Source organism: Xanthomonas sp. LF06-19 (genome assembly GCF_034105425.1).
Lineage (GTDB): Bacteria > Pseudomonadota > Gammaproteobacteria > Xanthomonadales > Xanthomonadaceae > Xanthomonas_A > Xanthomonas_A sontii.
Genome location: NZ_JAXGGH010000007.1, coordinates 1 through 57,671 on the forward strand (window position 1 = coordinate 1; position 57,671 = coordinate 57,671).

Here is a 57,671-nt window from a genome sequence, read left to right on the forward strand (position 1 = left end):
CCCTCACAAGTTACCTGCGCACACTGTCAAAGAACTTCGGGGCCGGCCTCAGCGCCTTTCCCTTTTTCGCCCCGACGTTTCCGTCCGAGTGAGCCGCCCATTATAGCGGGCTTTTTGTTTCCGTCAACACCTCATTTCGAGGCGGTTGACGCTGGTCCGTCTTCAAACCCGAGGGCTTTTCGTCGAACCGAGCCGCCCATCATAGCGGCTTTTTTCTTGCCGTCAACACCTTTTTGATCAGGTGGTTGACGCCGCCTCTTCGTCCAAACCCGCAGGCTTTTCCTCGAAGCGAGCCGGCCATATTAGCCGACTTTTTCACTTCGTCAACACCTTTTTGAAGAGGTTTTTGACGCCCTTGCCGCGTTGCCGTGAAGGCGTTGCGTCAGGGGAGGGAAAGTATGGCCCCAAATCGGGCGCTTGGGAAGAGGGTGTGAAAACTTTTTTCACTCTCCCGTCGCGGGGGCCCTGTCAGCCCCACCTGCCTTACCGCACACGCTATTCGGTGGGCGCTGCTTCGCGCGCGCGGCCACTCCCTATATATATAGAGCGCAGGCAGCGCCGCACCACCGTCGCCCGATTGCCTGCGCGGCAACCGGGCGGACGATCTCATGCCGCGATGAGCTGCACCCGGGCGAACGTCCGCTTGCCGACCTGCAGGACGCCCTCGAAGCCAGGCGCGAAACTCTGTTGCGGATCCTCCACCACCTCGCCGGCCACGCGCACTGCCCGCTCCTTCAGCTTGCGGGTGGCCTCGGAATTGCTGGCGGTCAGGCCCGCGGCGGTCAGCAATGCGGCGATCCGCAGGCCTTCCGCCGGCACGGCGACCTGCTGCAGCGGCAAGGCGCTGGTGTCGCCCTGCCCGGTCACCACGGCGTGCCAGCCGACGATGGCCTGCTCGGCGGCGGCGGCATCGTGGAAGCGGGTGGTCAATTCGCGCGCCAGGCGCAACTTCACTTCACGCGGATGCAGACTGCCGGCCTGCACCTGCTGGCGCAGCGCCTGCGCTTCGTTCACGCCGATATCGAAGGACAGCAGTTCGATCCAGCGCCACATCAGCTCGTCGCCGATCTTCATGGTCTTGGTGACGATGTCGATCGCCGGTTCGCTGATGCCGATGTAGTTGCCCAGCGACTTGGACATCTTGTTGACCCCGTCCAGGCCCTCCAGCAGCGGCATGGTCAGCACGATCTGCGCCGGCTGCCCGTAGTGCTCCTGCAGGCCGCGGCCCATCAGCAGGTTGAACTTCTGGTCGGTGCCGCCCAGCTCGACGTCGGCCTTCAGCGCCACCGAGTCGTAGCCCTGCACCAGCGGGTACAGGAACTCGTGGATGGCAATGGACTGCTGCGCCGCGTAGCGCTTCGCGAAGTCGTCGCGCTCGAGCATGCGCGCCACGGTGTGCTGGCCGGCCAGCCGGATCATGTCGGCCGCGCTCATCTGCCCGAACCATTCGGAGTTGAAGCGGACCTCGGTGCGCTCCCGGTCCAGCACCTTGAACACCTGCTCCTCGTAGGTGCGGGCGTTGGCCAGCACGTCCTCGCGGGTCAGCGGCTTGCGGGTGACGTTCTTGCCGGTGGGGTCGCCGATCATCCCGGTGAAGTCGCCGATCAGGAAGATCACCTGGTGTCCCAGGTCCTGGAACTGGCGCATCTTGTTCAACAGCACGGTGTGACCGATGTGCAGGTCCGGCGCGGTGGGATCGAAGCCGGCCTTGATCCGCAGCGGGCGGCCGCTGCGCAGGCGGGCCTCCAGTTCTTCACGCTTGAGGATTTCGTCGGCACCGCGGCCGATCAGGACAAGGGACTCTTCGATCGTGGACAAAACAGTAACTCCGGCGAATGGCGTCAACAAACGTGAATGGCGTTAAGAGCGAGTTAACCGTGCAGCCAGGTGAAAATTCGAGCCGGCTCAATGGTTTGACGCGCTGTGGAACGATGTTTATGGTAGCCGAGTTTTGAGCTCGCGCTTCGGGCTCGTGAGGAAGCCTTGATGCCCAACAGTGATCAGGAACGCGCGCGCCGGCAGCGGTTCCAGCAACGCCTTCACGTTCTCCACGACACTGCGCTGCATCGCAAGTTGAAGGAACATCTTCCCGCCGGCCGCTGGACGCGCCGCCACTGGATCCACGCCAGCCTGTTCGCCACCATCGGCGCGATGGTCGCCACGATCGTCCCGGGCTTTTCCAACGCCATCGACGTGCCGCTGCAGACCACGCAGGCGACGCTGGCGCTGCCGTTGCCGCCGATCTCGCTTGCCCAGCAACAGCAGGCTGCGATCACCGACAACTGGCAGGTGGTGCGGATCGAGTCCGGGCAGACCCTGGGCTCGGTGTTCGAGAAGCTCGGCATCCCCGCCACGGTGATGCAGCGGGTGCTGGACCATCCGGGCACCCATGACGCACTGACCAAGCTGCGCCCGGGCGCGGAAATCGGCTTCGACCTGGCGACGACCGGCGACCTGCGCGCCCTGCGCTTCGACCGCGATGCCACCCATCGGGTGGAACTGTCGCTGCTCGATGACGACATCAAGGAAAAGGTGATCGAGCGCGAGACCAGCACGCGCACCGTGGTCACCAGCGGCGAGATCACCAGCTCGCTGTACGTGGCCGCGCGCAAGGCCGGGCTGTCGCCGTCGGCGATCGCGACGATGACCGACGAGATCTTCAAGTACGACATCGACTTCGACAAGGACCTGCAGCCGGGCGACCGCTTCAGCGTGGTCATGGACGAGACCTGGCGCGAAGGCGAACGCATCGACACCAGCAAGATCCTGGCGGCGACCTTCACCACCCGCGGCAAGACCTACAGCGGCTTCCGCTTCGAGCGCGGCGGCAAGCCGGCCGAGTACTTCGACGTGACCGGGCGGCCGCTGAAGAAGAGCTTCATCCGCATGCCGGTGTCCTACAGCCGCATCAGCTCCACCTTCGGCGCGCGCAAGCACCCGGTGCTGGGCACCATGCGCATGCACAAGGGCATCGACTACGCGGCGCCGACCGGCACCCCGATCATGGCCGCCGGCGATGCACGGGTGCAGTTCGTCGGCACCCAGCGCGGCTACGGCAACGTGGTGATCCTGGATCACGGCAAGGGCTACAGCACGCTGTACGGGCACATGTCGCGCTTCGGCGGGATCAAGGCCGGCCAGCGCATCAACCAGGGCACGGTGATCGGCTATGTCGGCATGACCGGCATGGCCACCGGTCCGCACCTGCACTACGAATTCCGCGTGGACGGGGTGCAGCGCAATCCGGCCTCGGTGACGATGCCGCCGCCGACCCCGCTGGCCGGGGCCGAACTGGCCGCGTTCCGTGCGCAGACCTCGCCGGCGCTGGCGCGCATCCAGCGCGTGGAGAAGCTGATCTACGCCGATGCCGGCGAGCCGGACGCGAAGAAGAAGAAGGTCGTCGCGTCGTCCAAGGCCGCCACGTCGCACGACGCCGGCTGAGCGCCGGTAGCCGGTTCCGCCGCGCCGCGCATTGACGGGCGGCGGCGCCTGGCCCACGCTGCGGCGCCGACCGCCGCCTGGTGTCTTGCATGCCCTCGCCTTCCGCCGTTCCCGACGACGCCCTGTTCCTGGGCCTGATGTCCGGCACCAGCGCCGACGGCATCGATGCCGCGCTGGTGCGCTTCGACCACGACGGCAACCCGCAGCTGCAGCTGGGGCGCACCTATGCGTGGGCACCGCAGCAGCGCGCGGTGCTGATCGCGCTGGGCGAAGGCGGCGACATCGCCTCGCTGGACGCGCTGGGCCAGCTCGATGCAGAGGTCGCGATCGCCTTCGCCGAGGCGGCGCTGCGCCTGCTCGACGACGCCGGGGTGGCGCCGGCCGCGGTGCGCGCGATCGGGTCGCACGGGCAGACCGTGCGCCATCGCCCTCTGGCCGACCCCGCCTTCACCTGGCAGCTCGGCGACGGCAACCGCATCGCCGAACTGACCGGCATCGCCACGGTCTGCGACTTCCGCCGCCGCGACGTCGCCGCCGGCGGCCATGGCGCACCGCTGATGCCGGCCTTCCATGCGGCGATGCTGGGGGCGGCGCACGAGGACCGGGCCGTGCTCAACCTCGGCGGCATCGGCAACCTGACCTTGCTGCCGGCGCACGGCGCGGTGCGCGGCTTCGACACCGGCCCGGCCAACGCGCTGCTCGATGCCTGGTGCCAGCGCCATCGCGGCCAGCCCTACGATGCGGGCGGCGCGTTCGCCGCCAGCGGCGCGGTCGACGCCGACCTGTTGCAGCGCCTGCTGGCCGATCCGTGGTTCGTGCTGCAGCCGCCCAAGAGCACCGGGCGCGAGCAGTTCCACCTGCGCTGGCTGGAGGCCTGCCTGGACACCCCGTCGCCTGCGCCGGCCGCGGTGCAGGCGACGCTGCTGGAACTGACCGCGGCCACCATCGCCGATGCGCTGCTGGCGCAGCAGCCGGCGACCCGGCAGTTGCTGGTGTGCGGCGGCGGCGTGCACAACCCGCTGTTGCTGGCGCGGCTGCAGGCGCGCTTGCCGGGGGTGCAGGTGCACTCGACCCAGGCGCAGGGCCTGGACCCGGACTACATCGAAGCGATGGGCTTCGCCTGGCTGGCCCGGCAGACCCTGGCCGGGCTGCCGGGCAACCTGCCGTCGGTCAGCGGCGCGCGCGGGCCGCGCATCCTCGGCGCGATCCACCCCGCGTAAGCGAGGCGTCGGGATTCAGAAGCCGCTGCCGGCCGGCAGCGCGCGCAAGGCCGCGATCGCCTCCGACAGCGCATCCACCTCGCGGTGCTCGAACCCGCTGCGCACGTCGTGCTCGCTGGAGAACAGGCCCTGCTCGATCAGCGCCAGCACCGCCTGGCGCTGGGTCCAGCCGCGCGCGACGGCGATGCGGCGGATGCGTTCGAGCAGGAACGGGTCGATATCGCGCAACACAAGGTCGCTCATGCGGACTCCCGGGCGGCGGCGCACGCGTGCGCCGTTGCCCATCATCCCCGTCCGGGGACGGCCTTTCAATCGCTGGACGGCAATGGCTGTGAGGGAGTTGCGGATGCGCGCCTCGTACACACGCGGCTGCTATGGCCGAGAAACCCAGCGATCAGGGTGTTTTCTGCACGCCCTCCTCTTCCCTCATTCGTGGCTCACGCCAGATGAGCCAGATGATCATCGGTAACGCAAGGATGCCAATCGCAGCGGTATAGACAAAGAACGGAGGATAGCCCCAGGCGTCCACGATCTTGCCCCATTGACTGGCGATCGACTTGGCGGGAAGGCTCCACAGGGTTCCGAACAGAGCGTATTGCGTCGCCGTGTAGTTCGGACTGGTCAGCGATGACATGTAGGCGATGAAGGCCGTCCCGGCGATACCGTTGGCCACGTTGTCGGCGCTGATCGCAGTCGCCAGCCAGGCGATCCCGGGGTGGATGCTGGCGATATGCGCGTAGATCAGGTTGGCGCCACTAAGCAGGACCAATCCGATCAGCAACGTCCGCGCTATGCCGTAACGACGGACCAGGATGCCTGCCAGAAAAGCGCCGACGATCGTCATGAGGATCCCATAGACTTTGGAGACCAATGCGATCTGTTCCAGCGTAAACCCCATGTCCAGATAGAACGTATTGGCCGCAACGCCCATCGTGGTGTAGTTGAGTCGGTAGGTGATCACCAGGGAAAGGGACAAGATGCCCACCTTCCAGCCCATCCGCGCAAAGAAATCGACGAACGGGCAGATCACGGCACCGATGCACCAAGCAACCGTCGCTCTGATCCACGCCGGCCAACGCTGCGCGCGCGTGCGGAACGCCTCCACCATGGGTTCGACCGGACGTATTGGACCGCTGGTGCCCGTCATGGGTTCGGCAATGCAGAGCGTCGTGACAAGACCGACCAATCCGCAGACCGCCATGATCAGGTAGGACGCCTTCCAGCCCAGTTCTGCCGCCAAGGTCAGGGCACCGGCGCCGGTACAGATCAGCGCCAACTGGTAGCCAGCCTGATAGGCGGCGACCATCGCGCCTTGCGTATCGGCCTGAGCCGCCTCGATTCGATAGGCGTCCACGACAATGTCCTGGGTTGCCGCGGCGAAAGCAGTGCAGACGGCAAGCAATGCCACCGCGCGCGCGTCCAGCGCGGGATTGGCCAGCGCGAGTGCGACCAGGCCGGCAACGACGCCGATCTGTGCAACCAGCATCCAGCTACGCCGCCGACCAAGTCGCGAGAGAACCGGGATCGGCAGACGGTCCACGATCGGCGACCAGAAGTACTTCAACGAGTACGCCAGCCCGACCAGACTGAAGTAGCCGATGGTGGTCCGGTCGATGCCGGCCTGGCGCAGACGCGCCGACAGCGTGGTCAGCACCAATGCGAACGGCAGCCCCGAGGAAAATCCCAGAAACAGCATCGCCCGCACCCGCGGGTTGGCGTATACGTCCAGCGACCGCCACCAAGCGCCCAGTGCTCCGATCACGTGCGGTAGTCCACCGTGAACGGCGCGTGGTCGGAGAAGCGCTGCGCGGTATAGATCGAACAGCCCTGCAGGCGCTCGCGCAGGGTCGGGGTGACGAACTGGTAGTCGATGCGCCAACCGACGTCGTTGGCGCGCGCCGCGCCGCGGTTGCTCCACCAGGTGTAGTCCTGGCCGTCCGGATGCAGCGCGCGGTAGGCGTCGACCCAGCCGCGGCCGCTGGCCGCATCGGCCTCCTCGGCGCGGTCGGCGCACAGGCCGTTGAGCCAGTCGCGCTCGGCCGGCAGGCAGCCGGAGTTCTTCTGGTTCGACTTCCAGTTCTTGATGTCCAGCGCCGAGCGCACGATGTTCCAGTCGCCGCACAGCACGTAGTCGCGGCCGCTGTGCAGCCACTCCACCAGGATCGGCCGCAGCCAGTCCATGACCTGGAACTTGTAGCCCTGGCGCAGCTCGCCGGAGGACCCGGAGGGAATGTAGAAGGACACCACGCTCAGGTTGCCGAAGCGCGCCTCGATGTAGCGGCCCTCCTCGTCGAACTCGGGCCAGCCCAGCGCGGTCCGCACCTCGTCCGGCTCGCGCTTGCTGTAGATGGCCACGCCGCTGTAGCCCTTCTTGGTGCTGGCGTCGCGGAACCAGACCCGGTAGCCATCCGGCAGGAACGCCGGCCCGGCCAGCTGATGCTCCTGCGCCTTGGTCTCCTGCACGCACAGCACATCCGCCTGCTGGGTGGCGAACCACTCGAAAAAGCCCTTGGTGGCGGCCGACCGCAGGCCGTTGGCGTTGAAGCTGATGATGCGCATGGAAGAGCCGGGAATGGGGAAAGGGGAAGAGGGAATGGTGAAAAGCATAGCGGTTGTTCCGTCTTCGCGGTCCTGCTGGGGTACGCTTTATCGATTCCCTATTCCCGTTTCCCCATTCCCGGCCCCCCAATGACCGACTACCGGCACCGTTTCCTGCAACTGGCCCTGGACGTGGAGGCGCTGCGCTTCGGCGAGTTCACGCTGAAGTCCGGGCGCCTCAGCCCCTATTTCTTCAACGCCGGGCGCTTCGACTCCGGTGCCAGCATGGCGCGGCTGGCGGCGTGCTACGCCGATGCGGCCGACGCCGCCGGGCTCGACTTCGACCTGCTGTTCGGCCCTGCCTACAAGGGCATTCCGCTGGCGACGGCGGTGGCCTGCGAGTACGCGCGGCGCGGGCGCGATTTGCCGCTGGCGTTCAACCGCAAGGAAGCCAAGGCGCACGGCGAAGGCGGCAGCCTGATCGGCGCGCCGCTGGCCGGCCGCCGGGTGCTGATCGTGGACGACGTGATCACCGCCGGCACCGCGATCCGCGAGGCGCTGGGCATCATCCGCGCCGCCGGCGGCGAACCGGCCGCGATCCTGGTCGCGCTGGACCGCCAGGAGATCGCCGCCGAGGACGACCGCCGCTCGGCGGCGCAGGCGGTGGCCGCCGAGGCCGGCGTTCCTGTGGTCTCGGTCGCGCATCTGGGCGACCTGCTTGCATTCATCGACGGAAACGCAGACCTTGTCGGCTTCCGCGAACCGCTGCTGGCCTACCGGGCCCGCTACGGCTGCGCTTCGTCTGGCTGACAGCAGGGGGCTGCCACGATGCCGATCCGACCACGCACTCGCGTCCTGCCGGCGCTGTTGGCGCTGCTCGCCTTGCCGGCCGCCGCGCAACAGGCGTCGGCGCCGTCCAAGAAGCTGTATTGCTGGAACCAGGGCGGCCAACGCACCTGCAGCGACGCGCTGCCGCCGGAAGCGGTGAACCAGGCGCGCGACGAGTTCAACGCCACCAGCGGCATGCGCAGCGCCGAGGTCGGGCGTGCGCTGAACGCCGAGGAACGCGCCGCTGCCGCCGCCGACGCCGCGCAGCAGCGCGCCGACCAGGCCGCGCTGGAGACGCGCAAGCGCACCGACCAGGCGATGCTGCTGTCGTACCAGACCGAGGACGAACTGCGCCGGGTGTTCGCCGAGCGCATCGGCATCGTCGACAACAACATCAACACCGCCCGCTACAACGTCGACAGCCTGCGCCAGGGCCTGATCGGCCTGCTGTCCGGCGCCGGCGCGCGCGAACTGGCCGGGCAGAGCGTGCCGGCCAAGACCGCCGACGACGTGCAGCAGCGGCACCGCGCGCTGCTGTGGCAACTGCGCATGCAGAAGAACTTCGAACAGCAGCGGCTCGGCCTGGATCAGGAAATCGAGGACGTGCTGCAGCGCTATCGCGCGGCCCGGGGCAACGGCCCGGCACAGTCCGCGACCACCGCCGGCGGCTGAGCCGTCGCACACGCCGGCGCCCGGACCAGGCCGGGCGCGCGACGCCGCCTCAGAAGGTCGGCGCCAGGCCCGGCAGCACGGCCTGCAACTGGGCGCGGAACAGCGCCTTGATCCGCTCCAGCGCCGCCGCGTTGTCGGCTTCGAAGCGCAGCACCAGCACCGGCGTGGTGTTGGAGGCGCGCACCAGGCCCCAGCCATCCGGGAAGTCGGCGCGCAGCCCGTCGATGGTCAGCAGCCGCGCGCCGGCGAACGGCGAGCCCTCCTGCTGCGCCTGGGCGACCAGCTCGGCGACCAGCGCATGCGCGTCCTGCCCGTCCACCGGCAGCTTGATCTCCGGCGTGGCCACGCTGTCGGGCAGTTCGGCCAGCACCTCCGACGGCGATTCCTCGCGCTGGGCCAGGATCTCCAGCAACCGCGCCGCCGCGTACAGGCCGTCGTCGAAGCCGTACCAGCGCTCCTTGAAGAAGAAGTGGCCGCTCATCTCGCCGGCCAGTTCGGCATCGGTCTCGCGCATCTTCGCCTTGATCAGCGAATGCCCGGTCTTCCACACCAGCGGGCTGCCGCCGTTGCGCAGCACGTAGTCGGACAGCTTGCCGGTGCACTTGACGTCGTAGATCACCAGCGCGCCGGGATTGCGTTGCAGCACGTCGGCGGCGAACAGCATCAGCAGGCGGTCCGGGTAGATCACCGTGCCTTCCTTGGTGACCACGCCGAGGCGGTCGGCGTCGCCGTCGAAGGCCACGCCCAGGTCGGCGTCGAAGCGCCGCACCGTCTGCACCAGATCCTCGAGGTTGTGCGGCTCGCTGGGGTCGGGGTGGTGGTTGGGGAAGGTGCCGTCGACGTCGCAGTACAGCGGCACGACCTCGGCACCGATCGCTTCCAGCAGGCGCGGCGCCAGTTCGCCACCGACGCCGTTGCCGGCATCGGCCACCACCTTGAGCGGGCGGTCCAGTTGCACGTCGTCGGCGATGCGCTGGATGTAGTCGTCGCCGACATCGCGCTGCTGCAGCCGGCCCGGCTCCTCGGCCGTGGGCAGGCGGCCGGCGCTGATCCGCGTGTACAGGTCGGCGATGGCGGCGCCGGACAGGGTCTCGCCGCCGACCACGATCTTGAAGCCGTTGTAGTCGGCGGGGTTGTGGCTACCGGTCACCGCCACGCAGCTGCCGGCGCGCAGGTGGTAGGCGGCGAAGTAGACCACCGGGGTCGGCGCCAGGCCGATGTCGGTGACATGGCAGCCGGCGCGGCGCAGGCCTTCGATCAGTGCGGCCGACAGCTCCGGCCCGGACAGGCGGCCATCGCGGCCGACCACCACCTCGTTGAGCCCCTGCTCCTGCATCACCGCGCCGATCGCCTGGCCGATCAGCGCCGCGACCTGCGGGCTGAGGTCGCGGCCGACCACGCCGCGGATGTCGTAGGCGCGGAAGATCTCCGGCGCCACCGTGAACGCCGGCACCGGCTTGGCCGGCGCGGCATCCTCGGTGGCAGACGGCGGCGGCGGGGGCAGCTCCTGGCGTTGCAGGCTCTGCTGCAGGGTGTGTTCTTCGGCCACCGCCGGGCCGGCGCGGCGCACCCGCGGCTGCGGCAGGCGCCCGCGCGCGGCCAGCAACAACAGCGCGCCCAGCACCAGGCACAGGCCGGCGACCAGCAGGCAGGGCAGTGCGCCCAGCCCCAGCGGACCGGCTTCGGTATCCGGCAGCGAGGCGACCATGCGCAGGCCGCTGTCGCCGACCGGGCGCGACATCGCGTCGGCGCGATCGTGCAGCGCATTGTCGCCGGCGGCGATCACGTCGTAGCCGCCCTGGCGCAGGGCCAGATAGCCGGTGCCCGGCACCGATGCCTGCGCGACCGGGTCGGTCAGCAGCGCCAGTGGCAGGCGCAGATACACCACTCCGGCGTTGCCGCCCAGCGAGACCGGCGCGGCCAGGCCCAGCCGCGGGCCGCCGCCGTCGCGGATCACCGCGCTGGCGAGCTTGCCGGTCATCAGGGCCTTCTCCAGCAGCGCCAGGCGGCCGTAGCCGAAGTGCGCCGCATCGGTGTAGCCAGGCTCCAGGTCGGCCGGCAGCACCTGCGCGTCCTCGGCCTGCGCCCAGTCCGCACGCAGCGCCTGGGCGGCGGCCGCGGCGTCGCCGCGGCGCAGGGCCGCCTGCACGGCCGGCTGCTGCAGGCGTTCGGACAGGCGCTTGCCCACGCCCGCCAGCGCCTGCTGGGTCTGCGTCACCGCGGCATCGCGCGCCTGCTCCAGGGCGGCGGCGGCCTGCTCGGCGCGCCATTGCTCGACCCCGCTCCAGCCGAACCAGACCACCAACAGCACCAGCAGCACCGTCAGCAGAGGCGCCACCTTGCGCAAACCCTGCGGCACCGGCCGCGCTTGTGTTGCCTCGCTCATGCAGACGATCCCCTGTCAGCGCACTCCGGTATGGCCGAATCCACCCGTTCCCCTGGCGCTGTCGGCGAAAGTATCCACCACCTGCAGGGCGACACGCACGACCGGCATCACCACCAGCTGCGCGATGCGGTCGCCGGGGGCAATGGTGAAGTCCTCGCGGCCGCGATTCCAGACGCTGATCAGCAGCGGCCCCTGGTAATCGGCGTCGATCAGGCCGGTGCCGTTGCCGAGCACGATGCCGTGGCGGTGGCCCAGGCCCGAGCGCGGCAGCACCACCGCGCACAGCTGCGGATCGGCGATGTAGATGGACAGGCCGCTGGGGATCAGCGCGGTGTCGCCCGGCGCCAGGGTCAGCGGCGCCTCGGTGGCCGCGCGCAGGTCGAGCCCGGCGCTGGCTTCGGTGGCGTAGTCGGGCAGCGGCCAGCTGTCGCCGAAGCGCGGATCCAGCAGCTTCACCTGCAGCGGATGGGGCGTGGGAGTGCTCATGCGTGCAGCCTCTGCGCGATCAGGTCCAGCAGTTGTTCGGCCAGCTGCGTCTTGGAGACCGCCGGGAAGTCGCGTTCGCCATCCTGCCAATAGGCGGTGGCCGCGTTCTGGTCGCTCTCGAAGCCGTTGCCGGCCACCCCCACCCGGTTGGCCACGATCAGGTCCAGGTGCTTGTCGGCGAGTTTGCCACGGGCATAGCGCTCGATGTCGTGGGTCTCGGCGGCGAAGCCGACCACCAGCTTCAGCGCCTGGGTCTGCGCGGCGACCTCGGCCAGGATGTCCGGAGTGCGGGTCAGTTCGAGGGTGAGCGTCTCGCCGCTCTTCTTGATCTTCTGCGCCGCCACCTGTTTTGGTGTGTAATCGGCGACCGCGGCGGTGCCGATATAGATGTCCGCCGGCAACGCGCCGAGCACCGCCTCGCGCATCTGCGCGGCCGAGCGCACATCGATGCGCTGCACGCCGTCGGGCGTAGACAAATGCACCGGGCCGCTGACCAGCACCACCTCGGCGCCTTGCCGGACCGCGGCCGCGGCCAGCGCATAGCCCATCTTGCCGCTGCTGCGGTTGCCCAGGTAGCGCACCGGATCCAGGTCTTCGTAGGTGGGGCCGGCACTGATCACCACGCGCAGGCCGCGCAGGGCGGCAGTGCCGGTGCCAGCGCCGGAACGCGCCGGGACGGCGGCCGCGGCCGGCTTGGCCGACGCGGCGCTCTGGTCGGTGCGCCCAACGAGCGCGGCGACGATCTGCTCCGGTTCGGCCAGGCGACCGGGGCCGGACTCGCCTTCGGCCAGCGGGCCATCGTTCGGGCCGACCACCTGTGCGCCGCGCGCGCGCAGGGTGGCGATGTTGGCCTGGGTGGCCGGATGCAGCCACATGCGGTGGTTCATCGCCGGGCACACGGTGAGCGGTGCGGTGCTGGCCAGGCACAGCGTGCCCACCAGATCGTCGGCCAGCCCGTGCGCCAGGCGCGCCAGCAGGTCGGCAGTGGCCGGGGCCACCACCACCTGTTCGGCCCAGCGGGCCAGTTCCAGGTGACCCATCGCCTGCTCGGCGCCGCTGTCCCACAGCGTGGTGCGGGTGAGATGGCCGGACAGCGCCTGGAAGCTCAGCGGGGTGACGAACTGCTGCGCGCCGGCGGTCATCGCCACCTGCACCTCGGCGCCGGCGTCGCGCAGGCGCCGCACCAGTTCCAGCGCCTTGTAGGCGGCGATTCCCCCGCCGACGCACAACAGCACACGTCGCCCCGGCAGGGGCCTCTCGAAAATCGCGGTCACGTCGGGAATGTCCTACCCATACAAGGACGATTAGCTTACCCGATGGTTTTTGGCGGCCTGATACCGTTGCGCCATGTCGGCCGGCACCCTGGCGATATGCACATCTCCGACTGGCCCTGCGAAGAACGTCCCCGGGAAAAGCTGCTGGCACGCGGTCCCCGGGCCCTTTCCGACGCCGAACTGCTGGCGATCTTTCTCGGCTCCGGCCTGCCCGGCAGCGACGCGGTGCGCACCTCGCGCGACCTGCTGCAGCGGCACGGGCCGTTGCGCACGCTGCTGGACCGGTCGCCCGGCGACCTGGTACGCCTGCCCGGGCTGGGCCCGGCGCGCGCCTGCCAGCTGTCGGCGGCGCTGGAGCTGGGCCAGCGCCACCTGGCCGCGGAACTGCAGCGCGGCGACACCCTCAGCAATCCGATCACCGCCGGCCGCTACTTCGCGCAACGCCTGCGGGCGCGGCCGTACGAGGTGTTCGCCGCGCTGTTCCTGGACACCCGGCACCGCTGGCTGGCGTTCGAGGAGCTGTTCCAGGGCACGCTGGACGGCGCCGAGGTGCATCCGCGCGAGGTGGTGCGGCGTGCGCTCACGCTCAACGCCGCCGCGGTGATCATCGGCCACAACCACCCGTCCGGAAACCCGGAACCCTCGCCCGCCGACCGCGCCGTCACAGAGCGGCTGAAACAGGCGCTGGACCTGATCGACGTGCGCCTGCTCGACCACTTCATCGTCGGCGACGGCGTACCTGTCTCGATGGCCTCGCGCGGCTGGGCCTGAACCGAGGCGGCGGCCGGGCGTGCCATGCCGCGGGGCGCCGATCCCGGCGAGGCCGGCCCCGGGCCACGCCGGCGGTCAGCCGGCCCAGCCCCAGGGGCGCAGGCGCGTGCTGGTCGCGGCGTCGCGGCTGAGGTCGGGCTGAACCCGGGACGGGCCGGGAGGCGGCGGGTCGGGTAAAATCGCCGGTTCCGCGCTTCAAGCAGAGATCTCGTGAAATCCCAACTCCGCGCCCTGATCGGTCAAGGCATCGAAGCCTTGCGCGCCAATGGCACCCTGCCGGCCGACACCCTGCCGCCGGACTTCGTGGTCGAGCGGCCCAAGACCCGCGAGCACGGCGACTTCGCCACCAACGCGGCGATGCTGCTGGCCAAGGCCGCGCGCACCAATCCGCGCGCCCTCGCCCAGCAACTGGTGGACGCGCTGCCGGCCAACGACGACGTCAGCAAGGTCGAGATCGCCGGCCCCGGCTTCATCAATTTCCATCTCGGTCCCGGCGCCTATCAGCGCGAGGTGCTGGCGGTGCTCAAGCAGGGCGAGGACTACGGCCGCAGCCTGGTCGGCAACGGCCGCACCGTGGGCGTGGAGTACGTCTCGGCCAACCCGACCGGGCCGCTGCACGTCGGCCACGGCCGCGCGGCGGCCATCGGCGACTGCCTGGCGCGTCTGCTCGAGGCCAACGGCTGGAATGCCAAGCGCGAGTTCTACTACAACGACGGCGGCAACCAGATCGAGAACCTGGCGCGCTCGGTGCAGGCGCGCGCTTTGGGCAAGACGCCCGACAGCCCCGACTGGCCGGAAGAAGGCTACCGCGGCGACTACATCCAGGACGTGGCCGACGCCTACATGGCCGGCGCTGCGGTCGACCTGGAAGGCCATGTGGTCACCGGCGCCAAGGATCCGCAGGACCTCGATGCGATCCGCCGCTTCGCCGTGGCCTATCTGCGCAACGAGCAGAACCACGACCTGGCCGCGTTCGGCGTGGATTTCGACATCTACTTCCTGGAAAGCTCGCTGTACCGCGACGGCAAGGTCGAGGAGGCGGTGCAGAAGCTGATCACCTCCGGCCATACCTACGAAGAGGGCGGCGCGCTGTGGCTGAAATCCACCGATTTCGGCGACGACAAGGACCGCGTGATGCGCAAGTCCGACGGCAGCTACACCTACTTCGTGCCGGACGTGGCCTACCACCTGAGCAAGTGGCAGCGCGGCTACGTGCGCGCCATCACCGAACTGGGCGCCGACCACCACGGCTCGCTGGCGCGCGTGCGTGCCGGCCTGCAGGCGATGGACCTGGGCATCCCCAAGGGTTGGCCGGAGTACGTGCTGCACCAGATGGTCACGGTGATGCGCGGCGGCGAGGAAGTGAAGCTGTCCAAGCGCGCCGGCAGCTACCTGACCCTGCGCGACCTGATCGAGGAAGCCGGCCGCGACGCCACGCGCTGGTTCCTGATCGCGCGCAAGCCCGATTCCCAGCTCACCTTCGACATCGACCTGGCGCGCCAGCAGAGCAACGACAACCCGGTGTTCTACGTGCAGTACGCGCATGCCCGGGTGTGCAGCCTGCTGCGCCAGGCGCAGGAGAAGAAGCTGGACTACGACCAGGCCGATGGCCAGGCGCAACTGAACCGGCTCAGCGACGCGACCTCGCTGGAACTGATGCAGGAACTCTCGCGCTACCCGGAAGTGGTGGAGAATGCGGGGCATGCGCTGGAGCCGCACCTGATCGCGCAATACCTGCGCGAACTGGCGACGGCCTTCCACACCTGGTACCACGGCACCCCGGTGCTGGTGGACGACGCCGGCGAACGCAACGCCAAGCTGACCCTGGCGGTGGCGGCGCAGCAGGTGCTGGCGAACGGTCTGAATCTCCTGGGCGTCTCGGCCCCGGAAAAAATGTGAGTGGAGAAGCGGTAAATGGCAGCACGACGCGGTAAGACCCAGGCCCGGCGCAACAGCGGCAACGGCACGCCCGGGTGGGTGTGGCTGATCGCCGGCGCGGCGATCGCCGCGGTGGTGTTCCTCGGCGCGCCAGGGCTGTTCAAGAAGGACGGCGACTTCCTGCGCGTGGGCGGCCCGCGCGCCAATCCGGATGCGCAACCGGCGCCGGTGGCCGATGCCGACGTCGATGCGGCCCCGGACCTGCCCAAGCCCGCCGCCAACGCGGCCGGCAGCACCAAGCCGGAAGCGAAGAAGGACGCGCAGACCCAGTACGACTTCTACACCCTGCTGCCCGGCAAGGAAGTGCAGATGTCCGACGCCGAACTGGCCGCCAGCGCGCGCGCCGAGGCCATTCGCCAGGCCAAGGCGCAGGCCGCTGCAGGCACGGCCGCCACCGGCACCACTCCGGCCGCGGTCGCCACCGCGCCGACCGCGACGGCGGCCAACCCGACCCCGCTGCCGGAGACGCCGAGCGCGGCCGCCAGCGCCCCCGCCGCCGCCAAACCGGCGGCCACCACGGCAACGCCGGCCGCGACCACCGCACCGGCGACTGCCGCGGCGGCGGCCGCGCCCGACAACGCGCGCTACATCCTGCAGGCCGGCTCGTTCGGCGCCTCCGGCGATGCCGAGTCGACCAAGGCCAAGCTGGCGATGCTGGGCCTGTCGGCGCGCGTGGAATCGGCGCAGATCAGCGGCAAGACCGTCTATCGCGTGCGCATGGGGCCGTACGGCACCGCCAGCGAACTGGCCGAGGCCAAGCAGAAGTTGAACGGCAGCGGGCTGTCGGCGATCGCGATCAAGGCGCAGTGAGGCTGGGATTGGGGAATCGGGATTGGGGAATGGGTGAAGCGGCTTTCTTGCCGTTTTCACCTGTACGTGCGCGCATGGGTTGTCGCTGCTGACATTGGGCCGCGTTGGCTTGATATGACGTTGCAGTTCCACGGCAGCGTGCTGCCGGCGACTACGCAAAAGAATTAGCAGCCAGGGAATCTGGAATGGGGAGGCGAGCACGTCCCGTTCCGCGCGACGAGGCCTGAAGACGCTTCGGATCCACGCGCTGTCGCGCCGCGCTGGCCCGTCTCAATCATCGAAGCCGACTTCCCCCACGGGCACACGCGCTGTCGACGCGCGCGACCGGGTTTTGCTTTTACCATTCCCGATTCCCCCCTCCCCATTCCCGGCTCCCCCAATGACCCAGACTGCCCTGATCACCGGCGCCACCTCCGGTTTCGGCGCTGCCGCCGTGCGCCGCTTCGTCGATGCAGGCTGGCGCGTGATCGCCACCGGCCGCCGCGCCGAGCGCCTGCAGCCGCTGCTGGACGCCTTCGGCGCCGAGCGCGTGCACATCGCCGCCTTCGACATCCGCGACACCGACGCGCTGGACGCGATGCTGGCGGCGCTGCCCGAGGCGTTCCGCGGCATCGACCTGCTGGTCAACAACGCCGGCCTGGCCCAGGGCACCGCGCCGGCGCAGGCCGCGCAACTGGACGACTGGCGCACGATGATCGACACCAACGTCACCGCGCTGGTGACGCTGACCCATCGCCTGCTGCCGACGCTGATCCAGCGCCGCGGCGCGATCATCAACATCAGCTCGGTCGCCGCGCTGTATCCCTACCCCGGCGGCAACACCTACGGTGGCACCAAGGCCTTCGTCAGCCAGTTCTCGCTGGGCCTGCGCTCGGATCTGCATGGCACCGGCGTGCGCGTCACCGCGATCGAACCCGGCATGGCCGAGACCGAGTTCACCCTGGTCCGCACCCATGGCGACCAGAAGGCCTCGGACACGCTCTACCAGGGTGCGCAGCCGATGACCGCCGAGGACATCGCCGAACAGATCTTCTGGGTGGCGACGCTGCCGCCGCATCTGAACATCAATCGATTGGAAATCATGCCGGTGACGCAGTCCTTCGCCGGCTTCCAGGTCGCGCGGCAACCGGCCTGAACGGCCGCGGGGCCGCTCCGCGCGCCCCGCCACGTCCCGTCTCGCGCGCGCCCATGCGGCGAAGGCCCTCTGCCGCACGGTCGGGACGGACGCTTGTCGCGCCGGCCTGCTGGCGATTCCGACAACTTTTTAACGAAATGATATAACATCACTCAATCGGAGCCGCGTTCGTACGTCGGACCGCGCACCACCCGCTCGACCGCAGCCCAGCCGCTGCCGCCAGTCTCCACTCCCCTTGTCCGCAGCCATCATGAAGACCTACACCCATGCCCTCGCCGTGCTGGCCGGGCTCGCGGCCGGCGACGGCGCCGCGCAGACGACACCCGACACCACCACCACGCTCGGCACCGTGGAAGCGCGGCGCCACAGCGCCGCCTCGCTGTCCACGCGCAACATCCTCAGCTCGGTCGACGTGCTCGGCAGCGAGCAGATCGCCGACAAGCAGGTCATGAACAGCTGGGAGTTGCTGGGGCAGATGCCCGGCATGCAGCTCACCGAAACCCGGCAGGGTGCCGAGTCCGGCAAGGTCACCTTCCGCGCTTTCAACGGCGAGGGCTACATCAACGGCATCAAGGTGCTGATCGACGGCGTGCCGAGCAACGTCAACAGCGGCAACCAACGCTTCATCGACATGATCTTCCCGCTGGAGATCGCCTACATCGAGGTGGTGCGCGGCACCAACGATCCGCGTTACGGCCTGCACAACATCGGCGGCAACTTCAACATCGCCACCCGCCAGGGCGGCGACTACCAGGACCTGCGGCTGAGCTACGGCAGTTTCGCCACCCGCGAACTGCAGTACGCCGTCGGCCATGAGGCCGATGGCCTGGCGCAGAACTATTTCGTCGGCGCGCAGGCCGCGCATGGCTATCGCCAGCACGACAGTTCGCGCAAGTACACGCTCGGCGGCAAATGGTTCTACGGCGAAGACGACGATGCCGCACGCATCGGTCTGATCGCACGCGCCTACCACCACGAGGCCGACGAATCGGGCTTCCTCACCGCCACCGAGTTGGCCGAGGACCGCGACCAGTCGCCGCCGAAGAACGCCAACGACGGCGACGACCGCGACATGCGCCAGGCCAGCGTGCACGCCGACTTCAAGCTCGGCGGCGGCTTGCAATTGCGCAACACCCTGTACCTCAACCGTTACCAGGACGACCGCCGGATCACCTTCACCCGCTATCCGCTGGGCAACGCGCCACGGCAGCGTCGGCAATGGGACGAAACCCAGACCGGATTGCTCAGCACCGTCACCTGGCAGGCCAGCGATCTGCTGAGCATGGAAGGCGGCTTCAACGCCGAGCACCAGGACAACCGTTACCGGCGCTCGCGCTACACCTACAGCGTGCCGACCGATTTCGACCGTGCGCCGGCACGCGTGCAGAACAACGACCGCTACAGCCTGGATAACCTCGGCCTGTACCTGCAGGCAGTGATCCAACCGAGCGATGCGCTGAAGATCGTCCCGGCATTCCGCGTGGACCGCTTCTCCGGCGAGACCGCCCTGCCCGGCGGCGTGCATGCGCCGCTGCAGCGCTACGGCTGGATCGACCAGCCCAAGCTCAGCGTGATCTACGCGCTGACCCCGCACTTGAGCGTGTACGCCAACTGGGGCCGCACCTTCCAGATCCTCACCGGCTCGACCGCCCCGGCCTACCTGACGCCCGGGCAGAGCACGTTCCGGCCCTCGATCAATACCGGCAAGGAGCTGGGCCTGAAACTGCAGCCGGTCGCCGGCACCGAGGCGCGCGTGGCGGTCTGGCGCCAGGATGCCACCGACGAAGTGGCCAACATGCCCAGCACCGGCACCACGGTCGGGCTCGGCCAGACCCGCCGGCAGGGCGTGGACCTGCAACTGAGCACGCAACTGGGCGAGCGCTGGACGCTGTGGCTGTCGCACGCGATCCAGGAAGCCAAGGTGGTCAGCGCCTTTACCGCGAGCGGCGAGTCGCTGCGCGGACGCGAGGTGTTCTCCACCCCGCGCTACATCAGCAACGCCGGCGTCGACTACCGGCCAGATGCACGCTGGAAGCTGGGGCTGCAGGCGCGCGCGCAAGGCGACTACTACATCGACGAACGCAATACCCAGGGCAAGTACGGCGGCTTCCGCGTGGTCGATGCCAGCGTGCGCTACCAGCTCAGCCCGCGCACCAGCCTCGACCTGCAGGTCAAGAATCTCACCGACGCCCGCTACGCCTACGTCTGGTACGACAACTTCTTCTGGGGCGGCAACGACCAGCCGATGTTCTCGCCGGCGCCCGGACGCGCGGCCTATCTCGGCTTCGAACTGCGCCTGTAGCCATTGCCGACGTCGGCGCGGTCCGCTGCGGCCGCGCCTCTGCCTCCCCGGTGCCGTCCGGGGCACGCAGGTGCCATGGCGCGGTTGCCTGCGTGGCGCAGACAACCGCGCGATTTTCCCCGCGAAATCGCATAACATCGCCTTCACGGAGCGAGGTACGCCCAGCGTACCGAACAAGCAAGCCCCGCAACCTCGCCGTTGCCGCCAGCCCTCCGCTGTCCCCACTTGCTTGCAGACCCCATGAAGATCGACTCCCTTGCCCTGGCCGTGCTGGCCGGGCTTGCCGCCGGCCATGCCGCCGCGCAGACCCTCACCTCCGAGACCACCACCACCCTGGGTACCGTGGAGGCGCGGCGCGAGACCGCCGCCTCGCTGTCCACCCGCAACATCCTCAGTTCGGTCGACGTGCTCGGCAGCGAGCAGATCGGCGACAAGCAGGTCATGAACGGCTGGGAGTTGCTGGGCATGATGCCCGGCGTGCAGCTCACCGAGATCCGCCAGGGCGCCGAATCCGGCAAGGCCACCTTCCGCGCCTTCAACGGCGAGGGCTACCTCAACGGCATCAAGATCCTGATCGATGGCGTGCCCAGCGATGCCAACAGCGGCAACCAGCGCTTCACCGACATGATCTTCCCGTTGGAGATCGCCTACATCGAAGTGGTCCGTGGCACCAACGACCCGCGCTACGGCCTGCACAACATCGGCGGCAACCTCAACATCGCCACGCGCCAGGGCGGCGACTACCAGGACCTGCGGCTGAGTTACGGCAGCTTCGCCACGCGCGCACTGCAGTACGCCGTCGGCCATGAGGCCGGTGGCCTGGCGCAGAACTATTTCGTCGGCGCCCAGGCCACGCAGGGCGAGCGCGCGCACGACAGCGCGCGCAAGTACACGCTCGGCGGCAAGTGGTTCTACGGCGACGACGACGACACCGCGCGCATCGGCCTGATCGCCCGCGCCTACCATCTGAAGGCCGATGCGCCCGGCTTCCTCACCGCCGCGCAATGGGACGACGACCGCGACCAGTCGCCGCCACAGAATGCCAACGACGGCGGCGAGCGCACCCTGCGCCAGGCCAGCGTGCATGCCGACTTCAAGCTCGGCGACGGTGTGCAGCTGCGCAACACGCTGTACGTCAACCGCTACGACGAGGAGCGCCGCGTCACCTTCACCCCCTACCCGATCGGCAACGCACCGCGGCAGCGCCGGCAATGGGACGAAACCCAGACCGGCCTGCTCAGCACCGTCACCTGGCAGGCCAGCGACCTGCTGAGCGTGGAAGGCGGCCTCAACGCCGAGCACCAGAACAACCGCTATCGCCGCTACCGCTATGCCTACGCGGTGCCGACCGATTTCTGGAGCGCGCCGGCGCGCGTGCAGAACGACGACCGCTACACGCTCGACAACTTCGGCCTGTACCTGCAGGCGGTATTGCAGCCGACCGCCGCGCTGAAGATCGTGCCGGCGTTCCGCGTCGACCGCTTTTCCGGCGACACCACGCTGCCCGGCGGCGTGCACGCGCCGCTGCAGCGCTACGGCTGGATCGACCAGCCCAAGCTCAGCGTGATCTACGCGCTGACGCCGCAGCTGAGCGTGTACGCCAACTGGGGCCGCACCTTCCAGATCCTCACCGGCTCCACCGCGCCGGCCTACCTGACGCCGGGCCAGCCCGGCGTGCGGCCGTCGATCAACACCGGCAAGGAACTGGGCCTGAAACTGCAGCCGGCCGCCGGTACCGAGGCGCGGGTGGCGGTCTGGCGCCAGGACGCCACCGACGAGGTGGCCAACAACGTCAGCTCCGGCACCACCGTGGGCCTGGGCCAGACCCGGCGCCAGGGCGTGGACCTGCAACTGAGCACGCAACTGGGCGAGCACTGGACGCTGTGGCTGTCGCAGGCGCTGCAGGAGGCCAAGGTGGTCAGCGCCTACAACGCCTCGGGCGAATCGCTGCGCGGCCGCGAGGTGTTCTCGGTGCCGCGCTACATCAGCAACGCCGGCGTCGACTACCGGCCCGATGCGCGCTGGACCTTGGGCGTGCAGGCGCGCGCGCAAGGCGACTACTACATCGACGAGCGCAATGCGCAGGGCAAGTACGGCGGCTTCCGCGTGGTCGATGCCAGCGTGCGCTATCAGCTCGGTCCGCGCACCAGCCTCGACCTGCAGGTCAAGAACCTCACCGACGCTCGCTACGCCTACGTCTGGTACGACAGCTTCTTCTGGGGTGGCAACAATCAGGCGATGTTCTCGCCAGCGCCCGGGCGTTCGGCCTATCTCGGGTTCGAACTGCGGCTGTAGGGCACCTCGCATCACCTGCATCCGCCACAGCGTGCCGCGCAGGAGCGGCTTCAGCCGCGACGGGCTTCACCGGGAACGCCCCTGTCGCGGCTGAAGCCGCTCCTGCGGGACACGTCCCCGGGGAGATGAGAGGTGCCCGGTCACGGTGTTGCCTGGCCAAGGACGACCGTAAGCCGCCGGACGCGGCGTCCGCCGCGCTGTGGTACGGTTCCAGGCGTCGCCAGCCTTCGCGCAAGCCTCCCGCTCGTTCACAGGAGTGCTTTGCGATGATCTCTCCCGCTTCGCTCGACCACGGCGTCTTCCGCTTCCGGGAGACATCGCCATGACCGACTTCGTCACCGATGCGGCGCAGCTGCAGGACTGCGTGGGCCACCTGCCCGGTCCGCGCGACCTGAAGGTGATCGACCACCTGGACGCGCATGCGCTGCGCTGGCTGGCCGCCAGCCCCTTGCTGTTCGCCGGCGTCGCCGGCCAGCGCCTGGCATTGAGTGCGGGCAGCGGTGCACCCGGCTTCGCGCGCGGCGATACGCCGCATTTGCTGTCGATCCCGCTGCAGGCACTGGACACCGCCCACGCGCACGTCGGCGCCGGCTTCGGTTCGCTGTTCCTGGTGCCCGGATTAGGCGAAACCCTGCGGGTCAATGGCCGCATCGCCGGCGACGACGGCACGCGCGTGTTCGTTGCCGTCGAGGAATGCTATCTGCACTGCGCCAAGGCCCTGCTGCGTGCCGACTGGTGGCACGCGGAGGCGCAGACCGACACCACGCCACCGGAGACGCCGGAAGGATTGCTCGCCAGTTGCCGACTGCTGATCCTGGCCACCGCCGATGCCGAGGGCCGCGTCGATGTCAGTCCGCGCGGGGATCGCGCCGGGGCCTTGCTGCAAGCCCACCGCGACGCCTGGTGGTTCGCCGACCGGCCGGGCAATCGCCGCGTCGACAGCCTGGGCAACCTGCTGGCGCGGCCGCAGCTCGCGCTGCTGGCACTGCGCCCCGGCAGCGCGCGCTGCGTGTGCATCGAGGGGCTCGCCCGCCCCAGCACCGACGAGGCGATCCGCAACGCGCTCGCCGTCGATGGACGCGTTCCGCATCTGGCGGTGCGGGTGCTGCCGGCGCTCATGGAGGAGACGCACAGCCGCGCGCTCGGTCGTTTCGACCGTTGGCCGCCCGCCGCCATCGCACACGACCTGGACCCGCCGACGATCTTCCGCGACCACGTCCGGCTCAGCGGCGCGCGCGGCGCCCAGGCCACGCTGATGCGCGCGGCGGTCTCGGTGCCCGGCGTGGTGCGCAAAGGGCTGCAGGCCGACTACAAGAAGAACATGTACTGAGCATCCAACGCCACCGGCTCACCCGGCGGCGTCGGTCACGCCGGGCACGCTGAGGTGATGCACGGCATAGCAGTGCGCGGCGGCGTCTTCCGGCGGCAGATCGCGCCACAGATGAAAACGCAGCCGCGTCCATCCCTGCGGTTCGTAGCCGCACACCGTGGCCAGCACGCGTTCGTCAGGCACGTCCATGTCGGCGGTGTCGTTTCCGCAGGCAGGCGATGGCGCCGGAAGCGCGCGGGTGGCGTAGCGCGCCGAGCGCAGCGCCGCGGACGTCCACGCCGTACCGACCATCCACGCCTGCACGGTCGGGCGTTCGAAGGCCTCGCACAGCGCGGCGAACGCGGGGCCGGCGAGGAACGCGTGCATCGCCGCCGCATCGCGCCACAGATAGAACGGCGCATACAGGTTCTGCCGGCCGGGCAGCAGCGGATCGCTGCGATCGGCGACCAGGTAGGCCTTGAACTGCAGCCCCGGCAGCGTGTCGAGCAACGGGCCTTTGTCGGCGATGCGGCGGCGGATGATCGCCATGTCGTAGTCCGCCGGCAACGCGATGCTGTATTGCATGGCGATCATGCAGGCACTCCGCGGGCCGTGATACCGGCGCGGCCGCCGCCGAACGACCAGTCCTGCGCCGCGGTGGTGACGATGGTGACCATCACGTCCTCCGGGGCGATCCCCGGCGCGATCGCCAGCAATTCGACCAGGCGCCGGTAGAACGCCTGCTTGCAGGCGTTGCTGCGTTCGCGGCCGGCGGTGATGGCGATGAGCACGAAGCCATCCGAGCGCGGCCCGCCCAAGTAGTGACGGTCGAACACCAATTCGTCCGGGTCGTGCTGGTGGATGACCTGGAAGCAGTCGCCAGCCGGCACGTCGAAGGCCTCGTGCATGGCCTGGTAGAGGCTGGCCGACAGCGCGCGCAGGTAGGCAGGCGGATGACCGCGCAGTAGCGAGATGCGGGCGTACGGCATCAGCGCATCTCCGTCATGGCCGGCCGCGCCGCGGCAGCGGTGCGCAGCAACGGCAGCGCGGACGCCGCACACGGCCAGCCGGCGTAGAACGCCAGGTGGGTGATGGCCTCGGCCAGGGTGTCGCGGTCCAGACCGTTGTCCAGTGCGCGCGCCAGGTGCAGCGGCAACTGCTCCAGTCGCGACAGGGCTACCAGTGCCGCCACCGTGACCAGGCTGCGCTCGCGCGGCGACAGCCCAGGGCGCTGCCACACCTCGGCGAACAGCACCTCGTCGGTGAGGCGGGCGAAGGCCGGCGCGATGTCGCCGAACGCGGCCTGCGGGGAAGGAAACGGCGTGGATGGGTCGGACATCGGAAGGTCTCGCAGGGGGAACGGGCACAGCCTAGTCGCGCACAACCTTTCGAAAAATCGGAAAATATCGAAACGACCGTCCGGAAAATCAGGATCGAACGATGCGCCCCATCACCTTCGACCTCGACGCGCTGCGCAGCTTCGTCGCCGGCGTGGAGTTGGGCAGCTTCGCCAGGGCGGCCGAGCGCCGCGGGCGTTCCACCTCGGCAATCAGCGCACAGCTGAAGAAGCTGGAGGAGCAGGCCGGGCAGCCGGTGCTGCGCCGCCAGGGCCGCGGCCTGGCCCTGACCGAGGCCGGCGAAGCCTTGCTGGGCTACGCGCGGCGGCTGCTCGAGCTCAACGACGAGGCGGTCGTGGCCCTGCAGGACACGGCGCTGCAAGGCTGGGTGCGGCTGGGGCTGCAGGAGGACTTCGGCGAGCACATGCTGCCGGACGTGCTCGGGCGTTTCGCCCGCGCCCACCCGCAGGTGCGGATCGAAGCGCGCATCGCCCGCCACCAGGAACTGCTGGCGCGGGTGGAGGCCGGGCAACTGGATCTGGCCCTGGCCTGGGACTCCGGCGCGGCCTCGGCGCATCGGCAGGCGCAAGCGGCGTGGCCGCTGCGCTGGATCGCCGCAGGCGGCCGCAGCGCGCCGGACGTGGCCGACTGGAGCGGCGCGGCGCCATTGCCATTGGTGATGCTGGAAGCCCCCTGCCTGCTGCGCACGGCCGCGACCACCGCACTGGACCGCGCCGGCATCCCATGGCGCATCGCCTTCACCAGCGCCAGCCTCGGCGGCGTATGGGCGGCGGTCCGCGCCGGATTGGGCATCACCCTGCGCACCCCGGCCGGGGTGCCGGCCGGACTGACCCTGCTCCCGCCCGGCGCCGGCGGCCTGCCCGCGTTGCCGGCGCTAGGGCTGAGCCTGCATCGCGCGGTCGCCGTGCCGCCGCCGGCGGTGGCGCGGCTGGCGGAGATCCTGCAACAGCGCCTGCAGGCGGCGCATGCAGCGCTGGTCGGGGATGGCTGAGACGTCCCGCGCGCTTACCTGCCGCCCTTGCAGGGCATCCTCCTGGCGATCAGGACGCCGGCGAGCATGTGGCGCCGCCGCTGGCCACGGTCTTGAAGGATTGCCATCGCTCTTCACCGGGACGTGCCGCGCGGATCGGAAACCGTGCGTTCAACCATGCGCGGTCGCGACAGCCGCGGCGCTGCGCCGCTCGCGCAGGCGCAGGAACGGCCGCTCCACCGCGTAGTGCAGGACAGCCGCGAACAGCAGCGCCATGCCGGCATAGACGGCGAAGGCGAGCGGTCCACGCCCGTCCAGCAGCGCGCCGAACCACGCCTGGGTCAGATGGAACGCCGCCTTGTGGCTCAGGTACAGGCTGTAGGACACCGCGGCCAGCCAGGCCGCGCCCGGCATCCGGCAGCGCCCCAGCCATCCCTGGGTGGAGGCGCCGGCGCCGACCAGCAGCGCCAGTCCCAACGACAGCACCGGCCAGCCGATGGCATTGCCGAGCAGGCCGGTGCGGTCGCGGAACAGCCACATCGCCAGCGCACAGACCACGATGCCGGCAAGCGCCACGACGCTGGCGTTACGCTGCAGCCGCTGCCAGTGCTGCGGCCGGAAGGTCTTCAGCACTGCCAACGCCACCCCCGCCAGCAGGCCGTCCAGGCGGTTCCAGGTCGGATAGTAGAGATCCTCGATGAACCAGTTGCGCTGCAGCCCGGCACCGATGCGATCCAGCGCGCTGTCGTGCATCCAGATCGCACTGCGCAGGGCGATGCCGGCCAGCACCACGGCCACGCACAGCGCCACGAAACGCGGCGCCGATGGCCGCCGCAGCATCCACGCCGCCAGCAGCGGAAACACCAGGTAGAAGTGCTCTTCCACGCACAGCGACCAGGCATGCGAGAACGCCTGCTGGTTGGCGTAGTCGATGCCCAGGTTGAGGGTGAAACTGGCGAACAGCCACCACGGCGCGATCCCGGGCGCTTCGCGGAAGCCGGGCCATGCCAGGTACAACGCCAGCACCACTGCGTACGCCGGCAGGATGCGGTAGGCGCGGCGCCGGTAGAACTCGCCGTAGCGCAGCCGCTCGCCGCGGGCCAGCGGCGCCAGCACCTGGCCCCCGATCAAAAAGCCGCTGAGCACGAAGAACAGATCCACGCCCATCCAGCCATAGCGCGACAGCCACTCCCAATCCGGGCCGAGCCCACCGACCACGAAGGAGTGGAACAACATCACCCAGACGATGGCGGTGGCGCGCAGCAGGTCGAGGCCGGGATAGCGCATCGCAGGGGGTTGGCGGTGGGGAGCGCGCAGCTTACTGGCTGCATCGCCGGTTGCGGCGGCGGGCGTGCACCGGCATCGGCGCGATCGCGCCTGGAAAGCGCGGCGGCGGCGCTAGGCGTCCCCCATGCTTACTTGCAGCGGCGTACCCTCACCCCAACCCCTCTCCCGAGGGGAGAGGGGCTTGCGTGGGTCGCGCGCTGTCAGCCCAGCGGTTCGTCCGACAAGTAGGTGTAGCCGGTCAGGCCGGCCTCGAGCGCGTCGGCCAGTTCCGTGGCCTGCGCGGCCGGCAACTGCGCGGCGGCGACGCGTTCGGCGTAGGCGGCGCGCAGGTCGTCCAGGCGGTAGCCGACGTAGTCCAGCATCACGTCGGTGGTATCGCCGCGGCGCTGCTGGGCGATGCGGTAGCCGTCGCCATCCACCGCCACTTCCACCGCGTCGGTGTCGCCGAACAGGTTGTGGATGTCGCCCAGGATCTCCTGGTAGGCGCCGACCAGGAAGAAGCCGATGCGGTAGCTTTCGCCCGGGCGCAGCGCGTGCAGCGGCAGCGAGCTGTCCAGGCTTTCGTTCTCGACGTAGGTCTTGACCATGCCGTCGGAATCGCAGGTCATGTCGCAGACCACGCCGCGCCGCGCCGGCGCCTCGTTCAGGCGCTCGATCGGCACGATTGGGAACACCTGATCGATCGCCCACACGTCGGGAATCGATTCGAACACGCTGAAGTTGACGAAGTACTTGTCGACCAGACGCTCGTTGAGCTCGTCCAGCACCGGGCGGTGGCTCTTTTCCTCGTGGCTCAGCCGCGCCCGCACGCCATGGGCGATGGCATAGAACAGGTCGTCGATGCGCGCGCGATGGGTCAGGTCGATCTGGCCCAGGGCGTAGCCGCTGAGGCCTTCGGCGTGGAAATGCTGCGCCTCCTGGAACAGTTCCACCGCCGGGCGCTGGTCCAGTTCGGCATGGATCTCGCGCAGGTGGCGGATCGCCGCCGGTTCGTCGTCGTGCGCGTCGGGCACGCGGCCTTCCGGCGCCTGTTCCACTTCGGACACGTTGGCGATCAGCACGGCGTGGTGCGCGGTCATCGCGCGCCCGCATTCGGTAACGATGCGCGGCGGCGGCAGGCCGTGCTCCTCGCAGGCGCTGGCCAGCGGCTGCACGATGTTGCTGGCGTAGGAATGCAGGCCGTAGTTGATCGAGCAGTAGCTGCGCGAGCGGGTACCTTCGTAGTCGATGCCCAGGCCGCCACCGACGTCGACGTGGCTGATCTTCGCGCCCAGCTTGGACAGCTCGACGAAATAGCGGGTGGCCTCGCGCATGCCGTTGGCGATGTCGCGCACGTTGGAGATCTGCGACCCCATGTGGAAGTGCAGCAGGTTCAGCGCGTCGGCGTATTCGGTGTCGCGCAGCGTCTTCCACAGGTCCAGCACCTGCCGCGGCGACAGCCCGAACTTGGCCTTGTCACCACCGCTGTTCTGCCACTTGCCCGCGCCCAGCGAGGCCAGGCGCATGCGCACGCCCAGTCCCGGCTTCACGTCCAGCGCGCGCGCCTCCTCCAGCACCAGCTTCAGCTCCGACGGCTTCTCGATGACGATGAAGGTCTGCAGGCCGAGCTTGCGCCCGATCAGCGCCAGGCGAATGTACTCGCGGTCCTTGTAGCCGTTGCAGACGATCAGCCCGCCCGGCCGCGACAGCGCCAGCACCGCCATCAGCTCCGGCTTGCTGCCCGCCTCCAGGCCGAAGCCCTCGCCCTGGTGGCTGGCCAGGGTGCCGGCCACGCCGCGGTGCTGGTTGACCTTGATCGGGTACACGGCGGTGTAGCCGCCGCTGTAGTCCCAGTCGGCCTGGGCCTGGGCGAAGGCGGCCTGCAGCTTGCCCAGGCGCTCGCCGAGGATGTCCGGGAAGCGCACCAGCATCGGCAGCTTGGCCCCGGCCGCGCGCGCGGCGTCCACTACCTCCGGCAGCGCGATCGCCACGCCGTCGGCGCCCTGCGGCCGCACCACCACCCGGCCGGCCGCGTCCACGTCGAAGTACCCGTCGGCCCAGTGCGGGATCGAGTAGGTCTTGCGGGCTTGGTCGAGGGACCAATCGCTCATCGTGGCGGCTCGGCTGAGGGAAAAAGGGCGTGGATTGTAACCCCTGCTACGCGTGGGGTCCGTTACAATCCGCGCCGTTCCAACGCCCTCGGCTCCTGGTGGAGCCGGGCCGGGTTCGCGGGCGCCTGGCGTGGCTTGAGTGCGCGAGGCCGCGTCCGGAGGGTGCGGCGACAGCATCGGGTAGCTCGGCTGCACGTGCTGCGCCCGACCCTCATCCGGGGAGGTGTCGTAACAGCCTCGTGTGACCTGGCTGCATGAGGCTGCGCCCGACCCTCATCCGGCGCTTCGCGCCACCTTCTCCCGGGGGGAGAAGGAAACGCTGCATTCTTTTTGCTTTCCTAGGACATTCCATGAGCGCCAACGACAACTGGTACATCGAACACTTCCAGCCCACCGGCTCGGCCATCGGCTACCGCATCACCGGCAAGCTGGACGAGGTGCAGTCGCCGTTCCAGAAGATCGAGATCTACGACACCACCGACTGGGGCAAGCTGATGGTGATCGACGGCGCGGTGATGCTGACCACGCGCGACAACTTCTTCTACCACGAGATGATCAGCCATCCGGCGCTGTTCACCCACGCCGCGCCCAAGCGCGTGGTGATCATCGGCGGTGGCGACTGCGGCACCCTGCGCGAAGTGCTCAAGCACCCGGGCGTGGAAAGCGCCACCCAGTGCGACATCGACGAGCAGGTCACGCGCATGGCCGAGAAGTACTTCCCGGAACTGTGCGACTCCAACAACGACCCGCGCGCCGAGCTGCTGTTCGACGACGGCGTGGCCTACATGGCCAACTGCCCGGCCGGCAGCGTGGACATCGTCATCGTCGACTCCACCGACCCGGTCGGCCCGGCCGAAGGCCTGTTCAACAAGGCCTTCTACGAGAGTTGCTTCAAGGCGCTGAAGGACGACGGCATCCTGGTGCAGCAGTCCGAGTCGCCGCTGGCGCTGCTGGACCTGATCAAGGAAATGCGCACGGAAATGGGCAAGGCCGGCTTCGCCAGCTTCCACACCGTGCCGTTCCCGCAGCCGTGCTACCCGACCGGCTGGTGGAGCGTGACCATGGCGCGCAAGCAGGGCGGCTTCGACTTCCGCCAGGACGACGCCGCGGCCAAGCCGTTCGCCACCCGCTACTACAGCGCGCACCTGCACACCGGCACCCAGGTGCTGCCGCCGTTCGTGGCCGAGGCGCTGGGCGGCTAAGCCCCCGGTCCTCTTCGGCATCGGCGCGCGCCTGACGTGCGCCGATGCCGCGGATCGCCGGCGCTGTCGGGGCCCTCGGTAAGGCCGGCCCCCAACGCGTGCGCATCCGAATCGACAGGCGCGCTGCATCGCGCATGGCATCGCCTCGCCGGTTGCCGCGATCGCGCGCTGTAGGCGCCAAACGATGCCGCACGCCATGGCCGGCGCGTGCGACGATGCGCCGGCCTCCATCGCACACACCGCGAGCCTGCCATGCGCTCCCAGACGACGTCGCCGTGGACCCTGTGCGCGCTGACCGCGATCGGCTTCGTCGTCGCCTGCGTCGCCCACGAAGCGGTAGGCCATGGCCTGGCCTGCCTGGGCAGCGGCGGCACCGTCCGCTGGCTCACGTCGGTGTACTTCCGCTGCCAGCCTGGGCGCCCCTTCGTCGATGCCGCCGGCCCGCTGGCGAATCTGTGCGTGGCCGCAGCCTGCATCCTGGCGGCACGCCGCCGTCGCGCGGACACGCCGCGCCTGGCGCTCGCGCTGATCGCCGCCTTCAACGGAATGTGGGGCGCCGGCTATCTGCTGTTCTCCGCGGTCACCAATGACGGCGACCTCGCCTTCGTCCTGCGCGATCTCGCCCTGCAGCCGGCCTGGGCGTGGCGGCTGGGGATGGGACTGGCCGGCGCCTGGCTGTATCTGCAGGTGCTGCGCGCCATCGCCCCGTGGCTGCCGAAAGGCAGGCCAATGCTGGTGGCCTACGCCAGTGCCGGCGCGGTGGCCTGCGCGAGCGTGCTGTTCCATGCCGGGCCGGTGCTGCCGGCACTGCGCGAGGCGGCGCAGGAAGGCCTGTTGGCACCGATCGGCCTGGTGGTCATCGCGCTGTCGCGCCGGTCGCGCGCGCCACTGCCGCTACCGTCCAGCCGCGCCACGGTCGTCGTGGCGGTGCTGGTGGTGGCGACGTTCTGGCTCACCCTCGGCCGCGGCTACGGCGGCGTCTGAGTCGGCAACTGACGCGCAGCGTGCCTGACCTATCCAACTGGCCCGCCACGCCTGTAGGGGCGGTTTCAGCCGCGACAGGTTCTATCGGGAACGCCCATCGCGGCTGAAACCGCTCCTACACGACACCATCCATGCCACGGCGATGCAGGCGCGGTGACTGCGTTACAGCGCGTCCGCGTCCAGTTCGCCGGTGCGGATCCGCACCACCGTGCCCAGGTCGTAGACGAACACCTTGCCGTCGCCGATCTTGCCGGTGGCGGCGGCCTTGACGATGGCCTCGACCACGCGCTCGACCTGGTCCTCGCTGACCGCCACTTCCAGTTTCACCTTGGGCAGGAAATCGACCACGTACTCGGCGCCGCGATACAGCTCGGTGTGGCCCTTCTGCCGGCCGAAGCCCTTGACCTCGGTGACGGTGATGCCGGCCACGCCCTGCGCGGCGAGCGCCTCGCGCACGTCGTCGAGCTTGAACGGCTTGATCACGGCCATGATCATCTTCATGCGGCGTTCTCCAATCACAATGGCGTCAGGATAGCGCGGTTGCGCGATTCCCGGCCGTCGGGTTCAATGGCCGCGCGCCCCCAACGCCGGAATTTTCCGACAGCGCGCCGCGTCCGATCCCGATGGTCCCGACCCGCCGGATACCGCAGTCTGACGCCACCTGCCGGAGCACAGCCATGATCGACCTCAACCATCTCGACGACCTCGCCCGCCGCCTCAGCGATCTGGTGCCGCCGGGCCTGCGCCAATCCCGCGACGAACTGCAGAGCACCTTCAAGAGCGCGCTGCAGGCCGGGCTGGGCAAGCTCGACCTGGTCACCCGCGAGGAATTCGAAGTGCAGCGCGCAGTGCTGCTGCGCACCCGCGAGAAGCTCGAAGCGCTGGAGCGCAGCGTCGCCGCGCTGGAAGCGGCACACAGCGGGCAGTCGCCCAGCCCCACCGCCTGATCCACCCGCCACCATGAGCCTGGCGCTGGTGCACAGCCGTGCCCGCGCGGGGGTGCTTGCGCCTCCGGTTCGGGTCGAAGTCCATCTGTCCGGCGGCCTGCCGACCACGCAGATCGTCGGCCTGCCCGAGGCGGCGGTACGCGAATCGCGCGACCGCGTCCGCGCCGCCCTGCTCTGCGCGCAGTACGAGTTCCCGGCACGGCGGATCACGGTCAACCTGGCCCCGGCCGACCTGCCCAAGGAGGGCGGCCGCTTCGACCTGCCGATCGCGCTGGGCATCCTCGCCGCCGCCGGCCAGCTCGACCCGCAGGTGCTCGGCCAGTACGAATTCCTAGGCGAACTGGCCTTGACCGGCGAACTGCGTCCGGTCGACGGCGTCCTGCCGGCCGCACTGGCCGCCGCCCAGGCTGGGCGCACCCTGATCGTCCCGGCCGACAACGGCGCCGAGGCCGCGTTGGCGCAACACGTGCAGGCCTACACCGCACGCACCCTGCTGGAAGTCTGCGGCCTGCTCAACGGCAGCAAGACCCTGCCCGCGGCCACCGCGCCGCCCACGGTCGCCGCGCCCTTTCCCGACCTGAGCGACGTGCGCGGCCAGGCGCAGGCGCGGCGCGCCCTGGAGATCGCCGCGGCCGGGCATCACCACCTGTTGCTGATCGGCAGCCCCGGCTGCGGCAAGACCCTGCTGGCCTCGCGCCTGCCCGGGATCCTGCCCGCGGCCAGCGAAGCCGAGGCACTGGAGAGCGCGGCCATCGCTTCGGTCAGCGGCCGCGGCGTGGATCCGGCACGCTGGCGGCAACGCCCCTACCGCGCACCGCACCACACCGCCAGCGCGGTGTCGCTGGTCGGCGGCGGCACTCATCCGCGCCCGGGCGAGATCTCGCTGGCGCACCACGGCGTGCTGTTCCTGGACGAACTGCCGGAGTGGAACCGGCATGCGCTGGAAGTGCTGCGCGAGCCGCTGGAATCGGGCCAGGTGACCGTGTCGCGCGCGGCGCGCAGCGCCGAGTTTCCCGCGCGCTTCCAACTGGTGGCGGCGATGAATCCCTGCCCCTGCGGCTGGGCCGGCGACCCCAGCGGTCGCTGCCGCTGCAGCGAGGACGCGGTGCGGCGATACCGCGCGCGCATCTCCGGCCCGCTGCTGGACCGCATCGACCTGCACGTGGAAGTGCCGCGGCTGCCGCCACAGGCGCTGCGCGCCGATGCGCCGCCCGGCGAAGCCAGCGCCGTCGTGCGCGAGCGCGTGGAGCAGGCGCGGCAACGCCAGCAGGCCCGCGCCGGCCGGCCCAACGGCCAGCTCGGCCACAGCGAAACCCTGCGCGACTGCCGCCTGCAGCCGCGCGACGAGGCGCTGCTGGAACAGGCCATCGAGCGCCTGCGGCTGTCGGCGCGCTCGCTGCATCGGATCCTGCGCGTGGCCCGCACCATCGCCGACCTGGACGCCAGCGAGCGCATCGCCACCGCGCACCTGACCGAAGCCATCGCGTACCGGCAACTGGATCGTGGCGAACCGGCCCCGGTGGCGCGTAGCGCCTAGGACCGCCGCCACCGCTGGTCTGTGGATCGAACGGATGCGGGCCATGTTGGAGCGCCGCCCGCACCACCTCCGACGCACTCACTCCTCTGCGAGCTTGAGCCGCAGGACGGTGGCCTGTCGTGTGGGTGCGGCTTCGGGGAACCGCCAATAACGACGGGAAGTAGTTTGCAGGAGCGGCTTCAGCCGCGACGGGGCCTTCCCGGCGAAGCCTGTCGCGGCTGACGCCGCTTCTACAAACGACCCGACCAATCCGCAGCCGGCGAACCCTCCCGCAGGAACGCGGCGGGCACCGCGCTCCTGCGGGATGGCGCGCGTGCCCCCTGGCGCGACGCTGCGCCTATCCCGCCCAACCGCGAGGCGGCGGCGGCCTCCTCGGGCCAATCGGCGCGGCCGTCGCCGCGCCGTGCACCACCGCTGCCCACGTCACACACACCGTTGTTCCAGGCGACTATCTCCGCCTGGAACAAGGTTGCTGCGATACGCCGCCTCGTTCAGGGCAGCGACGTGTACGGCTGTCGCCACGGATTGACTTCGACGTAGCTGCGGCCGGTCACGGCAGCGCCGTTGAGCGTGCCGACCACTTGCGAAGCGCCTTCCCAATACGTGCGGTGCCCGGTCCAGAGCATCTCCTGGTCGTCGACCAGCGGCGTGATGAGCAGGTTGCCTTCCGGCAGGATCACGTTCCACTTGGACTCGTAGGTGTAACCGGAGTTCGGACTCGTCCAGGTCGCCAGCCGTTGCAGATCCATCTGGTCGCCGGAGACGGGGGTCGCCACGCCCTTGGACACGCGCGTGCCGTACTTGTTGGTAATGGCGCCAGTGTTGGGGTCCTGAAGGTAATACAGCATGTACTGGGTGTCGTTATCCATCTGGATGGCGAACCAGTTCCAGCCGCCGCCGAAGAAGGAGCCGTTCTCGTCGGAGGCCATGCCTTTCACGAACCACTGCCGGTCCTGCCACGAGGTACCGATGATCTTGATCGGCACGCCGTTGTCGTAGACCGTGCCTTCGGTGTCCAGCGCCGTGGAAGAGTAGTACGCCGAGGTCTTGGCGATGGGACGGTAGTCCACCACGCCGTTGCCGTTATGCAGCACGAACGGCATGTCGCTGCTGGTCTTGAGGTCGATGGCGAAGCGCCCATCGCTCAGTGCGCCCTTGATCGCGTAATTCTGCTGCGACCCGCTGATCGACCAGCCGTTGTTGGCGAAGTTGAAAGAGCCCTTCTGATCGGGAATCTGATCGGTGACGACGCGCTCCTCCACCTTGTGCAGCTTGTTGTTCACGTCGGTGACCGCGAAGTGCCAGGAATAGGTGGCAGTCCCGGACCCGATCGGCCACAACTGGAACACGGTGACCTCGTAGCCGAATTCGCGCTTGGCGCCGCTGGGGTCCACGCCATACAGATGGCCGACGAAATACCACCATTCCAACTGACTGTGGTGCGGACCCTCGTCGCGCGGCAATTGCACCGGCGTGGGTTCTTCGAACACCTGCGCAGCCACGGGTGCGGACGAGAAGCCGCACGCGATGACCATGGCAGCAGCGAGCCAGCCGCGGAAGCGGCTAAACGTTTTTGTTGACAGACGCATTGTGATCCCCTGCAAGATGATGATGGATGTCGTACTGATTGGATGCGACTGGGCACTTCACGGCAGGACGCGCATCCCCCAATCCACGCCCCACGGGTTCATTTCGGCGAATGCCCTGCCGGTGATCGATTTCCCCGCCACCGTGCCGACCACCTTGGCAGGACCCTCGAAATAGAACTTCTGCGTGGCCGGCGCATACAGCTCGGCGTTCTGCAGCGTCGGCGTGATCGTGATCGCGCCGTCCGGCAAGGTGACCTTCCATTGCGCCGGATAGGTGTAGCCGGTGTTGGGGCTCGTCCAGCTGCCGATCCGTTCGAGCTTGAGCGCACTGGGATCGAGCGGGGTGTAGTGACCTTCGGCGGTCTTGACGGCGAGCGCCTGATCGACCGTACCGTCGCCCTTCATGAAGAAACTGATGTTGTATTGGCTGTTGTCGTCCAACGACACGCCGAACCAGGTCCACCCGCTGTTGGCGTCGCCCGGGATGCCGTTGGCCCATTCGTGGTCGTACCAGGAAGTGCCGGTGACCTTGACCGGCACGCCGTGATCCCAGACGGTGCCGCTGGTTGCATTGACGTTGAAGGAATAATACGGCGAGATGAATCCGCCATAGGTTTCCACGCCATTGGTTCCGTTCAAGGTCGGTTTCTGCAGCGCCTGGGTACTGAGGTCGATGGCATAATCCAGATCGACAGGCGCGGCCTTGGCATAATAACTGCCCATCGAACCGCCCATCTGGAAGCCGGCGACGTCCAGATCGAAACGATCCGTCGACGTGGTGAACGGCCCGGTCACCACCTGCTTCTTGAAACGGAAATCGCCGCGATCCAGATCCGAGATCGCGAAATGCGCGTCGTAGATCGGTGCGGTATTGGCGACACCAACGATCTGAAATACCACCATTTCATACGCGTATGAGTGTTTTCCCCCAGATGGATCGGTGCCGTCCAGAAAACCGGTCATGTACCACCATTCGGCCGGCTGGCGATGCGACGCTTCGTCGTGTGGGAGCGAGATGCTTGTTTCGATGGGTGGAAATGTCCCGATCGCCTGCGCGGACGCGGCGGGCGCAAGCAGCGTCGCGGGAAACGCGAGAGCGGCGATCGCGAAGGCATGCACGAGTTCGTGCATCCGAATCATTTTCATGACGGAATCCCCTGAGTAGCATTAAGTGAGTACCGACTGCAGCTGTCGGGCTTGCGTGGAACGCGATGACGTTTTGTGCAGTGCAGCGATGTCGCGTTCGATTCAAATCTATTGCCGCCGTTGTGGCTGTCAATGATTCAATTTTAAATTTTTCAATCCTGCAACGCAGGTCTCATCATGACAGCGCATGACGCTCAATCGGCGTCGGCGGCAGCGGGATTTATAACCAATTTCCGACAATCACCGCAGACGATGCGCAAATCGCAGAAAATTTCCCCATACTTATTTTCCGCAATGCGCACGGACGTTCCGTGCATAGAAATCCGCCGGTCACGCTTCCTGTCCAAATAATCGTCCAGTGCAAAATGTTCCACGCCGCGGCATCCGCGAGCAGAGCCTCAAAGCATCCGGTCGGCCGCGGCCACCGCATCGGCGATCAAGCCGTTGCAGCGGCGCGCATGCGTGAAGGTCATGCCATGGGAGGCGCCGGCGAGTACCTCATGGCGCACCTGCGGCAGCCAGGCCGCCAGGGCGGCGGCGTTGTCGCGGTACTGGGCCGGACTGCGTTCGCCGGCGACCAGCAACACCGGCATCGCCAGGGTGGCGGCCTGCTCGGGCCGGTACGCCGGCAGTGCATCGGCGATCTGCGGCACCAGGGTCTGCGCGTTGTCGCGCACCATCTGCCGGAAGCTCGCGCTGCTGCGCGCCCAGGCCCCGGGCTGGCTGACCGAATCGACGAAGCACTCCAGGCCCGCCTCGATCTGGCCGCCCTGCAGCAGCGCGATCGCCTGTGCGCGGACCGCCTGCACCTCGGGCGGCAGTCCCTGCGGCTGCGGACCGCCTGGATCGAACAGGGTCAGGCTGGCGATGGCGTCCGGCCGCAGCAATGCCGCCTGCCAAGCCACGGCGGCTCCGCGGGAATGCCCGACCAGGTGCACTGGCCGCGCTTCCTCGGCGAGGAAGGCGGCGAGCTGCTGCGCATGCCAGCGCCAGCCGAACGCATGCCGCGACGCCGACGGCAGTCGCGGGTAGTACTGGCCCAGGCTCAGTGCACTGAGCTGGAAGCGGTCGGCCAGGCCGCGCAGCTGCGGTGCCCAGTAGCGGTAGTCGCACAGGGCCCCGTGCACCAGCAGCACCGGCGCGCCCTCGCCCACCCGCAGATAGGCCAGCGCATCGTCCGCGCCGAGCCGGCGGACGGTCGGCTTGGGCAGGGGCCTGCGCGAACTGCTCGTCGCGATCATGCGTGCGACACCGCGACTACCGCCAGCCACGCCGACAGCCAGCGGCCAACAACGCCATCGCCGCGCGAGCAACACGCCGTTTCTTGCGTCGAAAGGGAAGTGGGGAAGCGCTCGGCATCCCGATACGATAGCCGTATCGCCCCGGTGCGGCGACACTGCAGCGATGGGCGGCACAGCATCGCGCTGGCCGCGCGGCACATGCGCCGGAACGGCGGCGGCAGCCTCCCACCCACAAGGCTGCCAGAGCACACTCCCGCATGAGGGCTTGTGCGACGCAGGGTCGCGCTGTGTCGCACCCTGCATGCATCAGGCAATGACACCTCCAGAATGTGGCGCGTCCGCGGCGCGACGATGGCGAGGCGATGACCTTGATCTCACCGCAAGGGTGCTCCGCGCTTGCCACCATCGCACCGCGGACGCCGCTGCCTCCGCTTCAGGCGCATCACCCGCGCCGAGACGGTCGAACCCGGCCTGGCCTTTCCCCCGATCAGCCAGGCCGCCGGGACGCAGAGGCGGCAGCCGCCCCTGTGTCCCTCGCCACTCCGTCAGTCGACGAAGCTCAGCACCAGCGCGCGCACCTGCTGCACCGACACGCCCGCCTGCTGCTTCAGCGCGCCGAGCGCGTAGGCGCTGAGCGTTTCGCGGTCCATGCGTGCGGCCGAACGCGGCGCCACCACATGGAGCGTGCCGTCTTCCAGCAGGGACAGGCGCAGCGTAGCGTTCTCGTCCGCATCGACGGCCACACTGGTCTGGGCGCTGGCGCGAACGTTCTGCTGCAGGTTCGGCGCGGTCGGCGCGCTGCCGTCCAGCGGGTGCAGCGCCAGGCTGCTGCCCAGGTCTTCCACCCGCAGGCGGCCAAGCGCGCGGCCTTCGCCGTCGAACACCGTCAGCACCGCCACTTCAGGCTGCGCCAGGGTCTCGCCACCGGTAGCGAGGCTCACGCCGGCACCGTTGCGCAGCACCTGCTCCATCGCCACATCGCCCGGGGCACCGCCGCGCTGGCCGGCACCCTGGCTTGCGGCGCCAGCACCGCCCTGGGCATCGACGACGTTGCCTGCGCCGTTGCCACCGGTATTGGCGCCCGCCGAGCCGGTGGCACCGTCGGCCGCGGTGATCCCGGTGCCCGTGCCGATCGCAGCGCCGGCAGTGCCGCCGGCACCGCCCGAACCACCGGCGCTACCGCCAAGGCCGCTGCCGCTGCCACCGGCGGCGCCACCCGATGCCGTGCTGCCGGCGCCGGTCGGATCGAGCGAGGTTCCACCCAGCCGCGGTTGCGCCGATGCGCCCAGTTCCCCCATCGCGCCGGCCGCTGCCGAAATCGCGCCCGCCGCCGTCAACGAATTGCCGTCGGCGGTGCCGCCCGGCTGCGTGCCGTTGCCCCCCATGCTCGGCTGCGAGACCGCGTCCACCGCGTTGCGGCCCGGCAGGTCCTCGATGCCGGCGACGGTCTGCTGACGCGCGTCGGTCAGGCGGTAGTTGCCCGCGTCGGCACCGCTCAGGGCCAGTGCGATCTGCACCGTCTTGCCCGCCGCGGCCGAGGCATTGTCGTACTGACCCCGACCCTGCAGCGCGACCTCGTCGCCAGCGACCACGCCACGCAGCGGCGGCAGTACCAGCACCGCGTCGCTGCCGCCGTCGAAGCGCTTGTCCAGCACGGCCACATTGCCGACGGTCAGTGCCTTCGCCGCCACGTCGCCGCGCGACTGCAGGCTGGTGTTGACCAGGCGATAGTTGCCGGCATCGCCACCGCGCAGGTCCGCGGTCACGTCCACGCGCTTGCCGGTGCCGGCGTTCTTGGTGTCGTAAAGGCCCTGCAAGATCAACGCCACGTCGTCCCCACCGACCGCGCCGACCAGGCCGCTGCTACCGACGGTGGCGGTCCGGTTGCCGTCGTACACCTTGGTGGTCACGCTCAGCGTGCCGGCGTCGATCGTCTTGGGCGTGATGTCGCCGCTGGACTGCAGGCGCGTCGCGAGCAACTGGTAGTTGCCGGCATCGCCACCGCGCAAGCCCGCGGTCACGTCCACCCGCTTGCCCGTGCCGGCGTTCTTGTCGTCGTACTGGCCTTGCAGGACCAGCGCCACGTCGTCCCCGCTCAGCGTGCCGACCGGGCCGTTGCTGCCGACGTTGGCGGTGCGGTTGCCGTCGTACACCTTGGCCGTCACGCTCAGCATGCCGGCGTCGATCGTCTTGGGCGTGATCGAGGCGGTACTGCCGCGCGGCGTCGAGGTGGCCACGTCCATGACGTAGTTGTCGGCATCGGTGCCGCCGAGTTGTGCGGCGACCACGACGCTCTTGTTGTCGCCGACGTTCTTGTCGACGAACGCGGCCTGGGTGGCGACGGACACATCGTCGCCGACGACGGCATTGCCGAGCGTGGCGTTGCGCACCTGCGCGCCGATCCCGCCGTCGTACACCTTGCCGGCGATGTCGACCGCCACCGTCAGCGTGCGCTTGGCGATGTCGGCATAGGCCGTGCTGTCGACCAGGTAGTTGCCGGCATCGTTGCCGCCGAGCGCGATGCCGGACACGGTGACCTGCTTGTTGACGCCGGCGCGCTTGTCGGCGAACACCGCGCCGGATGCACCGGCGAAGCGCACGTCGTCGCCGCTCACCACGCCGCTCAGGGCCGCCGACCCCAGGCTGGCGGTGGTGGTGCCGTCGTAGACCTTGCCCTGGATCGAGCCGGCCCCCAGCTGCAGCGTCTTCTGGCTGATCGTACCGATGTTGGCACTGGCGCTGGTGCTGGCCAGACCGTAACCGTACACGCGCACCGCGCCGTTGCCGGCGTGGTCCACGCTCAGGCCGTCGACGGTGACCGCCTTGCCGTGGCCGACGTTCTTGCTGTCGTAGTGCGCGGTGGTGCCGGTGACGACGACCGTATCGCCGTCGATCGCACCGCTGCTGGCCGTGTAGCCGATCCCGCCCAGTGCGGCAGCGGCATTGCCGTCATAGGTCTTGCTGGCTGCGCCGGTCAGGGCGACGGCAACGGTCGGGGCGACGCGGTAAAGGAAACCGCTGCCCGCATCCAGCACGGTGCTGCCGGTGCCGGCGTTGTACTGCTTGAACTGCGGCGCCAGACCGCCGCGGGTGTCATTGAGCGGCGAGGTGGAATACACCAGCCAGCGGCCGTTGCCGGTGCTCACCGCGCTGCTGCCTGCCTGATTGATGAAGTTGCGGCCGGCCGCCAGCAGCACGCCGGTCTGTCGCTGCGCGGCATTGCCCGCGCTCACCGCCTGTTGCAGCGTCAGGTCCGCGCTGGCGCCGGTCAGGCGCACGTCCACCGCGCCGGTGGAGGCGATGCCGGCGAGGCCATCGACACTGCCGACCAGCAGGCTGCCGTTGTTGCGGAAAGTCAGGTCGCCGCTCTGTGCCGCGATCGCGTTCACCAGGGTACTGGCGGAGGTCAGCGACACCGCGCCGCTGGAGCGCAGCGCCAGTGCCGCGGCGGTCAACGCGCCGCTGCCCTGGATGCCGGTGCCGGCGACGTCGTTGAGCGACAGCGTCTGCGCGGCGCTGATGCCGTGGTTCAGGCTCAGGCCGCCCTGCGCGGCGCTGAGATAGAGGCTGCCGCCGCTCACGCCGACGTCGTCGGTCTGCTGCAAACGACGCGCCTGCACCTGCATGCGGTTGCCGACGGCGACGTTGAACGCCCCCATCGTCACGTCGTTGCCCGACGCATCCACGCGCAACGTGCTCACGCCGTTGAAGCGCGACAGCATGCTGCCGCTCAGGACAGTGCTGCTGCCGCCGAACGCGAACGGGTTGCCGCCGGACAGGGCGAAGGCCACGGTAGCTGCCGTCTGATTGCTCAGCGTGGTGCTGGCCCCATCGAAACCGGTGCCGGCAGTGGCGGCGAGGGTGGCGGCGCTGTTGTTGAAGTTGATCGCGCTGTTCAGGCCCAAGGTTCCTGTCGCGTTCAACCCCACCGTCCCGGTGGTGCCGGCGCGCACATTCAAGCCGGTCAGTGTGTCGGCGAGACCCAGGCCCCAAGTGGCGCTGGAACTGGCGATCTGGGTGGCGCCGCCCACGTCCAGCGCCAGCGTGGTGAAGTTGAAGGTACTGTCGCTGAGGGTGGCCCCGGCGCCGGCGGTGACCGCCAGTTTGGCCGCAGATACGCCGCCGTTGACTCCCAAGACGCGTTGGCCGCTCTTCAGGCTCACGGTGCTGGCGCCAGTGACGATGTCGCTGTCGAACACCAGGTCGCCGCCGTCGCTGCGGCCCACTTCCAGCGTGGCCGCGTTGACCTGGCCGATCGTCGCGTTGCTGAGCCCGGTGCCCAGATGCAGGGCGTTGGCCGCGGTCATCTGCCGGATCGTGACTTTGCCGTTGCCGCCGTTGGCGGTGACATGCTGGCTGAGGTTGATGGTGTCGCCGGTCAGGATCACGTCGCCGGTGCTGTTGCTGAGGCTGCCGGCGGTGATGTCCAGGGTCTTGTCGAGCAACTCGAAGCTGCCGCTGGCGTTGAAGTTGTAGTTGCCGGAGACGCTGATGGTGCCGGTGCCGTCGGCGCGGCCGATGGTCAGGTTGCGGATGCCCGGCAACTTGTTCAGCGTCGCCGCCGAGGCGAAGCCGTTGGCGTCGCCCAGCACCATGTTGACCGAAGGGTCGTACGGCTCCAGGCGCATCGACGCCGTGCTGAGGTTGTTGAGGGTCGACGAGCCCCAGTCGATCTTGTTGGCGCGCAGCACCAGCACGCCGCTGCCGGTATCGAGATTGACCGGTACGTTGCCGAACACGATGTTGCCGTTGGTGTAGATGCTCGCGTTGCCCTTCATGGTGAACGCGGTATCGATGTTGAAGTCGCCGCTGGCGTCGATCAGGCCGTTGAGGATCTTCTCGCCGCTGGTGTAGCTGCCATCGGCCTTGAACAGCACGCGCCCGGCGCCGAGGGTCATGTTGGAGTTCAGTGTCACCGCGCCCTGCCCGGTGGACAGGTACACGTTGCCGCCATTGCTGAAGATCGGCGAGTTCAGGGTCAGGTCGCCGCCGCCCATGTTGTCCGAGTCGCCCCAGATGCGCACGTAGCCGCCATTGGTGGTCAGCGCGCCGCTGACCGAGATGCCGTCGGCGCCGTACAGGGTGATCGAGCCGGCGCCCGGGGTACCGTTGCCGTTCTGGGTGACGTCGTGGGTCGGCAGCGTGCCGGGATTGGTGCCGGAGCCATGTGCGATCAGGTTGCCGATGCTGCTCAGGAAGCCGGTGTTGGTGCGTCCGCTCTGCATGTAGATGCTGCCGGTCCCGAACACTTCCACCGTATTGGTCGGATTGGCGAAGCTGATGGTGCCGTTGGTGTTCTCCAGACGCAGGCTGACATTGTTGGCCATGCTCAGGCGGCCGTTGCCGCCGTTCAGCGACAGGTCGCCGAAGGTGATGCCATTGTCGGCCACCAGCATCACGTTGGCGTTCTGCGCCTGCAGGTCCCGCACGTATACCGTGCTTCCGCCCAGGGAACCGATGCCGGTGCCGCCACCTTGGATGCTGATGGTGTCCGGGTCCAGCAGCAGGTCGCCCATCGCGCCGTTGGCCGCGCTGGCATCGGTGCGGCCGCTGTAGGCGAGTTGCTGCTTGCCGGAGACTTCGGCGCGGCCGCCGTTGCCGCCTTGCGCGCCACCGCGCACGGCGATGCTGCCGGCGAACCGGGTGTCGCCGTCGGACCAGACCACCGCTTCGCCGCCGTTGCCGCTGCTGCCGGCGCTGGCGTCGAGCGCGACGCTGGCATCGGCCTCCACGTGGGTGGCGTTACGCAACGCCGGATCGTGCCCCTGCCAACCGCCGCCGACGTGGATGGCGCCACCGCCGGTCGCGCCGCTGGCGTCCAGGCGCGCGCCGCCGTCCAGGCGTAGCTGCTGGCCGAGCACGTCGATGCGGCCGCCCTGGCCGGTCGCCGAACTGGCGTCGAGGCGGCCGCTGACGTGGACCTGGCCGGCGTCGCCGCCGTCGAGCAGGATGCGACCGCCATGCGCGCCCAGCGAGGTCGCTTCGACCACGCCATCCATGTTGATGACGCTGGAGCGCAGCGCGCTGGCGCCGGCGGCGCTGAGCACTACGTTGTTGCCGCGGATGGTGCCGCTCTGCGCCAGTTCCGCCTTCAGCGCGTCCTGGGCGACCGCCAGCGACAGCAGGCCGTCGCTGCCGAAGTCCACCGCAACGCGATCGCCTGCGGCCAGGCCGACCTGGCCCGCCGCGATGCTGCCGGTGTTGCCCACCGCCGGCGCCAGCAATGCCACCACGCCGCCGTTGGCGCGGATCGCGCCGTCGTTGCGCACCGCGCCGGCCGCACCGCTGGCGACGAAGCGCGCGTGTCCGCCCAGGAAGTCGCTGTCGCTGATGCCAAGCGAGCTGACCAGCAGCCCGCCCACGTCCACCTGCGCGCCCTTGCCGAAGTACACGCCGTTGGGATTGACCAGCCAGACCTGGCCGTTGCCGCTCAGTTCGCCCAGCACCTGGCTGGGCGTACCACCGAGCACGCGGTTCAGCGCGATGGCGGTGCTGTCGGGCTGCTCGAAGCGCACGCTGGCCTGGTTGCCGATGTCGAAGCTGTTCCAGTTCAGGATCAGCCGCTGGCTGTCCTGATGCACGGTCAGGTTGGCGCCGTGCTGGTCCAGGTGCGCATTGCCGGCGGCGATCTGCGCGCCGTCGGGCAATGCGCCAGGATCCACGGCATAGGCCGACAGCGGCACGCTGCCGATGGCGATCGCGGCGGCGGCAGCGCGCACCACGGTGCCGCTGCGCTTGCCGCGGCGGCGGGAAATCTCGGCGGCGACCACGTAGGCGCCACGCAGTTCGTCCCAGATCAAACGGTAGATGTGATTCATGCGAATCGTCCTCAGAAGGCGTGGAGTGGCGGCGTCAGAAGCGCAGGCTGGCCTGCAGCCACAGGTAGTGGTCGTCGCGCAAGCCGTCGGCGTTCAGGCCGGCGGCGCTGCGGCCGGGGTTGTCGCCCAGCCGGTGCGCCCAGGCACCGCGCAGCGACCAGCGCTCGCCTTGCAGGTTCAGGCCGATACCAGCGCTGGACAGGTCATACGCATTGCCCGACCACGGCATCACCGATCCCGCCCACGGATCGATGTGCTGACGCACGTGGCCGTGATCGGCGAACAACAGCGCCTGCGCACGCACGTGCCTGGCGACGAGGAAATCGCGGCGCAGCTCGGCATTGACCAGCCAGCCGTTGTCGCCGCTGCCTTCGCCGACCGCATGCCCGCGCACCCCGGACGGGCCGCCGAGCAGGAACTTCTCCGATGAATCCAGGTTCTTGCTGGCGAACTGGCCATTGGCACCCACGTACAGACCCCAGTTGCTCAAGCCGCCCAGGCTCTGATTGCGCTCCACGCGCCAGACCAGCTTGTTGTAGCTGCCGCGGGTGCGCGCGCTCAGCCCGTCGGCGATGCGGTCGGCCGCGTTGTCCAGATCCACACGGCCGGCGACCCAGCCCAGGCTGGCGCCGAAGTAACCGCCGCCCCACCAACCGTCCCAGGCGTTGCCGCTGAGCATGGTGGTGAGCCGGTCCAGATTGCGCTCGCGCAGGACCTGGCCCAGCGCCTTGTCGACCAGCTCGCGACGCTCGGCGTCCATGCTGATCCACAGGCTGCGCTTGCGCGTGCGCAACAGCGGATAGCTGAGGCCGGCGCTGACGGTACGCGCGCTGCCGCGCAGGTCCAGCGGCTTGAACTCGGCGCCAACCGCGTAGTGCATCGACGAGGCGGCGACGTTGGCGCGCAGACCCGACGGGGTCAGGCCGATGGCGTAGTTCAGACCCAGCAGATCACTGCCGCTGCTGTGGCTGAGGTTCACGCCGAGCAGGTCCTCGTGCTCGAACGGCCGATTCACCGCGCCCCAGGCGCTGCTGCGCCACGCGCCGGTGTAGCGGTTGGCGAAGTTGTCCACGCTCGCGCCGCCGATCCACGCCGGCGCACTATCGGCACGGATCAGCAGGCGGCTGCTGCCGGGCTCGGCGCCCTTTTCCAGCGTCGCACGCGCGCTCACGCCTGGCACGTCGTTGATCAACAGCAGCGCGCGCTCCAACTGGTCGTTGCGCACAGGCCCTTCGGGCAAGGCCGCATCGGCGATGCCGGTCGCGCGGGCGCGCAGCGCGGCATCGTCGGACAGCACCTGCACGCGGCCGGGCGCGTTCTGCAGACGCCCGATCATGATCGCGATCTCCAGCTCGCCGTTGCTCAGGTCCTGCCGCGGCAGATAGGCGCGCGCCAGCAGATAGCCCTGCGCCTGCAGCGCGGCACTGACCCGCTGCGCCAGCGCCTGCAACTGCGCGTGGGTCAGCGACTTGCCCAGCGCATCGGCAACCACCGCCTGCAACGCCTGCGTGTCGATCGCGCCCTCGGCTCCGCTGAAGCGGACGCGGTCGATGCGTGCGCTGAAGCCGCCATCCGGCGCATCGGGCAACGGCGCCTGCAGCAACGCGGCCGCATCGTCGGCCGGCGGCTGCAGCCGTTCCTGGCGCTGCTGCTGGTTGAGCAGCGAACCCGCGTCCGGCGGCGCTGTCTGCGCAAGAGCCAAATTGACAGCGAGTGGCAACGAGCCGAGGCCAAGAAGCTTGGCCAGCCGCGTGGTATTCATGCAATGTCCCCGTGTGGTGCGCAGAACGCGCCCTTGTTGATCGGCGCCATTCTGGAGATCACGAGGGTGTGAAAACTTACGAGTTCTGACACGCCCGCGTAACGTCAGAAGACCGCATACGCATCCCGCTCGCGCCGCAGAATTGCAGGCTTTTTCGGCGGATTTTTGGCGCACTCAAACGGTCGGCGGCCGGCACGCCACCCTCATCGGCGGCGGAATTCTGACGCGCATCGCCGGCGCCACAGCGTGCGCGCACTCGATTGCGCAAGATCGCCATCGCACGCTCGCCTTACGGTGTGGCGCAGTCACTCCACGCGCACGGGCTCGGTCGTCAGGTAGCCGCGCGCGTGCTCGGTGCGGATCGGCAGTTCTTGGCGGCAGGCGTCGCGGCAGCGCCGACGCAGCCGGCTGATCAAGGTGTCGAGGCGACGCTGGTCGAAGGACATCCAGTCCCAGCCCAGCGCCTCGGCCACCTCACGGCGCCCGGTCATCTCGCCGGCGCGCACGGCCAGCACCCGCAACAGCGCGAACTCGCGCGCGCTCAGTTCCAGACGCGCATCCTCCGGCGTGTACAGGCAGCATTCGCTGGCGACCAGACGCCAGCCGCGCGGCAGCCGCCGCAACAGCGCACGCACGTGCGCCGCCAGTTCCGCCAGGCGCACCGGCTTGACCAGATAGTGGTCGGCCCCGTTCTCCAGGCCGTGGATGCGGTCCTCGCTGGCACCGCGTGCGGTCAACATGATGATGCCGACGCCCGGGGAGGCGCTGCGCAGGCGCTCCACGCTCTCCAGGCCATCGGCATCGGGGAGCCCGCGATCGAGGATCACCACGTCGAAGCGCAGCCCGGCACTTGCGGCGAAGAAGGCCGCGGCCGAGCCAGCGGATACCACGCGGTGTCCGGCGCCGACCAGATAACTCTGCAGTTCCTCGCACAGATCCACTTCGTCTTCGAGCAGACCGATCAATGCCATGTCAGCGTGCCTCCCCGGCGCGGCGGCGGCGCGCGACGCCATGCCGTGCGCCGCATGTGCGGTGCGTGCGCATGCTCACCGCCCCTCCGCGGCGACGGCCTGGGGCAGGCGCAGGCTGAAGGTCGCGCCGCGGCCGTCGCTGTCCAGGGTCAATTCGCCGCCCAATCGCAGGGCGATGCGCTTGACCAGGTACAGCCCCAGCCCCGCGCCGGCAGTGCCGCCGCTGCCGCTGCCGCGCGCGAACTTGCGGAAGATCCCGGTGTGCTCGTGCTGCGGAATGCCGGGACCCTGATCGGCGACGCCGAGGATCAGGGTCTGCGCCTGCGCCGTGGCCGTCAGCCGTACCGGTTGTCCCGGCCCGGAGTACTTCAGGGCGTTGCCCAACAGATTGTCCAGGGCGATCCGCAGCAGGCCGCGGTCGCAATCCACCCGCAGCGGCGCCTGGGCCAGTTCGACCCGCACGCGCTCGCGTGACGGATCGAGCGCGTCCAGCACCTCGTCGATGAGCGCAGGCAACGCAAACACCTCGCGCTTGAGCGCGCCTTCGTCCGAGAGCACCTGTTCATCGTCGAGGAAACGTTCGATCAACTCGGACATGCGCTCCACCGATCGCTGGATCTTCTCGATGCGGCGGCGTCCTGCCGGTTGCAGCGCGGTCTCCGTGTCCTGCAGCATCTGGCCACTGGCATGGATGATCGACAAGGGCGTGCGGAACTCGTGCGACAGCAACGTCACGAATTCGCGCTGCTCCTCGCGCAGCCGCTGCTCGGCGACCAGTGCCTGCCGCAATTGCGTCTTGCTCTCGCGCAGGCGCTGCTCGGTGGCCTGACGCTGCACGATTTCCTCGGCCAGTTCGCGGGTGCGTTCGCGCACCTTGTGCTCCAGCGATGCCTCGGACTGCTGCGAGAGTTCCAGCGCCAGGGCCAATGCATCTTGGCGTTGCTTCTCCAGCGCGTAGAAGCGTTGCGCGAAACTGAAGGTCAGCAACAACAGGTGCAGGGTCAGGCCCACCGCCAGCGGCGCGCCATTGCGCAGCCACGGCGTGTTCGGCAGCAGGCCAAGGTTGATCAGGAAGCCGCGGAAGAATGCGATGTACAGCACCAGGAACGCCACCAGGTACAGCTTGGCCATGGCCTGGCCGCGCCAGCTCAGGTAAGCCGCCACCAGCAGCAGCAACGGTACGCTGACCAGGCTCAGCCCCTGCACGAACGGCATCACCGTTCCGAACCTGCCAAGCAGGAATCCGCTGCAGGCGACGCCGATCACCAGCCACACGAAGGTTTCGTAGGCGCGCGACAGCCGCGGGAAATGCGTGTGCAAAGCCATCAACCGCACGCTGAAGGACACGGCGATGGCCACGCTGAGCGCCAGCACCACGCCGAGTACGGTGTCGCCGCCATCGTGCGTGTCCAGACGAAAGAACGGGCCGACCAGGCCCCGGGTCTTGTACACGCTGTAGCCGCTGGTGGCGATGTAGGCGACATACCAGCGCACCGGCCCCACGCCGCTGCGTCGCCAGATGAAGGTGCCGGCCATGCACAGCGCGAGGATGAAGCCCAGGAAGATGCTGTCCTGGCTGGCGGACAAGGCCTCGTGGGCGAGCAGCGCCTGCGGCTCCCACAGCTTCAGCGCCACCGTCATCGCATTGCGCTCGGTCAGGCGCAGGTAGACCTCCGGATAGCGTCCATCCGGCGCTTCCAACTGGAACACCGGCGTCCGCAGCAGGTAGGGGTACTCGCGCCGCGACACGTCCTCGCCGCGACGCAGTTCGCGGAAGCCACCGCCCGGCTGCGGCACGTATAGGCGCACGGTATCGGCCAGCGGCGCGTCCACCTGCAACATCAGCACCCGAGGCAGGCCGGTCATGCGATCCAGGCGCAGGCGCAGCCAGACCGCATCAGGGATGTAGCCGAGACTGAACTCCGGCGACGTCGGCTGCAGGTCGCCGCGCGCCGCCACCGCGTGCACGTCGAGCGTGCCGGCACGGTCGCGCAGCATCTGTACGTGCCCGTCCAGGGCAATGGAGCGGCGGCCCTGCTCGGAGACCGACTGGATCCCGCCGCACCCGCCAAGCAACAGGACGATCAGGAGCAACAGGGGCGTGAGCGTCGAGCGGCGGCGCATGAAGAACCCGGCGTTGTATCCGAACGTGTGCGTATGCAGGTGGCGGGCGTCACTGAAGGCACTGCGAGCGGCATCCCCATGCCGGCCCTGTGGCGGACACTACCCTGGCCGCTCCGAAATTCTACACAGGGAGACATGTAATGTGAAATTCATCAACCTATGACGTTGCGCAACACCTCGTTCCGTGCGTTCCGGCGCACGTCCCGTCTCCGAACACGCACCCACCCATGCCACGTACCGCAGCCAGTACCACGCCTGGCGCCCTGCTCGGACACCGCGCAGACGGCTCCAGCAGAGCACGCCGCGCACCATGCTTCTGGGAGCGGATGGGACGCTGGCCAAGCGCTGGGACAAGGTCGGGATCGCGCGGGCATGACGCATCGGCGCCACAGCGCCCGGCAGCGAGCAACGCATGCGTTCGCACGGTCGCAGGACGGCGGAAGCGAAAGAGGAGAGAGGAGCCTGCGCAGATGGCGGACAGGACGCGGGCGATGCCAGACAGGATCGGCATGCACGGCGGGGGATGGCGCGCCCGGAGGGATTCGAACCCCCGACCAATGGCTTCGGAAGCCACTACTCTATCCGGCTGAGCTACGGGCGCAACGGACGCGCATTCTAACGGCATTCGTGGTCCGCGTCTCCCCCATTCGCACGGCCCGGCGACGGCGCGCGCGTCATGGGCATGCGGCCGCCGCCGTCCGCTCACCGGCACCGTGCGTCGACATGCGGCACGGCGGCCACCTCGCCGTGGACGCCTGGCGCCCGTCCGCGTCCTGCGGCGCTCGGCCAACCAACGCAGGACACGGCGCATCCACCTCCGCGACGCGCCGCCGGCACCACGCGGCTGCTACCCTTGCGCGATGGGTTACGAACGCTACGAAACGCCTGCCGCGCTGCCGCCGCGCGCGCGCCTGGGCCAGTATTGGAAACTGCTGCGCGGCGACCGGCCGATCGGCGTGCTGCTGCTGCTGTGGCCGACCTGGTGGGCGCTGTGGCTGGCCGCCGATGGGATACCGCCGCTGTGGACCTTGTTCGTGTTCACCGCCGGGGTGTGGCTGACCCGCTCGGCCGGCTGCGTGATCAACGACTACGCCGACCGCTGGCTGGACCCGCAGGTCGAGCGCACCCGCAGCCGGCCGCTGGCCACCGGCGCGGTCAGCGGCCGCGAAGCGCTGGCGGTGTTCGCGGTGCTGATGCTGGTGGCGTTCGCGCTGGTGCTGACCATGAACGCGCTGACCATCGGCCTGAGCGTGGTCGGGCTGTTCCTGGCCGCCAGCTATCCCTACCTGAAGCGCTACACCTACCTGCCGCAGGTCTATCTGGGCATGGCCTTCGGCTGGGGCATTCCGATGGCCTTCGCCGCGGTGCGCGGCGAGGTGCCGGCGCTGGGCTGGCTGCTGTACGCGGTCAATATCCTGTGGGCCACCGCCTACGACACCTGGTATGCGATGGTCGATCGCGAGGACGACCTGCGCGCCGGCTCCAAGTCCACCGCCATCCTGTTCGGCGAACTCGACCTGGTCATCCAGGGCGTCCTGTACGCGCTGATGTTCGTCGCTCTCGCCTTCGTCGGGCATCGCGCGGACCTGGGCGTGTGGTACTGGGCCGGGCTGGGCGTGGCGGCGTTGCTGGTCGTCGTCGAATTCCGCATGGCCCGGCACCGCGAACGCGCGGCGTGCTTCCGCGCCTTCCTGCACAACAACTGGGTCGGCCTGGCGATCTTCGCCGGCATTGCCGCGGCGCTGGCACTGCGCGCCGGCTGACACCGACGCGGTTCGGCAGCCTGCTTCGGCGGCGCGCAAAAACGCCCTGGCCACAGGCCACGCGATAGCCACGGGTCCGCACGCGGTGCAGGCACAGCCGGTGCAGCGCTCACGGCACCCGCGCCACCACCCAGGCATCGACCCGTTCGACGCCGGCACGGCGCAGTGCCTTTGCCGCGGCGTGGAGGGTCGCGCCGGTGGTCATCACGTCGTCGATCAGCGCCACGTGCGCCGGCAACGCCGCCGAATCCGGCACCGCGAACGCACCACGCAGGTTGTGCCGGCGTGCGCGCGCATCCAGTTCGGATTGCGCCGCGGTCGCCCGCACCCGCTGCAGGTCCAGGCACAGCGGCAGCTCCAGCGCGCGCGCCAGTGGCCGCGCCAGTTCCAGCGCCTGGTCGTAACCGCGCTGGCGCAGCCGGGCCGGATGCAGCGGCACCGGCAGCAGCGCCTGCGGCCGCGGCAAGGCCGCGCAGCGTGCCTGCAGCAGCGCGGCGAGCAGGCGCCCGGCGGCCAGGTCCTGATGGAACTTGAAGCGGCGCAACAGGCCATCGACCGGCGCGGCGTACACGCAGGCGCTGGCCACCCGCTCCAGCAACGGCGGCCGGCGTTGGCACGCGCCGCAGACCTGCTCGGCATCCAGCGCCGGCAACGGCAGCGCGCAGCGGCAGCAGGCCGCCGCATTCCAGGGCACGCCGTCTCGACAGGCGGCACACAGGTCCAGGCCCGGCGCGCCGGGCTCCCCGCACACCAGGCAGCGTTCCGGCAGCAGGCGGCGCTGCAACCAGCGCCAACCGCCGTCAACCAAACCAGTCATTGTGAAGTTGACAGGACGTTGCATGCTTACCAGACTGCCCGCTTTCCCAGCCGCTGACCGTCAGGAAACCCCCATGTCCGCTGTCGTCCGACACGACTGGCAACGCCAGGAATTGCTCGCCCTGTTCGACCTGCCGTTCCCGGAACTGCTGCACCGCGCCGGCGCCGTGCACCGCGAACACTTCGATCCGGCGCAGGTGCAGGTGTCCACGCTGCTGTCGGTGAAGACCGGCGGTTGCCCGGAAGACTGCGCGTACTGCCCGCAGGCGCAGCGCTACGCCACCGGCGTGGAGGCGCAGAAGCTGATGAGCACCGAGGCGGTGCTGGACAAGGCGCGCCAGGCCAAGGCCGCCGGCGCCTCGCGGTTCTGCATGGGCGCGGCCTGGCGCTCGCCCAAGGACCGCGACATCCCGAAGGTGGCGGAGATGATCCGCGAGGTGAAGGCGCTGGGCCTGGAGACCTGCGCCACCCTGGGCATGCTCGACGGCGCGCAGGCGCAGGCGCTGAAGTCCGCCGGGCTGGACTACTACAACCACAATCTGGACACCGCGCCGGATTTCTACGACTCGATCATCCACACCCGCCAGTACCAGGACCGCCTGGACACCCTGACCCACGTGCGCGACGCCGGCCTGAAGACCTGCTGCGGCGGCATCGTCGGCATGGGCGAGTCGCGCGACCAGCGCGCCGGCCTGCTGCAGGCGCTGGCCAACCTGCCGGTGCATCCGGATTCGGTGCCGATCAACCGCCTGGTGCAGGTCGCCGGCACCCCGCTGCACGGCACGGTGGAGTTGGACCCATTCGAGTTCGTGCGCACGATCGCCGTCGCCCGCATCGCGATGCCGCGGGCGATGGTGCGGCTGTCGGCCGGGCGCGAGAGCATGAGCGACGAACTGCAGGCGCTGTGCTTCTGCGCCGGCGCCAACTCGATCTTCTATGGCGAGAAGCTGCTGACCACCGGCAACCCCGACACCGAGCGCGACCAGGCGCTGTTCGCACGCCTTGGGCTGCGGCCGATGCAGGTGATGGTCGATGCCGATGCACACGACCATCCCGGGACCGTGCACGCCGACATCACCACCCAGCCGACTGCGGCGATCGCCGCCGCCCTGGTCTGAACCGAGGCCGCGCGTCCGTCCGCCGATCCGGCCGTCCATCGCCGGCGGCGTCCGGCCCGGCCGGGGACGCGCTACGCTAGCCCGCCAGATGCCCGTCCCGCGCCCATGGCCCGTCCCGACCTGCACGACCGCATCCAGTCCGCGCGCGCCTTGCGCGAAGCGCAGGGGCGCCTGCGCGTGCGCCGCAGCGTCGGCCGCCGCGACGGCGTGCGCCTGGAAGTCGACGGCCGCTGGCTGACCGGCTTCTGCAACAACGACTACCTGGGCCTGGCGCAGCAGTTCGAAGTGGTCGCCGCCCTGCAGGACGCGGCCGCACGCGAAGGCGCCGGCGCCACCGCCTCGCACCTGGTGTGCGGCCACCACGCGCTGCACGAGGCGCTGGAACGCGAGATCGCCGACTGGCTCGGCTATCCGCAGGCGCTGCTGTTCGGCAGCGGCTTCATCGCCAACCTGGCGGTGCAGCAGGCGCTGCTGAGCGAGGAAGAGGACGTGTGCGTGCAGGACCGGCTCAACCACGCCAGCCTGCTCGACGCCAGCCGCCTGGCCGGCTGCCGCCTGCGTCGCTATCCGCATCTGGATGCCGAAGGCGCGATGCGCCAGCTCAAGCACGCCGCCGACGGTGCGGCGATGCTGGCCACCGATGGCGTGTTCAGCATGGACGGCGACGTCGCCCCGCTGCGCTCGCTGGCGCTGGTGGCGCGCACCCAACAGGCGCTGCTGTACGTGGACGACGCGCACGGCGTCGGCGTGGTCGGCCCGCAGGGGCGCGGCAGCGTCGCCGAGGCCGGGCTGGGTGTCGACGACGTTCCGCTGCAACTGGTGACCCTGGGCAAGGCACTGGGCGGCTACGGCGCCGCAGTGGTCGGCGATACCACGCTGATCCGGCATCTGGCCGAAACCGCGCGGCCGTATCTGTACACCACCGCGCTGCCGCCGGCGCAAGCCGCGGCCTCGCTGGCGGCGGTCAAGCTGGCGCGGCGCGACCAGTGGCGGCGCGAGCGGCTGGTCGAGCTGATCGCCCTGTTCCGCGGCGGCGCCCGCCGTCATGGCCTGGAGCTGATGGCCTCGGACACGCCGATCCAGCCGCTGCTGTGCGGCGAGGAGCGCACCGCACTGGCGTGGTCGGCGGCGCTGGAACAGGCCGGCTACCTGGTCTCGGCGATCCGCCCGCCGACCGTGCCGGAGGGCAAGTCGCGGCTGCGCGTGACCCTGTCGGCGCTGCACACGCCGGCGCAGGTGCAGGCGCTGCTGGATGCCCTGGCGCTGGCCCGCGATCGCGTGGCCGCGCACCCGCCCGGCGTGCCGGCGTGAGCGCGACCGGCCTCGCCGCGCGACGCGCGGTGTGGGACGCGCTGGCCGAGCTGTACCTGGACGATGCGGTCGACGCGCGGCATGCGCAGATCGCCGCGGTACTCGCCGCTTCGCCGTTCGCCACCGACACGCTGTGGCAGATGCTGCGCGAGGACGTGCATCCGCGGCTGGCGCCGAACCTGCTGACCACGGCTGGCGCCTGGCAGGGCATCGACGGCGACTGGCTGAGCGCGGCGATCCAGCAGCGCCGTGGTGCGCATCGCGTGTCCGCCTGGCGCACCCGCGACTATCCGCGCCGACAGTGGCGCCTGCTGCTGCCGCAGGTGCTGGCGCAGCGCGCGGCGCACTGACGCGGCAGCCGACGCTGCCTTTCCTGTTCCTTCGCAACGACGGACGACGATGCATATCGACACCCTGGGGCAGGGCCCCGATCTGGTCCTGCTGCACGGCTGGGCGTTGAACGGCGGCATCTTCGCGCCCTTGGTCGAGCGCCTGTCGGCGCAGTACCGCCTGCACCTGGTGGACCTGCCCGGGCACGGCCACAGCCGCGGCGACGACACGCCGCTGGCATTGCCGCACGTGGTCAGCGCGATCGCCGCGGCCACGCCGCCGGCCGTGTGGCTGGGCTGGTCGCTGGGCGGGCTGTTCGCGCTGCACGCCGCCGCCACGCAACCGCAGGTGCGCGGGCTGGCGATGCTCGCGGCGACGCCGCGCTTCGTACGCGGCAGCGACTGGCCGCACGCGGTGGAGCCGCAGGTGTTCGAACAGTTCGGCCGCGATCTGGCCGAGGACTATCGCGGCACCCTCGAGCGCTTCCTGGCACTGGATACGCTCGGCTCGGCGCACGCGCGCGCCGAACTGCGCACCCTGCGCGAGGCGCTCGACGCCCGCGGCACGCCCGACCCGCACGTGCTGCAGGACGGCCTGACCCTGCTGGAACGCACCGACCTGCGCCGCGCCCTGCCCGGCCTGCGCGTGCCCAGCCTGTGGATCGGCGGCCAGCGCGACCGCCTGGTCCCACCCGCAGGCATGGAGGCCGCCGCGGCGCTGGCGCCGAACGCGCGTGCGCTAATCATCGCCGGCGGCGGCCACGCCCCGTTCCTCGGCCATGCCGCTACGGTCGCCGAGGCGCTGCGTGGATTTATGGCGACGCTGGACTAGCGGCGTCGCGCCGCGCGTTCCACGGTGCTGTCGTAGCAGCGGCTTCAGCCGCGACACGCCCGTTGCGTCGGGTCGTGGCTGAAGCCGCTCTACAAGCGCTTGCGTCAAGCCCGCCGGGCGCACTGTGGGAGGGACTTCAGTCCCGACGCATTGCGCCATCGGAAAACGCACACCGTCTCGCGCGTCGCACGCTGCATGACAGTTGACTCCCACAAGGCATCACGCGACCCGCACCGATGTCAGAAAGACGCAAGCGGCTCCGCCGTGGGACTCAACTGTCGTGCCGCCGCGACAAGCGAAGCCGAAAGCCGACCGACACCCTCCGTCGTCGCGACTGAAGTCCCTCCCACAAGGATGCCGGCCACCCGTGTGGGAGCGACTTCAGTCGCGACGCATGGCAGCAAAACGCTACGCAGCGAAGCCGCTCCTGCACCTGCCGTGCGTGCCAGTGTCCTCAACGTCGCGGAGCGAGGCTGGCCGCCACTGCGCCGATGTCCGATCATCGCGGTTCCTTCGAACGAGAGTGCAAGCATGGACCTTGGAATCGCCGGCAAATGGGCGCTGGTCTGCGCCGCGAGCAAGGGGCTGGGACTGGGCTGCGCGCAGGCGCTGGCCCGCGAAGGCGTGCATGTGGTGATCGTGGCGCGCGGCCAGGCCGCGCTGGAGGCGGCCGCGGCGCAGCTGCGCGCGCTCGATGGCGGTGGCGAGGTGGTCGCGGTGGCGGCGGACATCGCCACCGAGGCCGGCCGCGCCGCCGTATTGGCCGCCTGCCCGCAGGTCGACATCCTGATCAACAACGCAGGCGGACCGCCGCCCGGCGATTTCCGCGACTGGGAACGCGAGGACTGGCTGCGCGCGCTCGACGCCAACATGCTGGCGCCGATCGCGTTGATCCGCGCCACCGTCGATGCGATGCAGGCGCGCGGCTTCGGCCGCATCGTCAACATCACCTCGGCCGCGGTGAAGGCACCGATCGACAGCCTGGGGCTGTCCAACGGCGCGCGCGCCGGCCTCACTGGCTTCGTCGCCGGGCTGGCGCGGCGCACGGTGGCGCACAACGTGACCATCAACAACCTGCTGCCGGGGCAGTTCGACACCGACCGCTTGCGTGGCAACATCGCCCACGCCGCGCAGCATGAGGGCATCAATCCCGCCGACCTGGCCGAACGCAAGCGCCGGCAGATTCCGGCCGGGCGCTTCGGCACCGCGGAAGAATTCGGTGCGGCCTGCGCCTTCCTGTGCAGCGCGCAGGCCGGCTACCTGAGCGGTCAGAACCTGCTGCTGGATGGCGGCAGCTATCCGGGGACGTTCTGAGAAGCCGGGAGTGGGGATTGGGGAGTCGGAATTCGTAAGCCGAGATTGGCGACGCGTGCGCAGAACGCGGTGATGCAGGTGGCGCTGCTGGCCGCGGCACGACGCGGGCGGCGATAATGCGCGGATGGATCCTTCCGCGTTCGACTCCCAGCACATCCGCCGCGCCTTCGCGCGTGCGGCCGCCAGTTACGATGCCGCCGCGGCGCTGCAGCGCGAGGTGCAGGGGCGCTTGCTGGAATCGCTGGACTACCTCGGCGACCGCGTCCCGCAGGTGGTGCTGGACGTGGGCAGCGGTCCGGCGCATGCCGCCGCGGCGATGAAGAAGCGCTGGCCGCGCGCGCAGGTGATCGCGCTCGACCAGGCGCTGCCGATGCTGCAGCAGGCCAAGCGCCAGGCCGGCTGGTGGAAGCCGTTCGGCCGCGTCTGCGCCGATGCGCGCGCGCTGCCGCTGGCCGAGCACAGCGTCGATGTGATCTTCAGCAATCTGTGCCTGCAGTGGGTCGAGGACCTGCCGGCGGTGTTCGCCGGATTCCGCCGCGTGCTGCGCCCCGGCGGCCTGCTGCTGTGTTCCAGCTTCGGCCCGGATACCCTGGTCGAACTGCGCGAGGCCTTCGCCCAGGCCGACCGCACCACGCCGCATGTGAGCCGCTTCGCGCCGATCGCGCAGTTCGGCGATGCGCTGATGCTGTCGGGCTTCCGCGATCCGGTGCTGGACCGCGACGTGTTCAACCTGACCTATCCGGACCTTGCCGCGCTG

General features: G+C 69.5%; 44 protein-coding genes and 1 tRNA gene (1 of these 45 running past the window's edge). 23 read left to right on the plus strand and 22 right to left on the minus strand.

Annotated features, from left to right (window positions below; genetic code table 11):
• Window positions 1–606: 606 nt before the first annotated feature.
• Entirely contained in the window at window positions 607–1,818 is a 1,212-nt protein-coding gene (tyrS, locus tag SLW55_RS14245; protein WP_017912364.1) for a tyrosine--tRNA ligase, read from the minus strand.
• A 168-nt stretch (window positions 1,819–1,986) separates the two neighbouring features.
• Here tyrS and SLW55_RS14250 point away from each other — a divergent pair, with 168 nt between their 5' ends.
• Window positions 1,987–3,441, plus strand: coding sequence for a peptidoglycan DD-metalloendopeptidase family protein (locus tag SLW55_RS14250; protein ID WP_267121825.1), 1,455 nt, complete (start codon window positions 1,987–1,989; stop codon window positions 3,439–3,441).
• A gap of 89 nt (window positions 3,442–3,530) precedes the next feature.
• A complete protein-coding gene (locus SLW55_RS14255; RefSeq protein ID WP_295912185.1) occupies window positions 3,531–4,661 on the plus strand; it encodes an anhydro-N-acetylmuramic acid kinase in 1,131 nt (376 codons plus the stop codon).
• A gap of 15 nt (window positions 4,662–4,676) precedes the next feature.
• On the opposite strand, the gene SLW55_RS14260 is transcribed toward SLW55_RS14255, so the two are convergent.
• The 3 genes from SLW55_RS14260 to SLW55_RS14270 form a co-directional block, all read right to left on the minus strand.
• Entirely contained in the window at window positions 4,677–4,904 is a 228-nt protein-coding gene (locus SLW55_RS14260; RefSeq protein ID WP_026143529.1) for a hypothetical protein, read from the minus strand.
• Between the two features lie 151 nt (window positions 4,905–5,055).
• Window positions 5,056–6,423 carry an MFS transporter gene (locus tag SLW55_RS14265; protein WP_148827406.1) on the minus strand — a complete coding sequence of 456 codons (1,368 nt, stop codon included), beginning with the start codon at window positions 6,421–6,423 and terminating at the stop codon, window positions 5,056–5,058.
• Window positions 6,420–7,220 (minus strand): exodeoxyribonuclease III, encoded by an 801-nt coding sequence (locus SLW55_RS14270; protein WP_017912369.1) that lies wholly within the window; start codon window positions 7,218–7,220, stop codon window positions 6,420–6,422. The genes SLW55_RS14265 and SLW55_RS14270 overlap by 4 nt, the downstream gene beginning before the upstream one ends.
• Window positions 7,221–7,349: 129 nt before the next feature.
• Here SLW55_RS14270 and pyrE point away from each other — a divergent pair, with 129 nt between their 5' ends.
• Complete coding sequence (gene pyrE, locus SLW55_RS14275; protein ID WP_017907592.1) at window positions 7,350–8,009, plus strand: orotate phosphoribosyltransferase; 660 nt, start codon at window positions 7,350–7,352, stop codon at window positions 8,007–8,009.
• Window positions 8,010–8,027: 18 nt separating this feature from the next.
• Window positions 8,028–8,699, plus strand: coding sequence for a hypothetical protein (locus SLW55_RS14280; protein ID WP_052250865.1), 672 nt, complete (start codon window positions 8,028–8,030; stop codon window positions 8,697–8,699).
• Between the two features lie 49 nt (window positions 8,700–8,748).
• On the opposite strand, the gene SLW55_RS14285 is transcribed toward SLW55_RS14280, so the two are convergent.
• The 3 genes from SLW55_RS14285 to coaBC are packed head-to-tail and all read right to left on the minus strand — an operon-like array spanning window position 8,749 to window position 12,845.
• On the minus strand, window positions 8,749–11,085 hold the full coding sequence (locus SLW55_RS14285; protein ID WP_320745330.1) for a phosphomannomutase/phosphoglucomutase: 2,337 nt from the start codon (window positions 11,083–11,085) through the stop codon (window positions 8,749–8,751).
• A 15-nt stretch (window positions 11,086–11,100) separates the two neighbouring features.
• Entirely contained in the window at window positions 11,101–11,571 is a 471-nt protein-coding gene (gene dut / locus SLW55_RS14290) for a dUTP diphosphatase (RefSeq protein ID WP_010342059.1), read from the minus strand.
• Window positions 11,568–12,845 carry a bifunctional phosphopantothenoylcysteine decarboxylase/phosphopantothenate--cysteine ligase CoaBC gene (gene coaBC / locus SLW55_RS14295; RefSeq protein WP_193313915.1) on the minus strand — a complete coding sequence of 426 codons (1,278 nt, stop codon included), beginning with the start codon at window positions 12,843–12,845 and terminating at the stop codon, window positions 11,568–11,570. The genes dut and coaBC overlap by 4 nt, the downstream gene beginning before the upstream one ends.
• A gap of 96 nt (window positions 12,846–12,941) precedes the next feature.
• On the opposite strand from coaBC, the gene radC reads away from it, so the two are divergent.
• From radC to SLW55_RS14330, 7 genes are all read left to right on the plus strand, one after another.
• A complete protein-coding gene (gene radC, locus SLW55_RS14300; protein ID WP_017907879.1) occupies window positions 12,942–13,616 on the plus strand; it encodes a DNA repair protein RadC in 675 nt (224 codons plus the stop codon).
• Between the two features lie 210 nt (window positions 13,617–13,826).
• Entirely contained in the window at window positions 13,827–15,515 is a 1,689-nt protein-coding gene (argS, locus tag SLW55_RS14305; RefSeq protein ID WP_017907880.1) for an arginine--tRNA ligase, read from the plus strand.
• A gap of 15 nt (window positions 15,516–15,530) precedes the next feature.
• Complete coding sequence (locus tag SLW55_RS14310) at window positions 15,531–16,364, plus strand: SPOR domain-containing protein (RefSeq protein ID WP_152181185.1); 834 nt, start codon at window positions 15,531–15,533, stop codon at window positions 16,362–16,364.
• A gap of 379 nt (window positions 16,365–16,743) precedes the next feature.
• Window positions 16,744–17,499: an SDR family NAD(P)-dependent oxidoreductase gene (locus SLW55_RS14315; protein WP_010341843.1), complete on the plus strand. Its 756-nt coding sequence runs from the start codon at window positions 16,744–16,746 to the stop codon at window positions 17,497–17,499.
• 250 nt (window positions 17,500–17,749) lie between these two features.
• A complete protein-coding gene (locus SLW55_RS14320) occupies window positions 17,750–19,801 on the plus strand; it encodes a TonB-dependent receptor (RefSeq protein ID WP_320745331.1) in 2,052 nt (683 codons plus the stop codon).
• Window positions 19,802–20,041: 240 nt separating this feature from the next.
• The gene (locus SLW55_RS14325; RefSeq protein WP_295965631.1) at window positions 20,042–22,096 is read left to right on the plus strand and encodes a TonB-dependent receptor; all 2,055 of its coding nucleotides are present in this window, start codon (window positions 20,042–20,044) and stop codon (window positions 22,094–22,096) included.
• Between the two features lie 322 nt (window positions 22,097–22,418).
• Window positions 22,419–23,426 carry a pyridoxamine 5'-phosphate oxidase family protein gene (locus SLW55_RS14330; protein WP_320745332.1) on the plus strand — a complete coding sequence of 336 codons (1,008 nt, stop codon included), beginning with the start codon at window positions 22,419–22,421 and terminating at the stop codon, window positions 23,424–23,426.
• Between the two features lie 18 nt (window positions 23,427–23,444).
• Here the strand turns inward: SLW55_RS14330 and SLW55_RS14335 are convergent, their stop codons facing one another.
• The 3 genes from SLW55_RS14335 to SLW55_RS14345 are packed head-to-tail and all read right to left on the minus strand — an operon-like array spanning window position 23,445 to window position 24,744.
• Complete coding sequence (locus SLW55_RS14335) at window positions 23,445–23,999, minus strand: DUF4865 family protein (protein WP_295965635.1); 555 nt, start codon at window positions 23,997–23,999, stop codon at window positions 23,445–23,447.
• The gene (locus tag SLW55_RS14340; protein ID WP_295965637.1) at window positions 23,996–24,394 is read right to left on the minus strand and encodes a tautomerase family protein; all 399 of its coding nucleotides are present in this window, start codon (window positions 24,392–24,394) and stop codon (window positions 23,996–23,998) included. Before SLW55_RS14340 ends, SLW55_RS14335 begins: the two co-directional genes overlap by 4 nt.
• Window positions 24,394–24,744, minus strand: coding sequence for a carboxymuconolactone decarboxylase family protein (locus tag SLW55_RS14345; protein WP_152238799.1), 351 nt, complete (start codon window positions 24,742–24,744; stop codon window positions 24,394–24,396). The genes SLW55_RS14340 and SLW55_RS14345 overlap by 1 nt, the downstream gene beginning before the upstream one ends.
• Window positions 24,745–24,845: 101 nt before the next feature.
• On the opposite strand from SLW55_RS14345, the gene SLW55_RS14350 reads away from it, so the two are divergent.
• Window positions 24,846–25,754, plus strand: coding sequence for a LysR substrate-binding domain-containing protein (locus SLW55_RS14350; RefSeq protein WP_295965639.1), 909 nt, complete (start codon window positions 24,846–24,848; stop codon window positions 25,752–25,754).
• A 150-nt stretch (window positions 25,755–25,904) separates the two neighbouring features.
• On the opposite strand, the gene SLW55_RS14355 is transcribed toward SLW55_RS14350, so the two are convergent.
• Window positions 25,905–27,020, minus strand: coding sequence for an acyltransferase (locus SLW55_RS14355; RefSeq protein ID WP_295920567.1), 1,116 nt, complete (start codon window positions 27,018–27,020; stop codon window positions 25,905–25,907).
• A 200-nt stretch (window positions 27,021–27,220) separates the two neighbouring features.
• Window positions 27,221–29,110, minus strand: coding sequence for an arginine decarboxylase (speA, locus tag SLW55_RS14360; RefSeq protein ID WP_267095599.1), 1,890 nt, complete (start codon window positions 29,108–29,110; stop codon window positions 27,221–27,223).
• Window positions 29,111–29,460: 350 nt separating this feature from the next.
• On the opposite strand from speA, the gene speE reads away from it, so the two are divergent.
• A complete protein-coding gene (gene speE, locus SLW55_RS14365; RefSeq protein WP_017908019.1) occupies window positions 29,461–30,312 on the plus strand; it encodes a polyamine aminopropyltransferase in 852 nt (283 codons plus the stop codon).
• A 252-nt stretch (window positions 30,313–30,564) separates the two neighbouring features.
• A complete protein-coding gene (locus SLW55_RS14370) occupies window positions 30,565–31,296 on the plus strand; it encodes a hypothetical protein (protein ID WP_267100434.1) in 732 nt (243 codons plus the stop codon).
• Window positions 31,297–31,458: 162 nt separating this feature from the next.
• Here SLW55_RS14370 and SLW55_RS14375 read toward each other — a convergent pair whose 3' ends face one another.
• Window positions 31,459–31,797 carry a P-II family nitrogen regulator gene (locus tag SLW55_RS14375; RefSeq protein ID WP_010341856.1) on the minus strand — a complete coding sequence of 113 codons (339 nt, stop codon included), beginning with the start codon at window positions 31,795–31,797 and terminating at the stop codon, window positions 31,459–31,461.
• A 176-nt stretch (window positions 31,798–31,973) separates the two neighbouring features.
• Here SLW55_RS14375 and SLW55_RS14380 point away from each other — a divergent pair, with 176 nt between their 5' ends.
• Both SLW55_RS14380 and SLW55_RS14385 read left to right on the plus strand, forming a co-directional pair.
• Window positions 31,974–32,243 (plus strand): accessory factor UbiK family protein, encoded by a 270-nt coding sequence (locus SLW55_RS14380; protein WP_267093386.1) that lies wholly within the window; start codon window positions 31,974–31,976, stop codon window positions 32,241–32,243.
• 13 nt (window positions 32,244–32,256) lie between these two features.
• Window positions 32,257–33,780 carry a YifB family Mg chelatase-like AAA ATPase gene (locus SLW55_RS14385; RefSeq protein ID WP_320745333.1) on the plus strand — a complete coding sequence of 508 codons (1,524 nt, stop codon included), beginning with the start codon at window positions 32,257–32,259 and terminating at the stop codon, window positions 33,778–33,780.
• 491 nt (window positions 33,781–34,271) lie between these two features.
• On the opposite strand, the gene SLW55_RS14390 is transcribed toward SLW55_RS14385, so the two are convergent.
• The 8 genes from SLW55_RS14390 to SLW55_RS14425 form a co-directional block, all read right to left on the minus strand.
• Complete coding sequence (locus SLW55_RS14390) at window positions 34,272–35,315, minus strand: lipocalin-like domain-containing protein (protein ID WP_320745334.1); 1,044 nt, start codon at window positions 35,313–35,315, stop codon at window positions 34,272–34,274.
• A 111-nt stretch (window positions 35,316–35,426) separates the two neighbouring features.
• Entirely contained in the window at window positions 35,427–36,515 is a 1,089-nt protein-coding gene (locus SLW55_RS14395; protein WP_226977771.1) for a carotenoid 1,2-hydratase, read from the minus strand.
• Window positions 36,516–36,913: 398 nt separating this feature from the next.
• A complete protein-coding gene (locus tag SLW55_RS14400) occupies window positions 36,914–37,756 on the minus strand; it encodes an alpha/beta fold hydrolase (protein ID WP_152238804.1) in 843 nt (280 codons plus the stop codon).
• A gap of 545 nt (window positions 37,757–38,301) precedes the next feature.
• On the minus strand, window positions 38,302–44,574 hold the full coding sequence (locus tag SLW55_RS14405) for a YDG domain-containing protein (protein WP_320745335.1): 6,273 nt from the start codon (window positions 44,572–44,574) through the stop codon (window positions 38,302–38,304).
• Window positions 44,575–44,608: 34 nt separating this feature from the next.
• Window positions 44,609–46,336, minus strand: coding sequence for a ShlB/FhaC/HecB family hemolysin secretion/activation protein (locus tag SLW55_RS14410; protein ID WP_242004339.1), 1,728 nt, complete (start codon window positions 46,334–46,336; stop codon window positions 44,609–44,611).
• Between the two features lie 305 nt (window positions 46,337–46,641).
• Window positions 46,642–47,307, minus strand: coding sequence for a response regulator transcription factor (locus SLW55_RS14415; protein WP_267121810.1), 666 nt, complete (start codon window positions 47,305–47,307; stop codon window positions 46,642–46,644).
• Between the two features lie 75 nt (window positions 47,308–47,382).
• Window positions 47,383–49,401 (minus strand): sensor histidine kinase, encoded by a 2,019-nt coding sequence (locus SLW55_RS14420; RefSeq protein WP_295906894.1) that lies wholly within the window; start codon window positions 49,399–49,401, stop codon window positions 47,383–47,385.
• 554 nt (window positions 49,402–49,955) lie between these two features.
• Window positions 49,956–50,032: transfer RNA gene (locus SLW55_RS14425), tRNA-Arg, on the minus strand.
• A 259-nt stretch (window positions 50,033–50,291) separates the two neighbouring features.
• Here SLW55_RS14425 and ubiA point away from each other — a divergent pair.
• On the plus strand, window positions 50,292–51,194 hold the full coding sequence (gene ubiA, locus SLW55_RS14430) for a 4-hydroxybenzoate octaprenyltransferase (RefSeq protein ID WP_017909533.1): 903 nt from the start codon (window positions 50,292–50,294) through the stop codon (window positions 51,192–51,194).
• A 109-nt stretch (window positions 51,195–51,303) separates the two neighbouring features.
• Here the strand turns inward: ubiA and SLW55_RS14435 are convergent, their stop codons facing one another.
• Window positions 51,304–52,011, minus strand: coding sequence for a ComF family protein (locus SLW55_RS14435; protein ID WP_152237309.1), 708 nt, complete (start codon window positions 52,009–52,011; stop codon window positions 51,304–51,306).
• A gap of 73 nt (window positions 52,012–52,084) precedes the next feature.
• On the opposite strand from SLW55_RS14435, the gene bioB reads away from it, so the two are divergent.
• The 6 genes from bioB to bioC form a co-directional block, all read left to right on the plus strand.
• Complete coding sequence (gene bioB / locus SLW55_RS14440) at window positions 52,085–53,128, plus strand: biotin synthase BioB (protein WP_295906897.1); 1,044 nt, start codon at window positions 52,085–52,087, stop codon at window positions 53,126–53,128.
• Window positions 53,129–53,233: 105 nt separating this feature from the next.
• Window positions 53,234–54,439: an 8-amino-7-oxononanoate synthase gene (gene bioF, locus SLW55_RS14445; RefSeq protein ID WP_320745336.1), complete on the plus strand. Its 1,206-nt coding sequence runs from the start codon at window positions 53,234–53,236 to the stop codon at window positions 54,437–54,439.
• Complete coding sequence (locus tag SLW55_RS14450) at window positions 54,436–54,789, plus strand: hypothetical protein (RefSeq protein ID WP_017916790.1); 354 nt, start codon at window positions 54,436–54,438, stop codon at window positions 54,787–54,789. The genes bioF and SLW55_RS14450 overlap by 4 nt, the downstream gene beginning before the upstream one ends.
• Window positions 54,790–54,838: 49 nt before the next feature.
• A complete protein-coding gene (gene bioH, locus SLW55_RS14455) occupies window positions 54,839–55,600 on the plus strand; it encodes a pimeloyl-ACP methyl ester esterase BioH (protein ID WP_295859455.1) in 762 nt (253 codons plus the stop codon).
• Window positions 55,601–56,131: 531 nt separating this feature from the next.
• The gene (locus SLW55_RS14460) at window positions 56,132–56,914 is read left to right on the plus strand and encodes an SDR family oxidoreductase (protein ID WP_295859458.1); all 783 of its coding nucleotides are present in this window, start codon (window positions 56,132–56,134) and stop codon (window positions 56,912–56,914) included.
• Window positions 56,915–57,038: 124 nt separating this feature from the next.
• On the plus strand, window positions 57,039–57,671 hold the 5' portion of the coding sequence (bioC, locus tag SLW55_RS14465) for a malonyl-ACP O-methyltransferase BioC (protein ID WP_267097732.1). Its footprint extends 258 nt past the window's final position; only the first 633 of its 891 coding nucleotides appear in the window; its start codon is at window positions 57,039–57,041; its stop codon lies beyond the right edge, outside the window.

What these genes read in the sequence shown, in the direction of transcription:
- SLW55_RS14250 (WP_267121825.1), top strand. Translation starts at nt 1,987, where the DNA reads ATGCCCAACAGTGATCAGGAACGCGCGCGCCGGCAGCGGTTCCAGCAA.
- SLW55_RS14255 (WP_295912185.1), top strand. Translation starts at nt 3,531, where the DNA reads ATGCCCTCGCCTTCCGCCGTTCCCGACGACGCCCTGTTCCTGGGCCTG.
- SLW55_RS14260 (WP_026143529.1), bottom strand. Translation starts at nt 4,904, where the DNA reads ATGAGCGACCTTGTGTTGCGCGATATCGACCCGTTCCTGCTCGAACGC.
- SLW55_RS14270 (WP_017912369.1), bottom strand. Translation starts at nt 7,220, where the DNA reads ATGCGCATCATCAGCTTCAACGCCAACGGCCTGCGGTCGGCCGCCACC.
- pyrE (WP_017907592.1), top strand. Translation starts at nt 7,350, where the DNA reads ATGACCGACTACCGGCACCGTTTCCTGCAACTGGCCCTGGACGTGGAG.
- SLW55_RS14280 (WP_052250865.1), top strand. Translation starts at nt 8,028, where the DNA reads ATGCCGATCCGACCACGCACTCGCGTCCTGCCGGCGCTGTTGGCGCTG.
- SLW55_RS14285 (WP_320745330.1), bottom strand. Translation starts at nt 11,085, where the DNA reads ATGAGCGAGGCAACACAAGCGCGGCCGGTGCCGCAGGGTTTGCGCAAG.
- dut (WP_010342059.1), bottom strand. Translation starts at nt 11,571, where the DNA reads ATGAGCACTCCCACGCCCCATCCGCTGCAGGTGAAGCTGCTGGATCCG.
- radC (WP_017907879.1), top strand. Translation starts at nt 12,942, where the DNA reads ATGCACATCTCCGACTGGCCCTGCGAAGAACGTCCCCGGGAAAAGCTG.
- SLW55_RS14310 (WP_152181185.1), top strand. Translation starts at nt 15,531, where the DNA reads ATGGCAGCACGACGCGGTAAGACCCAGGCCCGGCGCAACAGCGGCAAC.
- SLW55_RS14315 (WP_010341843.1), top strand. Translation starts at nt 16,744, where the DNA reads ATGACCCAGACTGCCCTGATCACCGGCGCCACCTCCGGTTTCGGCGCT.
- SLW55_RS14320 (WP_320745331.1), top strand. Translation starts at nt 17,750, where the DNA reads ATGAAGACCTACACCCATGCCCTCGCCGTGCTGGCCGGGCTCGCGGCC.
- SLW55_RS14325 (WP_295965631.1), top strand. Translation starts at nt 20,042, where the DNA reads ATGAAGATCGACTCCCTTGCCCTGGCCGTGCTGGCCGGGCTTGCCGCC.
- SLW55_RS14330 (WP_320745332.1), top strand. Translation starts at nt 22,419, where the DNA reads ATGACCGACTTCGTCACCGATGCGGCGCAGCTGCAGGACTGCGTGGGC.
- SLW55_RS14335 (WP_295965635.1), bottom strand. Translation starts at nt 23,999, where the DNA reads ATGATCGCCATGCAATACAGCATCGCGTTGCCGGCGGACTACGACATG.
- SLW55_RS14340 (WP_295965637.1), bottom strand. Translation starts at nt 24,394, where the DNA reads ATGCCGTACGCCCGCATCTCGCTACTGCGCGGTCATCCGCCTGCCTAC.
- SLW55_RS14345 (WP_152238799.1), bottom strand. Translation starts at nt 24,744, where the DNA reads ATGTCCGACCCATCCACGCCGTTTCCTTCCCCGCAGGCCGCGTTCGGC.
- SLW55_RS14350 (WP_295965639.1), top strand. Translation starts at nt 24,846, where the DNA reads ATGCGCCCCATCACCTTCGACCTCGACGCGCTGCGCAGCTTCGTCGCC.
- SLW55_RS14355 (WP_295920567.1), bottom strand. Translation starts at nt 27,020, where the DNA reads ATGCGCTATCCCGGCCTCGACCTGCTGCGCGCCACCGCCATCGTCTGG.
- speA (WP_267095599.1), bottom strand. Translation starts at nt 29,110, where the DNA reads ATGAGCGATTGGTCCCTCGACCAAGCCCGCAAGACCTACTCGATCCCG.
- speE (WP_017908019.1), top strand. Translation starts at nt 29,461, where the DNA reads ATGAGCGCCAACGACAACTGGTACATCGAACACTTCCAGCCCACCGGC.
- SLW55_RS14370 (WP_267100434.1), top strand. Translation starts at nt 30,565, where the DNA reads ATGCGCTCCCAGACGACGTCGCCGTGGACCCTGTGCGCGCTGACCGCG.
- SLW55_RS14375 (WP_010341856.1), bottom strand. Translation starts at nt 31,797, where the DNA reads ATGAAGATGATCATGGCCGTGATCAAGCCGTTCAAGCTCGACGACGTG.
- SLW55_RS14380 (WP_267093386.1), top strand. Translation starts at nt 31,974, where the DNA reads ATGATCGACCTCAACCATCTCGACGACCTCGCCCGCCGCCTCAGCGAT.
- SLW55_RS14385 (WP_320745333.1), top strand. Translation starts at nt 32,257, where the DNA reads ATGAGCCTGGCGCTGGTGCACAGCCGTGCCCGCGCGGGGGTGCTTGCG.
- SLW55_RS14390 (WP_320745334.1), bottom strand. Translation starts at nt 35,315, where the DNA reads ATGGTCATCGCGTGCGGCTTCTCGTCCGCACCCGTGGCTGCGCAGGTG.
- SLW55_RS14395 (WP_226977771.1), bottom strand. Translation starts at nt 36,515, where the DNA reads ATGAAAATGATTCGGATGCACGAACTCGTGCATGCCTTCGCGATCGCC.
- SLW55_RS14400 (WP_152238804.1), bottom strand. Translation starts at nt 37,756, where the DNA reads ATGATCGCGACGAGCAGTTCGCGCAGGCCCCTGCCCAAGCCGACCGTC.
- SLW55_RS14405 (WP_320745335.1), bottom strand. Translation starts at nt 44,574, where the DNA reads ATGAATCACATCTACCGTTTGATCTGGGACGAACTGCGTGGCGCCTAC.
- SLW55_RS14410 (WP_242004339.1), bottom strand. Translation starts at nt 46,336, where the DNA reads ATGAATACCACGCGGCTGGCCAAGCTTCTTGGCCTCGGCTCGTTGCCA.
- SLW55_RS14415 (WP_267121810.1), bottom strand. Translation starts at nt 47,307, where the DNA reads ATGGCATTGATCGGTCTGCTCGAAGACGAAGTGGATCTGTGCGAGGAA.
- ubiA (WP_017909533.1), top strand. Translation starts at nt 50,292, where the DNA reads ATGGGTTACGAACGCTACGAAACGCCTGCCGCGCTGCCGCCGCGCGCG.
- SLW55_RS14435 (WP_152237309.1), bottom strand. Translation starts at nt 52,011, where the DNA reads ATGACTGGTTTGGTTGACGGCGGTTGGCGCTGGTTGCAGCGCCGCCTG.
- bioB (WP_295906897.1), top strand. Translation starts at nt 52,085, where the DNA reads ATGTCCGCTGTCGTCCGACACGACTGGCAACGCCAGGAATTGCTCGCC.
- bioF (WP_320745336.1), top strand. Translation starts at nt 53,234, where the DNA reads ATGGCCCGTCCCGACCTGCACGACCGCATCCAGTCCGCGCGCGCCTTG.
- bioH (WP_295859455.1), top strand. Translation starts at nt 54,839, where the DNA reads ATGCATATCGACACCCTGGGGCAGGGCCCCGATCTGGTCCTGCTGCAC.
- SLW55_RS14460 (WP_295859458.1), top strand. Translation starts at nt 56,132, where the DNA reads ATGGACCTTGGAATCGCCGGCAAATGGGCGCTGGTCTGCGCCGCGAGC.